Source organism: Schauerella aestuarii (assembly GCF_009866805.1).
GTDB lineage: Bacteria > Pseudomonadota > Gammaproteobacteria > Burkholderiales > Burkholderiaceae_B > Schauerella > Schauerella aestuarii.
Genome location: NZ_SIZW01000037.1, coordinates 112,905 through 170,097, shown reverse-complemented (window position 1 = coordinate 170,097; position 57,193 = coordinate 112,905). Strand labels below are relative to the sequence as shown.

Annotated in this window: 53 protein-coding genes (2 of these 53 only partly in view); 28 read left to right on the top strand and 25 right to left on the bottom strand. The window is 63.2% G+C overall.

Annotated elements, in window-relative coordinates; genetic code table 11:
* The 5 genes from EYW45_RS01505 to speB all read right to left on the bottom strand — a co-directional run.
* Positions 1–215 carry the beginning of an ABC transporter substrate-binding protein gene (locus EYW45_RS01505; protein WP_161133605.1) on the bottom strand. 619 nt of this gene lie to the left of the window's left edge, so 215 of the gene's 834 nt are visible here — the first part of the coding sequence; the start codon lies at positions 213–215; the stop codon falls past the left edge of the window.
* Between the two features lie 52 nt (positions 216–267).
* Entirely contained in the window at positions 268–1,041 is a 774-nt protein-coding gene (locus EYW45_RS01500) for an amino acid ABC transporter ATP-binding protein (protein ID WP_407924890.1), read from the bottom strand.
* Positions 1,038–1,991, bottom strand: a complete 954-nt coding sequence (locus EYW45_RS01495) for an amino acid ABC transporter permease (protein ID WP_161133604.1) — start codon at positions 1,989–1,991, stop codon at positions 1,038–1,040. The genes EYW45_RS01500 and EYW45_RS01495 overlap by 4 nt, the downstream gene beginning before the upstream one ends.
* Before the next feature lies 1 nt (position 1,992).
* Positions 1,993–3,426 (bottom strand): argininosuccinate lyase, encoded by a 1,434-nt coding sequence (gene argH, locus EYW45_RS01490; RefSeq protein ID WP_161133603.1) that lies wholly within the window; start codon positions 3,424–3,426, stop codon positions 1,993–1,995.
* Between the two features lie 133 nt (positions 3,427–3,559).
* Positions 3,560–4,513 carry an agmatinase gene (gene speB, locus EYW45_RS01485; RefSeq protein ID WP_161133602.1) on the bottom strand — a complete coding sequence of 318 codons (954 nt, stop codon included), beginning with the start codon at positions 4,511–4,513 and terminating at the stop codon, positions 3,560–3,562.
* A 135-nt stretch (positions 4,514–4,648) separates the two neighbouring features.
* Between speB and EYW45_RS01480 the strand changes: the two genes are divergently transcribed.
* From EYW45_RS01480 to EYW45_RS01455, 6 genes are all read left to right on the top strand, one after another.
* A complete protein-coding gene (locus EYW45_RS01480; RefSeq protein WP_161133601.1) occupies positions 4,649–5,587 on the top strand; it encodes a LysR family transcriptional regulator in 939 nt (312 codons plus the stop codon).
* A gap of 61 nt (positions 5,588–5,648) precedes the next feature.
* Positions 5,649–7,088: an HdeD family acid-resistance protein gene (locus EYW45_RS01475; RefSeq protein WP_161133600.1), complete on the top strand. Its 1,440-nt coding sequence runs from the start codon at positions 5,649–5,651 to the stop codon at positions 7,086–7,088.
* A 100-nt stretch (positions 7,089–7,188) separates the two neighbouring features.
* Positions 7,189–8,514 (top strand): MFS transporter, encoded by a 1,326-nt coding sequence (locus tag EYW45_RS01470; RefSeq protein WP_161133599.1) that lies wholly within the window; start codon positions 7,189–7,191, stop codon positions 8,512–8,514.
* A 22-nt stretch (positions 8,515–8,536) separates the two neighbouring features.
* Positions 8,537–9,571: a histone deacetylase family protein gene (locus tag EYW45_RS01465; protein WP_161133598.1), complete on the top strand. Its 1,035-nt coding sequence runs from the start codon at positions 8,537–8,539 to the stop codon at positions 9,569–9,571.
* Positions 9,572–9,662: 91 nt separating this feature from the next.
* Complete coding sequence (locus EYW45_RS01460) at positions 9,663–10,634, top strand: LysR family transcriptional regulator (RefSeq protein ID WP_161133597.1); 972 nt, start codon at positions 9,663–9,665, stop codon at positions 10,632–10,634.
* A gap of 145 nt (positions 10,635–10,779) precedes the next feature.
* Positions 10,780–14,874 (top strand): CheR family methyltransferase, encoded by a 4,095-nt coding sequence (locus EYW45_RS01455; RefSeq protein WP_161133596.1) that lies wholly within the window; start codon positions 10,780–10,782, stop codon positions 14,872–14,874.
* 20 nt (positions 14,875–14,894) lie between these two features.
* Here the strand turns inward: EYW45_RS01455 and EYW45_RS01450 are convergent, their stop codons facing one another.
* The gene (locus EYW45_RS01450) at positions 14,895–15,338 is read right to left on the bottom strand and encodes a GNAT family N-acetyltransferase (protein WP_328703574.1); all 444 of its coding nucleotides are present in this window, start codon (positions 15,336–15,338) and stop codon (positions 14,895–14,897) included.
* Positions 15,339–15,460: 122 nt separating this feature from the next.
* Between EYW45_RS01450 and EYW45_RS01445 the strand changes: the two genes are divergently transcribed.
* Together EYW45_RS01445 and ggt are read left to right on the top strand one after the other, a co-directional pair.
* Complete coding sequence (locus EYW45_RS01445; RefSeq protein WP_161133595.1) at positions 15,461–17,005, top strand: amidase; 1,545 nt, start codon at positions 15,461–15,463, stop codon at positions 17,003–17,005.
* Positions 17,006–17,069: 64 nt separating this feature from the next.
* Positions 17,070–18,710 carry a gamma-glutamyltransferase gene (gene ggt, locus EYW45_RS01440; RefSeq protein ID WP_202444530.1) on the top strand — a complete coding sequence of 547 codons (1,641 nt, stop codon included), beginning with the start codon at positions 17,070–17,072 and terminating at the stop codon, positions 18,708–18,710.
* Positions 18,711–18,725: 15 nt separating this feature from the next.
* On the opposite strand, the gene EYW45_RS01435 is transcribed toward ggt, so the two are convergent.
* From EYW45_RS01435 to EYW45_RS01425, 3 genes are all read right to left on the bottom strand, one after another.
* Positions 18,726–19,370, bottom strand: coding sequence for an OmpW/AlkL family protein (locus EYW45_RS01435; protein WP_161133629.1), 645 nt, complete (start codon positions 19,368–19,370; stop codon positions 18,726–18,728).
* Positions 19,371–19,734: 364 nt separating this feature from the next.
* On the bottom strand, positions 19,735–20,703 hold the full coding sequence (locus EYW45_RS01430; RefSeq protein WP_161133594.1) for an alpha/beta fold hydrolase: 969 nt from the start codon (positions 20,701–20,703) through the stop codon (positions 19,735–19,737).
* A 160-nt stretch (positions 20,704–20,863) separates the two neighbouring features.
* Positions 20,864–22,288 (bottom strand): MFS transporter, encoded by a 1,425-nt coding sequence (locus EYW45_RS01425; protein WP_161133593.1) that lies wholly within the window; start codon positions 22,286–22,288, stop codon positions 20,864–20,866.
* A gap of 136 nt (positions 22,289–22,424) precedes the next feature.
* Between EYW45_RS01425 and EYW45_RS01420 the strand changes: the two genes are divergently transcribed.
* Positions 22,425–23,378: a helix-turn-helix transcriptional regulator gene (locus EYW45_RS01420; RefSeq protein WP_161133592.1), complete on the top strand. Its 954-nt coding sequence runs from the start codon at positions 22,425–22,427 to the stop codon at positions 23,376–23,378.
* A 96-nt stretch (positions 23,379–23,474) separates the two neighbouring features.
* Positions 23,475–23,840: a DUF3592 domain-containing protein gene (locus EYW45_RS01415; protein ID WP_161133591.1), complete on the top strand. Its 366-nt coding sequence runs from the start codon at positions 23,475–23,477 to the stop codon at positions 23,838–23,840.
* 103 nt (positions 23,841–23,943) lie between these two features.
* Here the strand turns inward: EYW45_RS01415 and EYW45_RS01410 are convergent, their stop codons facing one another.
* The gene (locus EYW45_RS01410) at positions 23,944–24,855 is read right to left on the bottom strand and encodes a DUF3829 domain-containing protein (RefSeq protein ID WP_161133590.1); all 912 of its coding nucleotides are present in this window, start codon (positions 24,853–24,855) and stop codon (positions 23,944–23,946) included.
* 239 nt (positions 24,856–25,094) lie between these two features.
* Between EYW45_RS01410 and EYW45_RS01405 the strand changes: the two genes are divergently transcribed.
* Positions 25,095–25,796, top strand: a complete 702-nt coding sequence (locus tag EYW45_RS01405; protein ID WP_161133589.1) for a DUF3053 domain-containing protein — start codon at positions 25,095–25,097, stop codon at positions 25,794–25,796.
* A 115-nt stretch (positions 25,797–25,911) separates the two neighbouring features.
* On the opposite strand, the gene EYW45_RS01400 is transcribed toward EYW45_RS01405, so the two are convergent.
* Positions 25,912–26,817: a LysR substrate-binding domain-containing protein gene (locus tag EYW45_RS01400; RefSeq protein WP_161133588.1), complete on the bottom strand. Its 906-nt coding sequence runs from the start codon at positions 26,815–26,817 to the stop codon at positions 25,912–25,914.
* Positions 26,818–26,911: 94 nt separating this feature from the next.
* On the opposite strand from EYW45_RS01400, the gene EYW45_RS01395 reads away from it, so the two are divergent.
* Positions 26,912–27,814 (top strand): DMT family transporter, encoded by a 903-nt coding sequence (locus EYW45_RS01395; protein WP_161133587.1) that lies wholly within the window; start codon positions 26,912–26,914, stop codon positions 27,812–27,814.
* A 19-nt stretch (positions 27,815–27,833) separates the two neighbouring features.
* On the opposite strand, the gene EYW45_RS01390 is transcribed toward EYW45_RS01395, so the two are convergent.
* Entirely contained in the window at positions 27,834–28,499 is a 666-nt protein-coding gene (locus tag EYW45_RS01390) for a hypothetical protein (protein WP_161133586.1), read from the bottom strand.
* A gap of 308 nt (positions 28,500–28,807) precedes the next feature.
* Between EYW45_RS01390 and EYW45_RS01385 the strand changes: the two genes are divergently transcribed.
* Together EYW45_RS01385 and EYW45_RS01380 are read left to right on the top strand one after the other, a co-directional pair.
* Complete coding sequence (locus tag EYW45_RS01385; protein ID WP_161133628.1) at positions 28,808–29,260, top strand: hypothetical protein; 453 nt, start codon at positions 28,808–28,810, stop codon at positions 29,258–29,260.
* A 118-nt stretch (positions 29,261–29,378) separates the two neighbouring features.
* The gene (locus EYW45_RS01380; protein WP_161133585.1) at positions 29,379–30,167 is read left to right on the top strand and encodes a response regulator transcription factor; all 789 of its coding nucleotides are present in this window, start codon (positions 29,379–29,381) and stop codon (positions 30,165–30,167) included.
* A gap of 2 nt (positions 30,168–30,169) precedes the next feature.
* Here EYW45_RS01380 and EYW45_RS01375 read toward each other — a convergent pair whose 3' ends face one another.
* The gene (locus EYW45_RS01375) at positions 30,170–30,751 is read right to left on the bottom strand and encodes a hypothetical protein (RefSeq protein ID WP_161133584.1); all 582 of its coding nucleotides are present in this window, start codon (positions 30,749–30,751) and stop codon (positions 30,170–30,172) included.
* A gap of 477 nt (positions 30,752–31,228) precedes the next feature.
* On the opposite strand from EYW45_RS01375, the gene EYW45_RS01365 reads away from it, so the two are divergent.
* The 8 genes from EYW45_RS01365 to EYW45_RS01330 all read left to right on the top strand — a co-directional run bounded on the left by EYW45_RS01365 (position 31,229) and on the right by EYW45_RS01330 (position 38,120).
* The gene (locus tag EYW45_RS01365; RefSeq protein WP_161133583.1) at positions 31,229–31,903 is read left to right on the top strand and encodes an RraA family protein; all 675 of its coding nucleotides are present in this window, start codon (positions 31,229–31,231) and stop codon (positions 31,901–31,903) included.
* Positions 31,900–33,129, top strand: a complete 1,230-nt coding sequence (locus EYW45_RS01360; protein ID WP_161133582.1) for an aminotransferase class I/II-fold pyridoxal phosphate-dependent enzyme — start codon at positions 31,900–31,902, stop codon at positions 33,127–33,129. The genes EYW45_RS01365 and EYW45_RS01360 overlap by 4 nt, the downstream gene beginning before the upstream one ends.
* A gap of 22 nt (positions 33,130–33,151) precedes the next feature.
* Positions 33,152–33,979: an ABC transporter substrate-binding protein gene (locus EYW45_RS01355; protein ID WP_161133581.1), complete on the top strand. Its 828-nt coding sequence runs from the start codon at positions 33,152–33,154 to the stop codon at positions 33,977–33,979.
* A gap of 24 nt (positions 33,980–34,003) precedes the next feature.
* Positions 34,004–34,705 (top strand): amino acid ABC transporter permease, encoded by a 702-nt coding sequence (locus tag EYW45_RS01350; protein WP_161133580.1) that lies wholly within the window; start codon positions 34,004–34,006, stop codon positions 34,703–34,705.
* 2 nt (positions 34,706–34,707) lie between these two features.
* A complete protein-coding gene (locus tag EYW45_RS01345) occupies positions 34,708–35,418 on the top strand; it encodes an amino acid ABC transporter permease (protein WP_161133579.1) in 711 nt (236 codons plus the stop codon).
* Entirely contained in the window at positions 35,415–36,140 is a 726-nt protein-coding gene (locus EYW45_RS01340) for an amino acid ABC transporter ATP-binding protein (protein WP_161133578.1), read from the top strand. Before EYW45_RS01345 ends, EYW45_RS01340 begins: the two co-directional genes overlap by 4 nt.
* Positions 36,141–36,342: 202 nt before the next feature.
* Positions 36,343–37,242, top strand: coding sequence for a LysR family transcriptional regulator (locus tag EYW45_RS01335; protein ID WP_161133577.1), 900 nt, complete (start codon positions 36,343–36,345; stop codon positions 37,240–37,242).
* A gap of 296 nt (positions 37,243–37,538) precedes the next feature.
* Entirely contained in the window at positions 37,539–38,120 is a 582-nt protein-coding gene (locus EYW45_RS01330) for a hypothetical protein (RefSeq protein ID WP_161133576.1), read from the top strand.
* A 119-nt stretch (positions 38,121–38,239) separates the two neighbouring features.
* On the opposite strand, the gene EYW45_RS01325 is transcribed toward EYW45_RS01330, so the two are convergent.
* Complete coding sequence (locus EYW45_RS01325) at positions 38,240–38,800, bottom strand: DcrB/PsbP domain-containing protein (protein ID WP_161133575.1); 561 nt, start codon at positions 38,798–38,800, stop codon at positions 38,240–38,242.
* Between the two features lie 458 nt (positions 38,801–39,258).
* The gene (locus EYW45_RS01320) at positions 39,259–40,137 is read right to left on the bottom strand and encodes a LysR family transcriptional regulator (protein ID WP_161133574.1); all 879 of its coding nucleotides are present in this window, start codon (positions 40,135–40,137) and stop codon (positions 39,259–39,261) included.
* Between the two features lie 244 nt (positions 40,138–40,381).
* On the opposite strand from EYW45_RS01320, the gene EYW45_RS01315 reads away from it, so the two are divergent.
* Complete coding sequence (locus tag EYW45_RS01315; protein ID WP_161133627.1) at positions 40,382–41,563, top strand: MFS transporter; 1,182 nt, start codon at positions 40,382–40,384, stop codon at positions 41,561–41,563.
* 79 nt (positions 41,564–41,642) lie between these two features.
* Here the strand turns inward: EYW45_RS01315 and EYW45_RS01310 are convergent, their stop codons facing one another.
* From EYW45_RS01310 to EYW45_RS01275, 8 genes are all read right to left on the bottom strand, one after another.
* Positions 41,643–42,530, bottom strand: coding sequence for a DMT family transporter (locus EYW45_RS01310; RefSeq protein ID WP_161133573.1), 888 nt, complete (start codon positions 42,528–42,530; stop codon positions 41,643–41,645).
* Positions 42,531–42,543: 13 nt separating this feature from the next.
* Positions 42,544–43,608, bottom strand: coding sequence for a histone deacetylase family protein (locus EYW45_RS01305; protein ID WP_161133572.1), 1,065 nt, complete (start codon positions 43,606–43,608; stop codon positions 42,544–42,546).
* A 63-nt stretch (positions 43,609–43,671) separates the two neighbouring features.
* A complete protein-coding gene (locus EYW45_RS01300; protein WP_161133571.1) occupies positions 43,672–44,622 on the bottom strand; it encodes a 2-hydroxyacid dehydrogenase in 951 nt (316 codons plus the stop codon).
* Positions 44,619–46,274 (bottom strand): ABC transporter ATP-binding protein, encoded by a 1,656-nt coding sequence (locus EYW45_RS01295; RefSeq protein WP_161133570.1) that lies wholly within the window; start codon positions 46,272–46,274, stop codon positions 44,619–44,621. Before EYW45_RS01295 ends, EYW45_RS01300 begins: the two co-directional genes overlap by 4 nt.
* Positions 46,271–47,116 carry an ABC transporter permease gene (locus tag EYW45_RS01290; RefSeq protein ID WP_161133569.1) on the bottom strand — a complete coding sequence of 282 codons (846 nt, stop codon included), beginning with the start codon at positions 47,114–47,116 and terminating at the stop codon, positions 46,271–46,273. Before EYW45_RS01290 ends, EYW45_RS01295 begins: the two co-directional genes overlap by 4 nt.
* Positions 47,113–48,087, bottom strand: a complete 975-nt coding sequence (locus tag EYW45_RS01285) for an ABC transporter permease (protein ID WP_161133568.1) — start codon at positions 48,085–48,087, stop codon at positions 47,113–47,115. Before EYW45_RS01285 ends, EYW45_RS01290 begins: the two co-directional genes overlap by 4 nt.
* 108 nt (positions 48,088–48,195) lie before the next feature.
* Complete coding sequence (locus EYW45_RS01280) at positions 48,196–49,761, bottom strand: ABC transporter substrate-binding protein (protein ID WP_161133567.1); 1,566 nt, start codon at positions 49,759–49,761, stop codon at positions 48,196–48,198.
* Between the two features lie 34 nt (positions 49,762–49,795).
* Complete coding sequence (locus EYW45_RS01275; protein ID WP_161133566.1) at positions 49,796–50,581, bottom strand: class II aldolase/adducin family protein; 786 nt, start codon at positions 50,579–50,581, stop codon at positions 49,796–49,798.
* Positions 50,582–50,771: 190 nt separating this feature from the next.
* Between EYW45_RS01275 and EYW45_RS01270 the strand changes: the two genes are divergently transcribed.
* The 5 genes from EYW45_RS01270 to EYW45_RS01250 all read left to right on the top strand — a co-directional run bounded on the left by EYW45_RS01270 (position 50,772) and on the right by EYW45_RS01250 (position 55,729).
* Positions 50,772–51,497, top strand: coding sequence for a GntR family transcriptional regulator (locus EYW45_RS01270; protein WP_235938743.1), 726 nt, complete (start codon positions 50,772–50,774; stop codon positions 51,495–51,497).
* Positions 51,494–52,522 (top strand): histone deacetylase family protein, encoded by a 1,029-nt coding sequence (locus EYW45_RS01265; RefSeq protein ID WP_161133565.1) that lies wholly within the window; start codon positions 51,494–51,496, stop codon positions 52,520–52,522. The genes EYW45_RS01270 and EYW45_RS01265 overlap by 4 nt, the downstream gene beginning before the upstream one ends.
* A gap of 10 nt (positions 52,523–52,532) precedes the next feature.
* A complete protein-coding gene (locus EYW45_RS01260; RefSeq protein WP_161133564.1) occupies positions 52,533–53,621 on the top strand; it encodes a phosphotransferase in 1,089 nt (362 codons plus the stop codon).
* A gap of 128 nt (positions 53,622–53,749) precedes the next feature.
* A complete protein-coding gene (locus tag EYW45_RS01255; RefSeq protein WP_202444539.1) occupies positions 53,750–55,003 on the top strand; it encodes an aspartate aminotransferase family protein in 1,254 nt (417 codons plus the stop codon).
* Positions 55,004–55,024: 21 nt separating this feature from the next.
* On the top strand, positions 55,025–55,729 hold the full coding sequence (locus tag EYW45_RS01250) for an HAD family hydrolase (protein WP_161133562.1): 705 nt from the start codon (positions 55,025–55,027) through the stop codon (positions 55,727–55,729).
* Here the strand turns inward: EYW45_RS01250 and EYW45_RS01245 are convergent.
* On the bottom strand, positions 55,726–57,036 hold the full coding sequence (locus EYW45_RS01245; RefSeq protein ID WP_161133561.1) for an SLC13 family permease: 1,311 nt from the start codon (positions 57,034–57,036) through the stop codon (positions 55,726–55,728). The genes EYW45_RS01250 and EYW45_RS01245 overlap by 4 nt on opposite strands.
* Before the next feature lie 73 nt (positions 57,037–57,109).
* Positions 57,110–57,193 carry the end of a DHCW motif cupin fold protein gene (locus EYW45_RS01240; protein ID WP_161133560.1) on the bottom strand. It continues 246 nt past the right edge of the window, so only the last 84 of its 330 coding nucleotides appear in the window; the start codon falls outside the window, past its right edge; the stop codon is at positions 57,110–57,112.

The following is a 57,193-nucleotide window of genomic DNA, read 5'->3' as shown; positions in this document are numbered from 1 at the left end:
TGCTTGCCGATGGCGTTGCCGAGTTCGACATCCAGGCCGGTGAGCTCGCCGGTTTCGATATTCTTGTAGGCCAGCGGCGGATAGTTGGGATTGGTGGCGATGACCAGCTTGCCGGCTTTCTTCAACCGCTCCGGCGTATCTGCGGCGTGGACGGTGGCGTTCAGGCCCACGGCGCACGCCAGCGCGACCCATGCGAGTGTGTTCGAGCGCTTCATTGTTTTCCCCTTGTACGAACGTTGTTGAAAGGCAATCGTTGAATTCGCGCCATCACAGCACGGCGGCGATGAACGCCTGTGTGCGGCGCTCTTGCGGATGAACCAGTATCTGTTCGGGCGTTCCCGTTTCCACCACCATGCCGGCGTCCATGAAGACCACGCGGTTGGCCACTTCCCGCGCAAAGCCCAATTCGTGCGTGACGACGATCATCGTCATCCCGGACTTTGCCAGATCGCGCATCACGGCGAGCACCTCGCCGACCAGTTCGGGGTCGAGCGCCGACGTGGGCTCGTCGAACAGCATCAGCTTCGGTTTCATCGCCAGGGCGCGGGCGATCGCGATGCGTTGCTGCTGGCCGCCGGACAGCTCGCTCGGATAGGCATCGGCTTTGTGCGCCAGGCCCACCCGCGCCAGGAGCGCCATGGCCTCCTCCTTCACCTCGCGTTTGGGCCGGCGCTGCACGACCACCGGTCCTTCCATCAGGTTTTGCAGCGCGGTCATATGGCCGAAAAGATTGAAGCGCTGGAAGACCATGCCGCTGTTCAGGCGTTGGCGCGCGATATCGGCATCGCTCAGGCGGCGCAGGCTGTTGCCGGTTTGCTTGAAGCCCGAGAGTTCGCCGTCGATCCACACCGCACCGTTATCCACCGTTTCGAGTTGGTTGATGCAACGCAGAAATGTGCTTTTGCCCGAGCCGGAGGGGCCGATGATGCAGACGACCTCACCGGCCGCGACCTCCACATGTACGTCCTTGAGCGCTTGAAAGTCGCCGAAGTGTTTGGAGACGCCATGCGCCACCACCATTTTTTGTGCGTGCTGCATCATGCCTCCCGTCCGCCGGCGGGGCCGCTGGCCCCTGGTGTCAGGGCAGGCGACGCCATGCCCGATGAGGTGTTGTCGATCGGGCCGACCGTGCGCTTGCGGGCACGGCCCTGCGCAAAAGCCTTTTCGAGAAAGTGCTGTCCGATCGAGAACAGCGTCACCACGAACAAGTACCAGATGGTGGCGACGATCAACAATTCGATCACGCGGCCGTTGGCGAAGTAGATGGTTTGCGCGTTGTGCAGGATTTCAGAGAACTGGATCACGCTCGCGACCGAGGTCAGCTTGATCATGCTGATGACTTCATTGCCCACGGGCGGGATGATGACGCGCATCGCTTGCGGCAACACGATGCGGCGCAGCGCGGTCAGGCGCGTCATGCCGATGGCTTGCGCGGCTTCGATCTGACCGTCGTCCACAGAGAGAATCCCGCCGCGCACGACTTCGGCCGTATAGGCACCCTGGCCGATGCCCAGGCCCAGCAACGCGGCCATGAAGGGGGTGATCAGATCGACCGTGCGCATCTCGAACCCGGGTACGCCCAGAGTGGGAAAGATCAGCGCGAGGTTGAACCACAGCAGCAGTTGCAACAGCAGCGGCGTGCCACGGAAGAACCAGATATAGAACTTCGCGACGGCGCGCACGACGGGATTGGGCGACATGTACATGATCGCAAAGAGCACCCCCAGCACGATGCCGAGCGTCATGGCGTATACCGTCATGGCGAGCGTATTGACCAAGCCTTGCAGGATCACCTTGGCGGTAAGAAAGCGCGCCACGATGGGCCACTCGATCTGGCCCTGCGCGAATGCCTTGATGATGAACGCGAAGATGACCACGATGACGGCGATCGATACCCAGCGGCCGTAATGCAGTTTGGGAATCACGCGCAGATGATCGATGGCGTACGGCGACCGGCCGTCCGCCTGGGAAAGAGGGCGTTGCGGGGTCATGTCAGTTCCTTTTCGCCATGGGGCCGTCGTAGGAAGCGGCCCACACCGATTGCGTGTGCACCACATGGCGCAGGCGGCTGATCTGCATGCTGACCTGTGCGGTGGCCGTGCCGCCATAGCCGCTGCGCGCCTCGATAGCCGACTCCAGCGTGAGCTGCGCCAGTACGCCTTCGCCCAATCGGGGGTCGACGCGGGCCAGATCGTCGGTCGTCAAGCTCTCGAGATCCTTGCCGTGTTCTTCGCAATACTTGACGAGCGCGCCGGTGATTTCATGGGCGGTGGCAAACGGCACGCCTTGGCGAGCGAGCCAATCCGCCACTTCGGTGGCCAGCGTAAAGCCCTTGCCGGCATCGTGGCGCACGCGTGCGGCATCGACCTTCATTGTGCGGATCATCCCCGCCATGGCCGGCAGGATCTTGTGCAGCGCATCGATCGCGTCGAAGGTGGTGTGCTTGTCTTCGGCCAGATCGCGGTTGTAGGCCAGGGGCAGGCCTTTCAGCGCGATCAGCATCGTGTTCATGGCGCCGATCAGGCGGGCCGCGCGGCCGCGCGTGAGTTCGGCGATATCGGGGTTTTTCTTTTGCGGCATGATCGAGCTGCCGGTGGAGAAACTATCGTCCAGCCGCACCCAGTTGAACTGATACGAACTCCACAAGGTGACCTCTTCGCACAAGCGGGAGAGATTGACCCCCAACATGGCGGCGGCAAACAGGAACTCGGCCACATGGTCGCGGCTGCCCACGGCATCGATCGAATTTTCACAGGGGCTGTCATAACCCAGCTCGGCCGCAGACAACTCCGGGCTCGTGACGATGGCCGAGCCCGCCAAGGCCGCGGCACCCAGAGGCGAGCGGGCATTGCGTCGGTCCCAATCCATCAGCCGCGAGACGTCGCGCGAGAAGCCCTGAGCGTGCGCGAGCAACTGATGCGCGAAGAGCACCGGCTGCGCGGCCTGCAGATGCGTGAACCCCGGCGCGATCGTGGTCAGATGGGTTTCGGCCTGAGCGATCAGCGCCTGCTGTAGTGCCAGCAGCGCCTGCACCAGCTGCCGTGCTTCCACGCGCAGATAGAGCTTGAGATTGTTGGCCGCCTGATCGTTGCGCGACCGGCCGGCGCGCAGCTTGGCGCCCACATCGCCCAAGCGCTCGACCAGCAGTCGTTCCATGAACGTGTGCACATCTTCGTCGCCCGGCACGGGCAGCAGCTCGCCGGCGGCAACGCCTGCGCGCAGGTCGTCGAGCGTGCTCACGATGGCATCGCGCTCGGCGGGGGTGAGCAAGCCGGCGCGCCCCAGCTCGCGCGCATGGGCTTGCGAGGCGACGATGTCGAAGGGCGCCAGGCGGAAATGGCTGGCATCGCCACGCGACAGGGTCATCAGGGCGTCATCGGGGCCGGATCGAAAGCGGGCGCCCCACAATCGGGTGTCTTGCGTCATCGTGAAATTCCTCTTGCGTCTTGTTGGGGGCGCCGGCCTCTGCGTGCCGGTCGTGCCTGATCGGTGGGTATGGCGCGCGCAGTGCGTGGTTGGGCGCTCGGGCGCGGCTTACCCGGGTTACAACGGCCGGCCGTCAGGCGCGGCAGTCCACACCCGGAAACACACACAGTATTTCGTAAGCGAGGTTGGCGGCCAAGAGCGCCGTGGCCGAGCCTGCATCGTAAGGCGGGCTCACTTCGACCAGATCGGCGCCCACGATATCGAGGCCGCGCATGCCGCGAATGATTTCCAGCGCTTGCGGCACCGTAAGGCCGCCGATCTCGGGGGTGCCGGTGCCCGGCGCATAAGCGGGGTCGATGCCATCGATGTCGAAGGTGAGATACACGGGGCCTGCGCCCACGCGCGCGCGCACTTCTTCCATCAGTGGGGTGAGCGAGCGGTTCCAGCATTCTTCCGCCTGTACGACGCGAAATCCCTGGCGGCGGCACCAGTCGAAGTCGTCGGCCTCGTACCCCGTGCCGCGCAGCCCGATCTGCACAACGCGATTGCAATCGAGCAGGCCTTCTTCGACGGCGCGCCGAAAGGGCGTGCCATGCGCAATCTTCTCGCCGTTCATGGTGTCGTTCACATCGGCGTGCGCGTCCACATGCACCAGACCCACGGGGCCGTGTTTGCGATGGATGGCACGCAGGATGGGCAGGGTCATCGTGTGATCGCCACCCAGCGCGATGGCCTTGCAGTCGGCATCGAGAATGCGGCGATAGCCTTGTTCGATCTTGGCGACCGAGTCGAGCAGGCTGTAGGGATTGGTGGCGATATCGCCCAGGTCGCCCACGTTCAGGCAGTCGAAGGGCGCGGCGCGCGTGGCCATGTTGTAGGGGCGGATCATCACCGATTCGGCGCGGATCTGGCGCGGGCCGAATCGGGTGCCGGAGCGGTTCGAGGTGCCCACGTCCAACGGCACTCCCACGAAGCCAATATCGAGTGGCGCCGGATCCACGCAATGCGGCAGACGCATCATCGTGGCGATACCGCCAAACCGCGGCATCTCGTTGCCGCCCAGCGGCTGGTTGAAAGGGGTGCCCATGCGTCGCTCGCCTCGCTCGAAATCGTATTGCGGAGCATTGAGTCTAGCGATGGCCGGGTCGCGAAACTATACTCATCTGACGATGATCACATCGATGTGAATCAATGTAATGGCGAGAATATTAGGGTTTCTACCATGATCAGCAATGTTTCCGATTTGGATATCCGATTGATCCGAATCTTTCTCGCCATCGTCGAAGCCAACGGCATCTCGGCGGCCCAATCCAAACTCAATGTGGGCCAGTCCACGCTCAGCACGCAACTCAATACGCTGGAAACGCGCCTGGGATTCCGTCTCTGCGATCGCGGACGGGGCGGCTTTCGGCTCACGGCCAAGGGCGAGAAGTTCGCGGTTTCGGCCCATCGCCTGCTCGATGCGTTGACGGAGTTCGGGCTGGAAACGCAGAGCATGGAAAAGAAGCTGGTGGGCACGCTGCACATCGGGCTGATCGGCCATATTCCCGCAGGCGACAACACGCGCTTGAGCGGGGCGATCCGCTTGTTCAGGCAGCGCGACGAGGCGGTGCGCCTGAATCTGATCGTGCGTTCGCCCAATGAGCTCGAGGAAATGCTGCTCAACGGCAATATCCAGATCGCCATCGGCTACTTCTGGCGGCGCGTGGCCAGCTTGCGCTATACGCCGTTGCTGGTCGAGCGGCAGGTCGCGTATTGCGGGGCAGGCCACCCGTTGTTTGCCGCGGCGGGCGAGGTGGATCCCGACGTGGCCGCGGCACACAACTGGGCCTGGCGCGGTTATCCCACGCCGAAAGGTCATCCCCAGATTCCCCAGCGCAACATCACGGCGGTCACCAGCAATATGGAAGCCATGTCGATCCTGATTCTTTCGGGGCAGCATCTGGGCTACCTGCCGGAAGAAGTGGGCGAGTATTACGTGGCGCGCGGCGAGATGGCGGCGCTCAACCCCAGGAAGATGTCGTATCGGGTGACCATCCACGTGGTCACGAGCCATGAGGCGGAAGACCGCGAGATGGTGGCGGCGTTTTTGAGTGACCTCACCGCGGTGCAGCCCGATCCCGCGCGCGTCGGCCGGCAACGGGTGCCGCGCGCGGCGTAACGAATGCGCGTGCCGATCGTCCCCGCGCAAGGTATTCTCTGACGGACCAAAAGGGGACGTCATGGCCAGACTCGTGCTGTTGCTCCTGGGCGCGGATTACATGCGCCAGCGTTGGCGCGGGCTATTCATCACCGGGTGCGTCTGGCTCCTCGCCGGCATCGTCATCTTCATCGATGCGCTGGATGGCGCCCTGTATTTCCCGATCGAATTTTTCGCCTATCTCTTCTTGATCGAGGGGCTGGCGACGCTGGTCATTGCGACCACCGGTGTGGGCGGACAGCGCGTGCTGCGTTTCACCAAGGGCACCTTTGCCGTACTGGCCGCTGCGCTGATTCTGGCGGGTCATCACCATGGACACTTCGTGTTGTCGATGATCTTCGGCGCGCTCTTTCTGGCCGATGGCCTGTCGCAGTGCGTGGCAGCGTATGTGGTCGCGTTTCCGCGGTGGCGTCAAACCTTCGCGGCGGGTGTGGCGGAAATTCTGTTGGCGATCTTCTTCTTTCAGCCGTATCCCACCGATTATGTGGGCACGCTGCCCTACTGTCTGGGGCTCTTTCTGATGCTCGCCGGCGTGAAGCTGATCATGTTGGCGCGCCGGGTTAGAGGGCTGGTGGCCACGCCTTCACTGGATGCCGGCCAGGCAGGTGCGATTGGACCCGAGCGGCTGGTCTCGACGACTGAACCGTCGATCGCGCCATCATGGTTCGACGGCCCGCCTGGCGACCACGACCGCGCCTTGACCGTGCATGTGTGGACGCCTACGGGATCGTCCAAGGCGCCTACCGTGCGGCACCGCGTGATCGACCGCTATATCGCTGCGATCGACGTGAATGGCGTGATCTCCACTGGCCACGCCGCCCTGGAAACGCCTGAAGGCATCTACATCAGCCTGTATCCGGACGCCGATATCGATCGGTCGCCGGATCAGTTCGGCCGCACGTTGCGGGCCACGCCCGACAACAATGTGCCGGGGCAATATCAGCCGAGCTATGCCATCGAGTCGGTGACGTGGTGCCCCTCCACCGTGCGCGTGCGCATCCGCAATTACAACGCCGAAGCGCTGGCGCGCTTCTGGTCCGAGTATCGGCAGGACGCCACCTACAACCTCACCTATCGCAACTGCTCCAGCTCGGTGTCGGCAGCGCTGGAGGCGGCGCTGGACGGCGCTTTCGGGCGGCTTTACGGCAAGCGAGCCGGATGGCGCGCGTTCGTACGCCTGCTGGCGACACCGGAATTGTGGGTCGCGTCGCAGATCCGCAAGCGCGCCACCACGATGGCCTGGACGCCAGGGCTCACACTGGACTATGCCCGGGCGATGAGCATGCTGGCCGATCCGCGGCCGTTCGGGTGGTGGACGATGTGGCATGGCACGATCGGCCGCATGCGGGCGCTGCGGCGCCAGTGGCGCAAGCAGGACGCCGCCGCCCCTGCCGCCGACCTCCCGCCGACCCCTGATCCCCGTGCCATCGACATAATCAAAACAAATATGGAAGATAAATAATTAGAATTTTTCTTATGAGTGGGTGCGGCGTATAACCGTTGCACCGGTGGCCCGTCAGCGGCTGCCGGGCATCGCATGGACCATACGAGGAGATCCAGACATGAGGGGAAAACCATTGGCGAGCGGGCATCAACCCGTGCGCGCGTCCACCGCCGCATTCGTCGGCACAATGATCGAGTGGTACGACTTTTATATTTATGCCACGGCTGCCGCTCTGGTGTTCGGCAAGCTCTTTTTCCCGTCGGTCGACGGGTTCTACGGCACGTTGGCGGCGTTCGGCACCTTTGCCGTGGGGTTCTTCGCCCGTCCGTTGGGCGGCGCGGTGTTCGGCCATATCGGCGACAAGATCGGGCGCAAGAAGTCGCTTGTGATCACGTTGCTCATGATGGGCACCGTCACGGTGCTGATCGGCTTGTTGCCCACCTACGCCGTGATCGGTGTGTGGGCGCCGATTCTGCTCGTGCTGCTGCGCTTCATCCAGGGCATTGCCGTGGGGGGCGAGTGGGGCGGTGCCGTGTTGATGGCCGGCGAACATTCGCCCGATGCCAGGAAGCGCACCTTCTTTGCCTCGTTCGCGCAGATGGGCAGCCCGGCTGGGTTGATTCTGTCCACCTTGATGTTCAAGCTGGTCACCGGCATGGACGACGCGGCATTCCTGGATTGGGGCTGGCGCGTGCCGTTTCTGTTCAGCGCCGTACTGGTACTCGTGGGCTTTGTGATTCGCCTGAGCGTGAATGAGTCGCCCGATTTCGTGAAGGAACAGGCCAAGCAGGCCACCCAGGTCAAGGCGGCGCAAACCCCGCTGATGGAAGTGCTGCGCGGTGCGCCAAAATTGCTGGTGCTGACGGTGTGCGCCAACGTGCTCGGTATCGCCGGTTTCTATTTCACCAATACCTTCATGATCGCGTACACCACGCAGTATGTGGGGTTGGATCGCGCGGTGATCCTGAACTGCCTGCTGGTGGTGTCGATCATGCAGTTCTTCATCACACCGCTGTCGGCCTACGTGGCCGAACGCGTGGGCAACCGGTGCTTCCTGATCACCACGGCGTTCATTTCGATGTTCACGCCGTACGCCATGTTTACGCTGGTCGACCAGGGCACGCTGGGCGCGATTACCTTGGGTGTGGGGTTGTCCGTGTTGTTCCTGGGCGCGTATTACGCCGTGATTGCAGGCTATGTAAGCGACGCTTTCCCCACGCGCATCCGCTACACCGGTATTTCGATGGCATATCAATTGTGCGGCGCGATCTTCGGCGGGCTCACGCCGATCCTCGGCACGATCCTGGCCGAAAACTTCAAGGGCCAGTGGTGGCCGCTGGCCGTGCTGTTTACCGTCATTTCGTTGCTGTCGCTGGTCGCGGTGGTGTTGTTGAAGCAGGGCGATCACGCCTCGCACGATGCGCAGCCGACGGCGCGCGCGTGAGTCTCACCAAGGAGCTGTACGCATGAAAGCTTTTTTTCACGCCGATCAATCGTTGCATCATCCTCAAACGTATCTGTCGCGCGGCAAGATGCGTACGCCCCAGGAAGTGCCGTCTCGGCTCGACGCCCTGGTGCAGGCGGCACGCGCGCTCAGGTTCGATGTGCAGACGCCGCCCGATGCTGGCGCCGCAGCGCTGTCGGCCGTGCATTCGCTGGATTACCTGCGCTTTCTGCAGGAGGCGCACACGCGCTGGATGGCGTTGCCGGACGATTGGGGCAACGAAGTGATCTCCAATATCTTCGTGCGCGAGCCCAATGCATTGCGCGGGGTGCTCGCGCAAGCGGCGCGACATCTGGCCGACGGCAGTTGTCCGGTGGGACCGGATACGTGGACGTCCGCCTATTGGTCGGCGCAATGCGCAGTGGCCGCGGCCGACGCCGTGGCGGCCGGCGACCGGCAGTCATACGCGATCTGCCGCCCGCCCGGTCACCATGCCCGTCGCGATGCTGCCGGCGGCTTCTGCTATCTGAATAACGCCGCCATCGCCGCCGAGCGCTTGCGCGGCACGTTCAAGCGGGTGGCCATTCTCGATACCGATATGCATCATGGCCAGGGTATTCAAGAAATCTTCTACGAGCGTGACGACGTGCTGTATGTGTCGATTCACGGCGACCCCGAAAACTTCTATCCGGTGGTCGCCGGCTTCGAAGACGAGCGTGGGGCGGGCGCGGGCTATGGCTACAACATCAACCTGCCCATGCCGCACGGTTCGCCCGAGTCGGTGTTCTTCGATCGTCTGGCCGAAGCCAACCGCGCCATCACGTTGTTTCAGCCCGATGCGCTGGTGCTGTCGCTAGGCTTCGATATCTTCGAAAAGGACCCGCAGGCGATGGTATCGGTAAGCGCCGACGGCTTCGAGAAGCTGGGCCATGCCGTGGGCGCCTTCGATCTGCCCACGGTGATCGTGCAAGAGGGCGGCTACTATATCGAAGGTTTGGAAGACAACGCGACGCGCTTTTTCGGCGGGTTGAGCGCCGCCGGCAAGACGGCAGGGTAACGCCGCGGCGCGCACGACGCCGGGAGCGCGCACCACGCCGCGCTCCCGGCGTTGCGGGCGCTTCCGCCACCCGCCGCCACCGCTTCGAGTTATGCCGCCCACTTCATCCCGATCGACTCCCGCCGTCACCGTCGCGCCCGAGCGCATCGACTGGAATCTGCTGCGCACGTTCATGTTCGTCGTCCAGGAGCGCGGGGTGGGGCGCGCCGCGACGGCGCTGCATCTCAGCCAGCCGGCCGTCAGCCAGGCGCTCAAGCGGCTCGAGGACGCAGTCGGCGGGCAACTGATCTTTCGGCGTCATGCCGAGTTCCGCCTCACCGGGCTGGGCGAAGAGATCTACGCCATCGCCCGCGAAATGTACGGCACGGTCGCGCGCATCGATGGCGCGGTCGCCGATCCGGGCGGCACGATCGCGGGATCGGTACGATTGATGTTGATGAGCCGGGTGCACAGCCCGGCGTTCGACGAGTTTCTGGCGCAGTTTCATCGCCGATATCCCAAGGTGGAATTTGCCCTTGAGGTGATGCAAAGCGCGGCGGTGCTCAACGCCTTGTCCAAACGCACGCCTGCCTTCGGCATCTGCCTGTGCCGCCAACCGGTACCGGGGCTGGAGCGCCGGCTTTTCTTGCGGCAGCGCTATACCGCAGTGTGCGGGCGCCATCATCCGTTGTTCGGCAAACGTCAGGTCTCGATCGAAGACATGCGCGATCAGAGTTTCGTCTGCTTTTCGAGCGACCAGATCGGCGACACGCTTTCGCCGCTCACGATCTTCCGCGATCAGCAGGGCTTCACAGGCCGCATCGTGGGCGCTTCGTCGAATATCGAAGAAATCCGCCGGATGGTGATCGCCGGCATGGGCCTGAGCTTTCTGCCCGAGCACATGATCCGGCGCGATGTGCTGGAGGGCGACCTGCGCCGTCTGCAGCCGGATCACTGCGTGGCCGAGATGGATGTGTTTCTCGTGTGGCACGGCGCGCGCAAGCTCGCGCCTGCCGAACACACTTTTTTGAGCGCTTTCGAGCGTTTATTGCGCCGCACGCCCCTGGATTCGCGCGCTGGCTGATTGGACGTATCTCTGTTCTCGAGCGTGGTTCGTGTGCAACAATGAGACTTGCCCGTTGCGTGCGTCGTACCCGGTGTCCTGTCTGAAGGAACGCTGCGTGGTGATGCCGTAACGCCGTCTCTACCCCCACCACCGAGATCGATCCATGGCCCGCAGCGAGCTCGCCTTTCCTGTTGTGGGCCTCGGCGCCTCTGCCGGCGGCATCGAAGCGTTACTGTCTTTCCTGGGCAACACGCCCAGCGATAGCGGCATGGCCTATGTCGTCATCCTGCATTTATCCCCCAGGCACGAGAGCAACGCCGACAAGATTTTGCAGCGTGCCACGAGCATGCCCGTGCTCGAAGTGACGGTGCCTACGCGGATCGAGCGCAATCATGTGTATGTGATCTCGCCCGCCTTGCAGTTGGAAATGAGCGATGGCCACCTCGTGGTGGGGCCCGCCGATCGCCCGCCCGAGCGTCAGGTCGCTATCGACCTCTTCATGCGCACGTTGGCCAATGCCCATGGCTTGCGCGCCTTCGGCATCATCCTTTCGGGCACGGGCAGCGACGGTACCGCAGGGCTGACGCACATCAAGGCGCAAGGCGGCGTCACGATGGCGCAGTCGCTGGACGACGCCGAGTTTCCCGATATGCCGCGCAGTGCCATCGAGCGCAGCATCGTCGATTTTGTGCTCCCGGCCGCCGATATGCCGCAAAAGTTGATGGATCTCTGGGCGAATGCAGCGCGGATCGATTTGCCGCTCAACGATCCGTTCTACAACCCGTCGGCTGCGGAAACCAATTTTCGCAGCAGCGATGCGATCGAAGCGGCGCTGTTGGCGGTGCTGAAGATTCTGTCGGGCCGCACCGGCCACGACTTCCGTCACTACAAGCGGGCGACGGTGTTGCGGCGGATCGAGCGCCGCATGCAGGTCAACAGTGTGGCGACCATGCCCGCCTACATTGAGCGTCTGGAGGTCGATAGCGAAGAAGCCCCGGCGCTGCTGGCGGATATGTTGATCGGCGTCACCAACTTCTTTCGCGATCGCGAGGCGTTCGAAGCCCTTGAACGCGACATCGTGCCGGCAATCGTGGCTCATGCCGACGAGCACGATACCGAGAGTATCCGGGTGTGGGCAGCCGGGTGTTCCACCGGGGAAGAGGCCTATTCGCTGAGCATGCTGTTCCGCGCCGAGGCAACGCTGCAGAACGCGGCGCGCAAAACGCAGATTTTTGCCAGCGATATCGACGAGCGTGCGATATCGATTGCGCGGCGTGGCTGCTATCCCGAATCGATCGTGACCGATGTGCCGGTCGCGCACCTGCGACAGTATTTCAACCGTGAAGGTGCCCACTTTCAGGTCAAGAAAGAGATTCGCGATAGTGTGTTGTTTGCGGTGCACAATCTCCTGCGCGACCCACCGTTCTCCAAGCTGCAATTGATCACATGCCGCAATCTGCTGATCTATCTCGACCGGCGGGCGCAACGCGAAGTCTTGCAGACGTTCCATTTCGCGTTGCAACCTGGCGGCTTTTTGTTCTTAGGTACCTCTGAAACGGCCGATGCGGCTGAAGAGTTGTTCGCCACGGTCGACAAGAAAAACCGCGTCTATCGCGCCAAGGCCGTGACCGGCGCCATTCGTCCGGTGCTGTCACCGCGCGATGCGCCCAGCATCGTCATCGCGCCGCCCATGCCGAGCCCGCGCGTGATCGCCAGCAAGCGTGCGCCCAGTGTGGCCATCCATCATCGTGCGCTCGAGCGGTACGGCCCGCCCAGTGTGCTCATCGACGATCACGGCGACATCGTGCACATGTCGGAACGTGCAGGGCGGTATCTGCGGCATGTGGGCGGCGAGCCGTCTCGCAGCTTGTTGACGTTGGTCAAACCCGAGTTGCGACTGGAATTGCGCGCCGCCATCGCGCAGGCTGCGCGATCGAGTCGCGCAATCGACACGCGTGCGGTCGCCCTGCAACTGGATGGGGTCACCCTCGGCGTGGCGATGGTCGTGCAGCCCTTCATCGATAAGGAATCCAGCGCCGATCTGATGTTGGTGCTCTTCACCGAGACCGGCGCATTGGCCCGCGCTGCAGCGGCCGGCAATCATGCCGATGCGGATACCGCAGCGATGCACGCGCTGGAAAACGAGATCACCACGCTGAAAGGACAGTTGCAGGACACGATCGAGCACAGCGATACGTCGACGGAAGAGCTGAAAGCGTCGAACGAAGAGCTTCAGGCGATCAATGAGGAATTGCGCTCCGCGACCGAAGAACTCGAAACGAGCAAGGAAGAGTTGCAGTCCATCAACGAAGAGTTGGTGACCGTAAATTATGAGTTGAAGGTGAAGGTTGAAGAGACGGCCAAGATCAATGACGATCTCCAGAACCTGATCTCCTCGAACGACATCGCAACGATCTTTGTCGATCGCGAGATGAGGGTGAAGTGGTTCACCCCCAAGGCCGCCAGCCTGTTCAACCTGATCGAGGCCGATTTCGGCCGGTTGCTGTCGGACATCACCCATCGCTTGCAGTACGACCGGGTGCTGGCTGATGCGGCCGAAACGTTTGAGTCGCTGCGCGTCATCGAACGCGAAATCAAAAGTCTCGACAACCGCTGGTATCTGGCCCGCACATTGCCTTACCGCACAGCCGAAGATCGCATCGAGGGGGCGATTCTCAACTTTGTCGACATTACCCAGCGGCGGCAAGCCGAAGACAGCTTGCGCGAGGGTCAGGAGCAGATGCGCCTCGTTGCGGAAAGCGCCACCGATTTCGCCATCATCACGATGGATCGCGCAGGCCGGATCACCGGCTGGAACCGCGGCGCCGAGTTGATGTTCGGGTATGCGGCCAGCGAAGTAGAGGGCCAGCCGGGCGACCTCATTTTTACGCCTGAAGATCGTGCCGCCAACGTGCCTGCCGATGAACTGCGACGGGCACGCGATCTGGGGCATGCCGAAGACGACCGTTGGCATTTGCGCCGCGATGGCTCACGCTTTTACTGCAGCGGCGTGGTGCACCCCTTGATCGATGACGGGCTGAAAGGGTACGCCAAGATCGCCCGGGATCTGACCGATAAGCGCATCCAGGAATACGAGCAGGAGTCGACGCTGGAGCGCACGCAAGCTTCCAATATCCTCAAGGACGAATTCATCGCGGTCATGTCGCACGAGCTGCGTCACCCGCTGAATCTGATTCAGCTGAACATGGATCTGCTCGCGCGGTTGCCGCCAATCATGGATCTTCCCATTGCCGCACGCGCGGTGACGACGGTGCAGCGGGCCATCCGCAGCCAGGCGCAGATCATCGGCGATCTGCTCGATCTCTCGCGCGTGCGCACCGGCAAGCTGAAACTCGATCGTACGTTGACGAGCTTCGATGCGATCGTCCTGACCATTGTGTCGGCCTGCCGCGGGCAAATCGAGGCCGGTGGGTTGCAGTTGCAGACGCATGGGACCGAACGTGGGGAAGACAGCATCGTGCTCGATGCCGACGTCACCCGCATCGAGCAGATCGTCTGGAATCTTCTGAGCAATGCCATCAAGTTCACACCCCCCGGGGGCACGATCTCGGTGCGGCTCGATCGTGAGGGTACCGATGCACGCCTGGAGATCGGCGATACCGGTATCGGCATCGCCGAAGAGTCGCGCGGCAAAGTGTTCGACATGTTCGGGCAGATCGAGCGCCATCCCGGACCCCATCATCAGGATGGGCTGGGCATCGGTCTCGCCTTGGTGGCGCAATTGGTCGAAGCGCATCAGGGCCGAATTGCTGTGCATTCGGATGGCGAAGGGTTGGGTAGTACGTTTACCGTGTGGCTGCCGTGCGCGTTGGCCGGGAAGGCCACGTTGCCCGGCATCGAGGCTGAGGATCGAGGCTCGCTGGCCGGTTTGCGCATCTTGCTGGTCGACGACTCCGAAGATGTGCTCGCAACATTGATGGCCTTGTGCGATATGGAGGGCGCAGCAGTGACGGGCGCTTCGAGCGGACGCCAGGGCCTGGCAGTATTGGCCGAAAACGACTTCGATCTGATCGTGTCCGATATCGGCATGCCGGAGATGGACGGCTATGCTCTGATCGCTGCGCTACGCGCAAGCGGCCGCAATGCGAACATTCCCGCACTCGCCCTGACGGGATATTCGGATGGGCAGAAGGCGCGCGAATGCGGGTTTACCGACATGCTCTGCAAACCGGTGCCGATGGCGGATCTGCTGACGCGGCTGCAGGTGCTGGCCGCAGTGTCGCGGACCGATCGCTGAGGCGGCGTGTTCGGGCTGCCCTAGTCGGGTCGGCCTGGGCGCGTCATCAGGAATTCAATGTCGTTTTCCGATACGACCTCGAATCCGAGCCGGTCGTAAAGGCGCTTCGCCGGATTGGCTTTCAACACCGCCAGCGAGACCGGCAATCCTTCCGCATCGGCGCGGTCGAGAATGGTGTGCAGCGCCTGCTCACCAAGCCCTTGGCGCTGATGCGCCGGCGCGATCTGAATCTGCACCACAAACCAGCCGTCGGCCTCCCGGTACGCCTTCAAGAGGCCGACATCGACGCCATCGCGCACGATCACTTTGGCATCATCCCAGTGGTAACTCAGGCGTGTGCGCAGGGCCTCGTCGTCATACCCCACGCCTGCTGCGATCAAGTGCGCTTCCATGGTGGCGCGGCGCAGCGCGAGCAGGTTGTCGTAATCGGCATCGGTGGCGGGACGAAAGACGAGCGGTGACACAGTCAAGATGCAACTCAATGGGAAGATTCGGCGAGCGCAGAGTTTAGCGCGCGTCGCTTGGGGTTATCGTGTCGTTTTGGTTTCAGGCCGGGACGATTCGCGTCCTTTGGAGAAAACGAACGATGACGGATACACACCCCCGCGAGCAGGGCGACGCAATCGATCTTTCCACGCGTATCGTGCGCGGCGAACTGAGTGCCTCGCAGGCGCTGGATGACGCCCTGGCACGTGTGCATGCGCTCAACCCCACCATCGGCGCGGTCGCGTCGGTTGCCGAAGCTGCGGGTCGGGCCGATGCGCAGGCCCGCGATCGCGCGCTGAGCGGCATGGACGCGCAGGCCCGTGCGGGGCTGGCGGCCACGCAACCATTCTTTGGCGTGCCGTCGCTGCTGAAGGATCTCGGCACGGCAGCGCGCGGTGTGTCGAGCAGCATGGGGTCGCAGCTCTTCGGCCGCCTCGATTGGGATCACGATTGCGAACTCGTGGCGCGCTACAAGCGAGCCGGCCTGGTGTTCTTCGGGCGCTCCACCTCTTCCGAGCTGGGATTGAGCCCCACCACTGAAAGCCCCAGCTATGGCGAGCCCACGCGCAATCCCTGGAATACCGCGCACAGTGCCGGTGGCTCGAGCGGTGGCGCGGGCGCGGCGGTCGCCAGTGGCATGGTGCCGTTGGCGCACGGCGGCGACGGTGGCGGTTCGATCCGCATTCCCGCATCGTGCTGTGGGGTGCTGGGCTTGAAGCCGTCGCGCGGCATGATGCCTTTGGGGCCCTATCGAGGCGAAGGCTGGGGCGGCATGACGGTCGATCATGTGCTCACCACGTCGGTGCGCGATAGCGCGGCCGCGCTGGATGCCACGGCAGGTGCCGATGCAGGGGCGCCCTATGCGGCGCCGGCACGGCCCGATTCCTATCTTGCGCTCGTTCAGGCGGCCAGCCGCCAGCCCGACGCCGGCCCGCGGCTGCGGATCGCCTTGCTGCCTCACGGGTCGGTCAGCGCCGTCCGCGACGCCGATGTGGCCGCAGCGCTTGCACGTATCGCGAGTGCCTTGCAATCGCTGGGGCATCGCGTCGATGAAGGCGAGCCCGCCGTTACCGCGCGCGAAACGCTCGAGAACATGCTGCCGGTGATCGCCTGCAATGCCGCGCTCTCGATCGCACGTTTCGTTGCGCGGCGCGGCACCGGTCTGAAAGAAGGCGAACTGCAGCCCACGGTGCAATCGATGGTGGCGTATGCGCGCAGCATCGATGGCGTGGCCTACGCGGGTCATGTGGATACGATGCACACAATCACGCGACGCGTGGCGCGGTTTTTCGACGGCTCGCAGGATGGCGGTGCGCCTTTCGATCTGATCCTGTCGCCGGTGCTTTCCGAGGCGCCGGCACGTATCGGCCGTTTCGCGATGCACTGGGAGGATTACCTCGACTATCGGTTGGGCGATACGGGGTTAATCGGCTATTCGCCGTATGCGCCGCTGGCCAATCTCACCGGCTGCCCCGCGATTTCGATTCCTTTCGGTTTGAGTGCCGATGGGTTGCCGATCGGGATGCAACTGATGGCGCCGCAGGGCGGCGAAGCGGTGCTGCTGCAGGTGGCCGCACAGCTCGAAGCCGTGCACCCCTGGCCGCGGTATGCGCCAGTGGCGGCCAGTGTGGCGGCAGCCCTTTGAGCACGCGGGCCATTGCGGCACTCTGATATCGTGGGGCTCTCGTTCACACGCCCCGGAGACCGACGTGGCCCGCCGCACACCTGAGTACCGCTTGCCCCCTCCCACCGCGATGATCGTGGCCCCGCAACCCGAAGCCGTGGAAGCCGGCGCAGCCGTGTTGCGCGCGGGCGGCAATGCGTTGGATGCCGCCATCGCCTGCGCGATGACGCAAGGGGTCGTCGACCCGCTGATGTGCGGGATCGGCGGCTTCGGCATGCTGCAGATCTTCGATCCCGCAACGGGCACGCACAACGTGTATGAAGGGATGGGCGGCTGCCCGCTCGAAAGCCGCGAAACCATGTGGCAGGACATCGCACTGGGCGACACCACCGATGGCTTCGGCTTCATCGTGCGCGACTTCGTCAACGAAACCGGCGCGATGGCGGTGACGGCTCCCGGTACGCTGAAGATGTTGTCCAGTGCCCACGCGGCGCTTGGCCGCACCGCCTGGGCCGATCTCTTCACGCCCGCGATCGCTGTGGCCGAAGAGGGCTGGCTGGTGCGCCCGCATGTGTATACGGTGATCACACAGGATGAGCGCAAATACGGCCGCATGAACTTCGGCGAAAAGCTGAGTCTCACCGAAGATGGCCGCCGCATATATCTGAATGCCGACGGCAGTTATAAAAAACCAGGTGCCGTCATCAAGAATCCGGACCTTGCCGCCACCATGCGTACGCTGGCGAGTGAAGGGGCGGAAAGCTTTTACACCGGCTCACTGGCAGCGCGGATCGTGGCCGATGTGCGCGCGCATGGCGGCATCCTGTCGGCCGAAGATCTGGCCACGATGACGGCGGTCGAAACGCAGCCCCTGTCGATCGACTATCGCGGCTGGCGCGTGGCCTTGCCGTCGCCGCCAGGCGGTGGCCTGCTGGTGGCGCAGATCCTTCGCATCATGGCGCAGTTCGACGTGGTGGCAATGGGCCACAATTCGCCCGAGTACATCCGCGTGTTGACCGAAGCGATGAAGATCGCCTTGCGCGATAAAGAGCAGTTTGTGGGCGATCCCAATTTCGTCGACAACCCGGTCGACCGTTTGCTGTCGGACGCGTATGTGAACGATTGCGCCGCGCGGATCCTCGCGGGCGAACGTTTCGATGTGCCGCGCCGCAATGCCGCCGAATGCAAGCACACCACCCATGTATCGGTGGTGGATGCCGATGGCATGGTGGTGTCGCTGACCCACACCCTGGGCAACCCGTCGGGGTTCATCGTGAAGGATACGGGGTTCATGCTCAATGGTGCCATGAGCACCTTCGATCCCCTGCCCGGCCGTCCCAATTCGATCTATCCGGGCAAACGTCGTTATTCGTCGATGGCGCCGAGCATCGTATTCGACGAGACGGGTCCGGTGATGTCGATCGGGGCGCCAGGGGCCTCGTGGATCGGACCTGCCGTGGCGCAGGTGTTGATCAATGTGCTCGAGTGGGGCATGGATATACAAACGGCAATCAGCGCACCGCGCGCGGTGGCGACCAGCAATGCCATCGACGTGTCCAACCGCATCGAACGCGCCACGCAACGCGCGTTGCAGGCGCAAGGATTCGAGGTGCGGCGCAGCCATTTGAGCTATGCCTTCGCCGGCGTGCACGGCATCACGATGTTCGACGGCCGCATCCAGGGCGGCGCGGATCCGCAGCGCGACGGCTACGCGCAGGGCGTTTAGCCGTCACCACGACGATCAGAACCGGTAGCCCACCGCCACGGTGGCAACCCAGGGGTCGATCTGCGCCGTGCCGATCGACTCGCCATTGAGTTTCACTTTCGACGAGATGTCGATGTACCGCAGATCGGCGTTCACGAACCAGCGATCGTTGAGTTTGACGTCCATGCCGACCTGGCCGGCGATGCCCCACGAATCCTTCAGCCTGACCTTCGCGCCTTCAAGCGCGCCGGTGGCTTTCGTGTCGAAAAAGTGCGTGTAGTTCAGGCCGACGCCCACGTACGGTTGCACCGTGCTGTCGGGCAGGAAGTGCCACTGGAGGCTGAGCGTGGGCGGCAATTGTTTGCTGGTGATGATCTGGCCGCCCACCGCACCGCTGGCGTTGACGTTGTGCTTGAACGGCCACGCGCCCAGCAACTCGATGCCGACATGACGCGTGGCCATGTAGGTGAGCGTCAGGCTAGGGCGCACGCTGTTGTCGATATCGAGATCGACCGCGCCGTTGAGCACACTGCCGTTGTTGGACGTGGGGCGTACCTGGCTGGCGCCGATTTTCAACAGCACATCGCCTTGCTCGTGCGCTGAGGCCGGCGCGGCCAGCACGGCGGCAAGGACGATGCTCCCGACGGCCGGCGCCAGGGCGCGCGCCCCGAAACGGTAGATCGAGCGGTTGAGCGCGCGGAGACCGGAAACGGCATAGGCGTCGCGAAGGGAAGGAAGAGGAAAGCATGAAAGAAGAGGGGAGCGGGAAAGAAGAGGAAAGCGGGAAAGAAGGGGGGAGCGGGAAAGAAGGGGGGAGCGGGAAAGAAGGGGGGAGCGGGAAAGCGCGCGCCGGGTGAACATAAAGCCTCGTGATGTCTGTGGTGAAGTGACCACGAACATGGTGGCAGAGGCCGCCGGCGCGCGATTTGATGTGCATCAATCCGTACTGGGCTGAAGCACATCCCAGTTGATGTACGTCAATATCAATTCATCGGTATCGAACTGATCACGCGAACGTTCGCGTCTTAGGCTCGATCGAACGCGTTCATCCCAGCCCTAAACCGATCCCTGAATCCTTGCCTGCGTCCTGACCGGCTTTTGAACCCGCCGTTGAACTTGCGTTCGAAATTGCATTTGGACCGGTTTCGTCTCCTACACCGGGCGTGGCAGCGATCGGCGAATCGGCGTTCGTCTCGGCGCGCGGCGGCGCATGCATGTCGACCGCGTTAGCGTGATCTGCGTCGCCTGCGATGTCGTTCCCGGCCAGAACCTGTTCCGCAAAGCGCAGCAACACGTCCGCCAACGCCTGCGGCGCTTCCATCGGCATCAGGTGGCCGGCGCCTTCGATGACGTGAATGCGTCCTCGCGGCAGATGGGGCAGGGTGACCCGGGACTGATCCTGCGCGGACGGCACACGGTCGTCCTTGCCGCCGCACACGATCAGCGCGGGGTAATCGAGTTGTCCGATGCGGGAGGACCAGTCTTCCTGGCTACCATGCTCAGCCCACGCATGGAAGGTCTCGAGATTGGCGGCCTGGGCGTCGGCGATGGCCACTTCGCGAATGATGTCGGGAAGACGATTTGCGGCGGCGGTATCCACATGCTGTTCGGCCTCGGCGCGCGTGCCCGAGTAAGCCAGCTGTGATTTGAGATCCGACTCGGTGGTGGGTTGTGGCGTGGGCGGCGACGGTGCCACCAGCACCAGGCCTTTCAGATAGTCGGGCTGCGTGGCAGCGATGGCCAGGGCGATCTTGCCGGTCATCGAATGACCCACCAGAATGACGTCGGTCAATGCCAGCGTGCGAATGGCGCTGTCGATCTGCGTGGCGAAGCTCTGCACGTCCAGCACCGCCGCATCCGCCGAGTCGCCGAATCCCGGGGTGTCGATAGCGACGCATCGGTAGTGCGCATCAAGATAGGGCACGGTGGGAAACCATGTGCGGTGCGAGCCGCCCAGGTAATGCATGAGCACGAAGGTAGGCGCGTGACGGCCTTGGCTGCTGTAGGCGAGCATGGGAAGCCCTATGGGAAGCAATGAATGAGCGGGCGACGATGCAAGATCCGTACCGTCGTGCGGCACATAGGCGTTCACGGCCCACCGCCGACCACCCACGCCCTGCGGTCACCGGCCACCAATCAGCATTGACCGAGATCGCCGCTTTCCCGTGTCTGCCTCACGCCGTACGGGGCGCCGTATGCCGCGCGCGATAGATCAGCGTGGCGAAGGTGAGGGCGCAGATGAGCACGACTTCGGCGCTCAGCGCCGCCAGCACGGCATCCAGATAGGTGTGACCTGCCCCGTGCAAGGTTTGTGCGAACACCGCCCCGAGCAAGGCCGGTCCCAGGCCGAAAGCGGCTTGCTGCACGGTGGTGAGCATGGAGCTGCCTGCACCGGCTTGCGCCGCGGGGATATCCGAGAGGCCGATGCGAAAGAAGCTGCTGACGATGAACGACTGTGCGACGCCCATCAGGATGGATGCGGGAATCAGACTGAGGATGGTGGGGTGCGGCCACACGGTATGGAGCGTGTAGATCAGGACGCCCAGCCCGACCAACTGCACCAGGCAACCCACCAGCAAGGTGCCTGTCTTGCCGAATCGCGCCACCGCGCGCGGGGTGAACACCGAGCCCACGAAATATGCCGTGCCCAACGCGATGAAGGCATTGCCCGACTGCAGGGGCGTGAGTCCGGCACCTGCTTGCAACGCCAACGCGAGCACGAACATGAACCCGCTCCAGCTCGAAAAGAACAGCATTGCCAGGATCATCCCGAAGCGTGTGCTGGCAAAGCGCAGCAGCGCAGGCGGCAAAAGCGGCGCGCGGTTGAGACGCTCCTGGCGCAGTTCGACGCGCCACAGCAGAGCAAGCAACGGCAGGACGGCAGCGAGCATCACGAAGCACGGCCATGGCCAATGTAGCGTGGGACCCAAGGCGAGCGGTACCAGCAGGCATACGATGACCGCCGCCAGCAGCACGGTGCCCGGTACGTCGATGCGGGCCGCGTGGGCGGCGCGGGTTTCCGGAATCGCACTGCGCAGGCAGGCCAGGATGCCCAGACCCACGGGCAGATTGATGAGAAACACCGTGCGCCATCCCAAACCTGCAATGTCGGCCGACACCATGAAGCCGCCCAGCACCTGGCCGATCACGAACGACAACCCGCCGATGGCACCGTACAAGCCGATCGCCTTGGAGTGTTCTCGCCCCTGCAGCGCCACATGGATGGTGGCCAGTACCTGCGGCACGATGAGTGCGGCCGCTGCACCTTGCAACGCTCGCGCGCCCAGTAGCCAGTCGGGCGTGGTGGCCAGGCCGCACAAGAGCGACGCCACGGTGAAGATCGCCACGCCCCAGCCGAAGACGCGTCTGCGGCCGTAGCGATCGCCCAGCCGGCCGCCCATGGCCAGGCACACGGCAAAGGCCACGCCATACACGGCGATGACCAGTTCGAGCTGCATTGGGCTTGCACCCAGAGAATGCGAAATGGCGTCCAGCGCGACGTTGACGATGGAAAAATCCAGCAGTGGTAGGAAATGGCCTGCCAACAGCACGGCCAAACCCGCGCGGCGCAGCGGCGTGGCGGCTAAAGTGGGAGTCATGGTGAAACTGAAACCTTGTATAACAAGAGGTTGCGTCGTCATGCGGGCTTGAGGCCGCGACAGCATGGGCGTAGTATCTGCCTTTCGTTAACCTGGTACCAGTTCTTGTTTATCCAGGTATAAAAGGTGCCCGTCTATGGCGTTCGATCCTTCATTGCTGGCCCGGCCGACGCACGCGACGCCGGGCAATTTTCCGGCGTCTGGGCGCCATGCAACCCGTGCGGGCGATCCCGTGCGCGATGCGCGGAACGTCGATCCGGGGACGGGACGGTTTCGCGCCGATAACGAACTGGGCTTGTTTCTGCGTCAACGCCGAGAGAGTCTCGATCCCGTGCTGCTCGGATTTTCGCGCGGCGGCCGACGGCGTACGCCTGGATTGCGTCGGGAAGAAGTCGCGCAGCTCGCCGACGTGGGTGTCACTTGGTACACCTGGCTGGAGCAGGGGCGCGATATTCAGGTGTCGGCCAAGGTGATGGGTGCCATCGCGACGGCGTTGCACTGTACGGAGGCGGAAACCCGGCATGTGTTTACCTTGGCTGGGTTGGGCGAGCAGGTACCGGTGCAGGAGCGGCTGTGCAAAAGCGTGTCGTCGATGTGTCAAACCATTCTCGACACGTTGAACCCCCATCCGGCGATGGTGCAAAACGCACGCTACGACATCATCGGTTTCAACCACGCGTACGCTCGACTGACTGGCGTCGATCTGCAAATGCTTGCCGTCGAGGATCGCAACTGCATCTATCTCGCGCTGACGCACGCGGGGTGGCAAGCCTGTTTGATCGATTTTGAGGAATCGCTATCGCGCATGGTGGCGTCGTTTCGCGCCGCGATGGCCGATCATCGGGACGATCCCGCTTGGCAGGCTCAATTGCAGCGCTACTTCGATGTGTCCGAGGTGTTTCGTACCACCTGGGACCGCTACGAAGTGCGCGGCATCGAAAACCAGGTGAAGCGGTTCAAGCATCCCGAACTGGGTGTGTTGGCGTTCCAACAGACCAATTTTTGGACGGCACCGCGGGGCGGCGACCGCATGATGGTGTACATGCCGGCGGATGATGACACTGCGCAGCGGCTTCGGGAGGGCGGGTAAGGGCGCCCTTGAACCCGGCTGCAGTGCAGGCTTGACGGTCGCGGTCGATGTGCGATCATTCCGCATCTCCGAGAAACCGATCAGGAAGTCGATGGCGTGGAAATCGTTATTTATGTGTTTTCCGGAATCATGTTCTTGTTTTTCGGAACGATCATGTTCATGGCGATCCGCACGTCATACAAGGATTCCAAGGCCGCCCGAGCGCTACTGAGGGACGGCATTGCAGCCTCGGCGCGCGTGCACTCGGCGTCGCAGACCGGATCCTGGCTGAACGACAATCCCCAGATCGCCATGGTGCTGGAGGTCACACGCCCTGATGGCAGCACGTTCGGCGTGACACAGACCATCCACGTGCCGGTGCTGGATGCGTCGCGGTTCCAGGCAGGCAAGATCGTTCGCGTGAAGTATCGCCCTGAGGATGAAAACCGCGTCGCCGTGGAAGGCATGTACTTGCTCAAATGACGCCGACCTGGTCATTCATTGCTAAGGCCCATCTTTTGGGTGTCGATAATATATGGGTGTATTTGCCTGCCGCACGATCCTGCGCGGCAGGTCCGCTCCTGCTTTACTGCCCCGCGTTTGAGTACGTGATGGCGGAGTTGTACGCCCGCACCATCTGATCGAAGTCGCGCGGTTCCTTGCGTTGCTTGAAGCTGCGGTAGCTACCCAGCATGTTGTTCAACTGATCGGTGATGCTGCCGAGCGAGGTGGCTTGCGGGCCTTTCAACTTGGCTTGCTCAGTGCGCAGCGCAGCCAGCGATGCATCGATCTCGGCCACGAGTTTGTCGGCTTGCGCGAAGTCGCTTTCGGACGCCGCATCCACCAGGTCGCTGCCGCGCAGGGTGGCGATCGTGAGGTGATAGCCGGTCATGTTGCCGGCCTTCTTGTAGGCTTCGGCACGTTCGGTGTCGCGTTTCTTCTGATGGGCACCCAATGCGGCTTCCATCTCTTCCATGCCTTGCAGCACGCCGGTGTAGGCGGCACGCATCGGGGCATCGGCGGCTTTTGCCTTCGCGAGCTTGTCGTCGCGGTAGGCGGCGCTCTTGAAGTACGGATTCATCTCGCGCAACTGGGCTGCCAGTGCATCGCCGTTCTCGATCAACTTATCGGCGGCGCGGTCGGCGGCTTCCGTGCCATCGACCTTCATCGCGCGGCCGGCCTTCAGGCTGTCGACGGCTTGCACGACCTGGTTGTCGTTGTTGAAGAAATAGATGTTGTTCTTCATGTCGTTCTTGGCGACATTGATGCGCGTCCAATCTTCGGCGCTTTTCTGCGTCTGATTGGTTTGCAAACGATTGAAGCCGCTGACGTAGGCGTTGTACTTCTCATCGATGTTTGCCGTGGCGGGGCGGGCGGCGGCGCCGGCTTGCGCAGTCTCGGTCTTGTCGCCGCACGCGGCGAGAGAGAGCGCGAGGGCCAATGCGCCGAGCGCCATGATCGACCGGGTCTTGCGCGTTGCTGTGTGTACCGCGTTCATACTGCTACCTATTCCGAATGGGAGTTTTTGAGATCGCGGAGCGTAGCAGCGGGGCCGGCTTGGCGCGGGGAGCCGTAACCTTGATTTACCAGTTCGAGATTTGGTAGCAATTCAACGTCACTCGTAAGCATCGGGCGCAATCGAAACAAAGCTTTGCCCCGTGCGCAGGCGCGTCGCGTTGAGGCTAGAGTGGCGGCCCACCGGCACTTTTCGCCGGGATCAGTCAAATGGATGTGGCAATGAAAGTGGTATCCCGTGCGTGGCTCGCGCTGTTTCTGACCGTTCCTCTTTTGCTCGCGGCTTGCGGCGATAAAGAGCCCGAACAACGTGCTGCATTCAGTCAGTTTTTGCAGACGCGTATTATCGACAAGCCGGGCACGCGCGTGCCGCAGCCCACTGAAGAAGAGAAGAAATCGTTTGGCGACTACGCGTCGCACTATGCCGTGATTACCGATTTTCACGCCGGCATGAACAAGTCGGTGACGCCGCTGGGCACCGCCTTGCAGCAAGGCTCGATCAGCAGCGTGAATGATTTGGTGGCGCGTCGTGGGGATCTGGAAAAAGCCCGCACGACGATGACGGAAATCCGCACGGCCATCGAAAAGCAGCAGGCCGACGCCGACGCTGCACGCGCCAAGCTCAAGCAGCCGGATGACCTGAAGAAGGTATACGACATGGCCTATGACCGCACGGTGACGCAACCTGCGAATGGGTTCAAGACGGTCTTTCCGCTCGCCGACGCGTCGTTGCAACGTGCGATCGAGACCGCCGATTATGTTGAGAAGAACAAGTCGAAGATCGAGATCAACGGCGCCATCGTACGGGTGTCCGATCCGAAGGTTCAGGCGGAATTGAATCGACGTCTGCAAGCAATGAACGAGCAGGCCGCCGGTTTGAACAAGGCCCAGGCCGATATGCAGAAGATGATCACGGGCCGCTGATCCCATCACGACAGCGATGGCGAACGGAAGATGCATCCTCTTGAGCGCATCGCTGCCGCGTCTTGAATAACACCCCACCGTTGCGCGCAACGCCTGGGGTGTTTTTTTGCGCCGCTTATCGCGTTGCAGACGGGATCGACGCGGTTTCCGCAATCAGCCATCGCTTGAGGGTTTCGACTGCGGGCCGCACCGGAGCGCCCCGGCGATGGACGAGGTAATAGCCCTTGTCGAGGGTCAGTCGTTGGGCAGGAAACGGCTCGATCAGTGCGCCGATCTGCAGCTCTTCTTCAGCCAGCCAGGGGCTGGTCAGTACCAGTCCTTGGCCGCGCACTGCGGCATCGATCGTCATCAACGACTGGTCGAAATGCACGCTCGATAGCGCGGGGTGAAGGCCGATATCGATTGGTGCAAAGTCGGCAAGCCAGCGCGCCCAATGCGGGTGCAGCGTGTTGTGCAGCAACGTGGTACGCGCCACATCCGCCGGCCGCTTGAGTTTCATCTTCTTGGCGTATGCCGGACTGCAATAGACACGCGCCTCGTCCGCATGCAGCAGCTGCGTTTCGAGGTGCGGCGCATGCCCGTCGAAATAACGAATGGCCAGATCGATCGTGTCACTGTCGAAGTCGGTCATGGTGGTGGCCGAACTGAGGTGGATGGCGAGGTTGGGATGCGCCGCCAGAAATTGCGGTAGCCGGCGCGCAAACCAGCGCGCCGCCAAGGTGGGCGGCATGGTCAGCCACACCCCGTTGCTGCGCTGCTCGCGCAATCCCCAGCTTGCTTGCGAAAGCGCAGCCAATGCCGGCTGAATGCGGGCCCAGTACGCCAGCGCATCGGGCGTGGGCTCGACCTCACGCACGCGGCGGATGAAGAGGCGCACGCCCAGCCAGTCTTCGAGTTTGCGGATCTGCTGGCCGATTGCACCGGGAGTGACGTGGAGTTCCGCCGCAGCAATAGAAAAACTGCGGTGTCTCAGGGCCGATTCGAAGGCGGTAATGGCTTTGAGCGGAGGGGGCGGTTTCATGGCATAGAAATTCTATCTCATGCGACATCTTTAATCGATTGCCGGGCACCCGCCGCAGTTTCACAATCGAGGCTTCCAAAACGATCCTGGCGGTATGACTGTGAAGCGTTCAGCCTATATGGCGTTTGCCCTCCTTGGTGTGATCTGGGGCAGCAATTTCATTTTCATGAAGTGGGCCGTGGCCTGGATCACGCCCGGACAGGTGGTGCTGTTGCGAGTGATGTTCGGTTTCGCGCCGCTCTTGATCTATGCCCTGATGCGCGGCGCGCTGCACTGGCGCGACGTGCGCCACGCGCCGCACTTTCTGGTGATGGCGCTGCTGGCGACCGCGCTCTACTACTACGCCTTCGCGCAAGGTGCCGCATTGTTGCCGTCCAGCGTGGCAGGAATGTTGAGCGGGGCGATTCCGCTATTCACTTTCCTGGCGGCGCTGTTCTTTCTGCGCGAGGAGCGGTTGAACCGGAGCACCGTTCTTGGTATTGCGCTCGGATTCGTGGGCGTGCTGTTGATCGCGAAGCCATGGGAAGCGGGTCAAACGGGATTCGATGCGCGCGGCGTGGGGTATATGGTGCTGGGCTCGTTGAGCGTGGGCGTGTCGTTTGTGTACGCGCGGCTCTTCATCACGCGGTTGCACTTGACGCCGTTGGCGCTGTCGACCTACCAAACCGGGGTGGCCTTGGTCGTGATCGCCCTGTTCACCGATCTGCACGGCATCGAGCATATTTTGCAGGATGGCCGCGCCGTTGCCGGGGTGGTGTTGGGACTGGGGCTACTCGGCACAGGCGTGGCCTATATGCTCTATTACTTCATCGTCGAACGGCTGGGCGCGGTGGCGGCATCCGGCGTCACATACCTGCCACCGATCGTGGCGCTCGGGGTGGGCGTCCTGCTGGTGCACGAGCCCGTTCGGATGTTGGATCTCACGGCGGTGGCGGCCATTTTGATCGGTGTGTATGTGCTGCAGCGTGGCCGCGCGGCGAGCGCCGCATCCGCTTAGGCCAGTGTTGAATGCCGCCTTAGTGCGGTGATGAATGCCGTGACGCTGCAGCGCGGCTGCCCAGGTCGCCCAAGGCCAGGCGTTCTGCCAAGGCCATGGCTGCATTCAGGCGCGAGCCGACCAATCCGCGGCTGACGCTCAGGAGCAGGGCAGCCAAGGCTGCGACGATGGCCATCGACGCGGCGGCAAACAGGACTTTGACGCGCCGCGTATCTTCTCGGGCAGCCGGCGGCGCGCTCATCGGCGCAAGCGACGTCGAAGGCACCGGCCTGGAGGTGCTGTCGACAGCAATACCGTGGGTGCCGGCGCGGATCCTCGCTTGGGCAGATACGCCCGGCGGCATATACCCTGAGCCGGAAACGGCCAGACGCAACATGGCGGCGCGGACGCGGTCGGCCTGCAGGCGTCGGTTGGTGTCTGCAGAAGATCGCACCGTGGCGTCCAGCCCGAGCGCATCTTCGAATCGCGACGATTGCGCCCGCTCGGCGGAACGGTTGTAAGACCACGTTGTGACGGCGGGCCGATCGGCATGTGCTTGCGGCAGCGTGACGCGCTGCACGCTATCGACGGCGCTGCGGTATTGGGCCCAGGTGAGCACCCCCACCATGCCGATCACGGCAGATAATCCCAGCAACAGCACGCGTGCCGCGAGGCGCGGCGACTGCATTTCGATCGTATGGGGCATGGGGTGTCTCGGGGTGGGGCGTAAGTGACGATGGACGACCGGTGCAGCCACACCGTGCCATCTGCCCTATCAACGGCTGAGCAGCGCAGGAACTTAAATGAAAACGTCACACCTTTGATTCGCGCCCGATCGCAGGACGTGAAACTATAGGAGCTTGTGGTTTTACCCCTCGAATCAAGTGGAGCACTCAATACGTGACCGATAAGCTTTCTATCGACGCCGATCCTTCCGAAACCGATCCCGACTTCGAAACCGATCCCGACTTCGAAACCGATACCGACCTGGATGCCAACGAGCCGGTCAAGACGATGGAGCCGCGACTCTGGCGCGACGATGGCTGGACGGCGCGCGTGATCAAGAACGAGGACGATGACGGATGGGCCGTCGAGATGACCCTGGATGGCGAATCCGAACCATCGCTCGTCGGGCCCTGGACGATGGGACGGGACAAGAAGAATCCCAAGCCGCTCGATCCGCCGGCATTCTTCACACTGGTCAAGACGGCCAACGAAGTGTTGCGCCGTCACGAACAGCAACTGCATGCGCTGTTGCACAAGAGCGTCAAGGTGCGCGGTGAGGATGGCGGCAGCATCACCGTCAAGCTCGATATCGATCCCAATGAGGATAATCCCACGGCCGTGTTGAGCGCCTACGATGTGCTGGGCGAAGAGCTGGGACGCGCGAGCGTGGCGCCGAGCTACAAGCTAAATGTTGAACGCGCCGCCAGGTGGATTGCGGGTGGCTTTGGAAAGCCGGAGTGATCGAGGCGTACTCAATGCATTGAAAGGCGACGGCAGGATTTAAGGTGGAGATGACCGGCGCGCAAGGCTTTCGGCGTCGCGCGGTCATTCAAGCAAACCATCTTGAAGGGACTCTGCCATGCTCAACCCCGCTTGCTTTCCCGTGCGAGTCGCGATTCTGGATGACCACGCCGTCGTTCGTGTCGGACTGGCGGCAACGCTCTCGCAGGAATGGGATCTTCGCGTCGTCGGCGGCTTCGCCGACAGCCGGTCGATGCTCAATGCGCTGCCGGATCTCAACGTCGATGTGCTGGTGACCGACTATTCGCTGGGACCAGACGAAATCGACGGCGTGGCACTTGTGCGTGCCGTGCGCACGAAGTTTCCCGCCTGCAAGGTGCTGGTCGTGTCGTCGCACGATCAACCCGCGATCGTGGCGCTCAGCCTGCGCGCCGGCGCGCACGGTTACGTGACCAAATCGCAGGCGATCCATTCGATCGCGAAAGCCGTCCGCATCGTGGCGGCCGGGATGCGCTACCTCGACGACGACATGGCCTATGAGCTCGAACTGGCGGCCACCGAACCCACTGGTGACGTCAACGGGCACTTGCCGGGCGCGCATGCCGTCCTGAACTGTCCGGATCTCAGTGTGCGCGAACGCGAGGTGATGCGATGTTTTCTGAATGGGATGTCGGTGACGCAGATCGCCGAAAAATTCAAGCGCAGCACCAAAACCATCAGTACCCAGAAGGCCGGGGCGTTTCGCAAGCTCGGCGTGGCGTCGGACGCGGCATTCTTCAAGCTCAAGCACCTCGCCCATCGCGAGGACAAAACCGAGGGTGCAAGCCTGGGCTGGCAGGAGCGCAAGGGGGGCGACATCGGCGCCGGCCTCGATCGGGAGCGGCTTGACGACGAGGTCGAGCGCTGAGGCTATTTGCCGGCCAGGATCCGGTCGACCAGCGCTTCATGACCTTTGGGGTCGTTGGCGCCCGAGATCACCTGCACGACGGCCAACGTTGGACCCGATGCGGCCAGCAAGGCCGTGCTGAGCGCGGCATCGCCGTCGATGATGTCGGTGGCGTCGATCCGGCGCATGCCGAGGCCGTTCACCGCGATCGTTTGCTCTCGCTGCACCTGATAGCGCGGATGCGCGCGTTTCTGCTGGGCGTTGTAGCCGGCGCCGGCACCCGTGAGGAAGATGTTGTCGTGCTTGCTCACCTGCGTGCCCGAGGGGTTGGGCGCTTCGCTGATCACCACGATCTTGCGGTCGTCATTGCTGATGAACATCGTGCCCCACGCGCGGCCTTCGCCGGGCGTGCCGCCGCTGGGCTTGATGTCGCGGCCTTGGTAGGAGGCGGGCAGCGTGAAATTGAATTGCTGCTTCAGCAGGGCGAAGATGTGCGAGCCCGGCTGGGGCGTCACGTCAGGGCGCAACGCAGGCGTGGGTGCCGGGTTCGATTGCACCGGCGACGCTGCGCCGGCCGCACTGGTTGCCCATGCCGCTGCCAGCAAGACTCTTCCACACCACCGCCGGATTGCGTCCGCCATCATTGCTTTCCCAGGTGATGGACGGCTTCGATGTTGTCGCCGTCCGGATCGAGAATGAACGCGGCATAGTACTTGTCGTGATCCTGCGGTCGCAATCCCTGCGGGCCGTTTCCCGGCCGCCGGTGTGCAGGTGCACCGCACCAATGACCGGCTGAAGACGCGATATCGCCTTAGTGGTATTCCCTAAGGGGATGGCAGAAGCAAGCGTTCTGTCGCGGAAAGAATCGCATTCCTAAGCGCCCCTTTTCCTGATTTGCCGCTGCGGATTAAGTCGTTTCAGGTCAATGACTTATAAGCCTATGCTGCGCCGAAAAATGATGATTGAAATCGCGCGCTATTCCTTTAAGGAATTGCGCACTCAGAAATTTAATCGCTTTTTGATGCGCCGATTTGCTCGCAGTATTCCGGCTGCCGTTCACCCTTTTTCGCTCCTGGAGTTCCATGTCAGCCGTCTTGTCCGGGTCGCGCATGTTGCCGACCGCACCCGTTGCCGATGCATCCATTCTCGATGCGCTGCGCACGATCGTCACCCCTCATTTGAGCGACAACCTCGCGCGGCGCGAAGGCATCGCGGGCTTGGCGCGCTACAACCGCCGCGGCAAGCTTGTGGGCACCGCCGTCACCGTCAAGACGCGTCCGGGTGACAACCTGATGATCTACAAGGCCATGCTCGAGATTCAGCCCGGCCATGTGCTGGTGGTCGATGCGGGCGGCGATCTGAGCAATGCCGTGATGGGCGAAATCATGAAGCGCTATCTGCAACTGCATGGTTGCGCCGGCGTGGTGGTCGACGGCGCGATCCGCGATGTGGTGGCGTTCGAGGAAGACGATTTCCCGTGCTATGCCCGCGGTCACATTCACCGCGGTCCGTACAAGGATGGTCCCGGCGAAGTGAACGTGCCGGTGTCGATCGGCGGACAGGTCATCCAACCGGGCGACCTGATCGTGGGCGACGAGGATGGCGTCGTGAGTTTTCCGCTGGCCGATGCCGAAGCGCTGATCGAGCGTGCACGCGCGCATGCCGACAAGGAGGCCCGCATCATGGCCGAGATCGCAACGGGCGCGCGTGAGCAAAGCTGGATGCAGGCTGCATTTGCCGCACGGGGGATCGCATGAGCGCGCAAGATCCGCAGGATTTTCTGGCCGCTCGGGCCAAGGTCATCAAGCCGTCGCCCAGCATGGCCGCGAAGATGCGCGTCGATCGGCTGCGTGCCGAAGGCCGCGATATCGTCGACTTCACGGTGGGCGAACCCGATATGGATACCCCGGCGCATATCGTCGAGGCCGGTATCGAGGCGATGCGCACGGGCAAGACGCGGTACACCGGCGCCGCCGGCACCCCTGCGCTGCTGAAAGCTGTGCAGACCAAGTTCCGGCGTGAGAATGCGCTCGATTACGGGCTCGATCAGATCGTGGCGGGCTCGGGCGCCAAGCAATTGATTTTCACGGCGTTCGCCGTGTCCGTGGAGCAGGGCGATGAAGTGATCATCCCTGCGCCGTACTGGGTGTCGTACCCCGATATGGTGTTGGTCAACGATGGCAAGCCGGTGATCGTGCCGTGCGGTGAGGAGGCCGGATTCAAGTTGACCCCGGCAGCACTCGAAGCGGCGATCACACCGCGTACCAAGTGGGTGATCCTGAATACGCCAAGCAATCCCACCGGCGCGATTTATTCGGAGGCCGAGCTGCAGGCATTGGGCGCCGTGCTTGCGCGCCACCCGCAGGTATGGGTGTTGACCGACGAGATCTACGAGCACCTTTCATACGGCGACGCGGCACCCGTGTCGATCGCCACGCTGAGCGATGACCTGTATGCCCGCACGCTGACGGTGAATGGCGTGTCCAAGGCCTATGCCATGACGGGCTGGCGCCTGGGCTATGCCGGCGGACCGAAAGCGTTGATCCGCGCCATGGTGACCATGATTTCGCAGAGCACCAGTTGCGTGAGCGCCATCAGCCAGGCGGCTGCGGTGGTCGCATTGACGGCGGATCAGGCATGCGTGGGTCAAGCGGCCGCGATTTTCAAACAGCGTCGCGATCGCATCGTGCAGTTGTTGAACGCCGTGCCGGGGATTCATTGTGCCCAGCCCGATGGCGCGTTTTACGTTTATCCGAGCGTGGCCGGATTGCTGGGGCGCCGCACGCCCGCCGGTACCGTATTGAACAACGACCTCGACGTGGTGATGTATCTGTTGGAAGAGGCCGGCGTGGCCTTGCTCGACGGCGCCGCCTACGGGGTATCGCCTTATCTTCGCCTGAGCTTTGCCACCTCGATGGAACAGATCGAGGAAGGATGCGCGCGGATCGCGCGCGCCTGCTCCACATTGACCGCTGCAGCCTAATTCATCCAAGGGGAATAACACCATGAAGATCTCGATCAAAGCACTGGCCGCCGGTATCGGCCTGACCGCAGTCCTGGCCACGACGGCGCAAGCCGGTACGCTGGAGGACATCAAGGCGCGCGGCAAATTCATTTGCGGCACGCTCGGCACGGCCGAACCGTTCAGCTTCCAGGATCCCAAAACGCGTGCCGTCGTGGGCTTTGAAGTGGACATGTGCCAGAAGATCGCCGACAGCTTGAAGGTGCCGATGGAGCTCAAGCTGATCGCGGTCGAAGCGCGCATCCCCGAACTGATCGCAGGCCGTGTCGATCTGGTCGCAGCCAATCTGGGCTGGAGCCCGGAGCGTGCGCAGCAGATCGACTACTCGTTCCAGCATTTCGTCAGCCCGCAGAAAGTGCTGGCGCGCCAGGCCGATGCCGAGCTGAAATCGCCTGCCGATCTGGCCGGCCAGCGGGTGAGCGCCGTGCGCGGCTCGTCCTCGGAACAGGGCGCGCGCAAGAACATTCCCAATGTGGACCCGTTGACGTTCAAGGATCCGAGCGGCGCGTTCCTGGCGCTGCAGCAACGCAAGGTGCAGGGTTTCGTGGCATCCGAACTGATGCTGGTCAAGCTGCAGCAGCAAGCGTCCGACAGCAACGTGCCGGTGAAGATTCTCGAGCCGGCGCTCTTCGTCGAGCCTTGGGGGCTGGGCGTGCGCCGTGGGGATACCGCGTTTCTCGATCACGTGAATCAGGTGCTGGGCCAGATGGAAACGTCGGGCGACGCGCAGAAGTTGTTCGACAAGTGGTTGGGTCAGGACACCGCCTACAAGCTCAAGCGCGACTATAAATTCGAAGCGATCAAAGGCTAAGGCGCGCGCGCCGTCGTTACGCACATGAACTACGTTTTTGACTTCGGCGCCATCTTCCAGGGCGAGTATCCGGCACTGCTGCTGCGGGGGTTGTTGACCACGCTGGCGTTGACCGGTTTCGCCTGGTTGATGGCCATGAGCATCGGCAGCGTGTTTGCCGTGCTCCGGCTGACCGGCTCGCGCATTGCCAATGCATTGATCTGGCTGTTCGTGGCCTTTCATCGCAATGTGCCGATGCTCGTGCACATCATGGTCTGGTATTTCGGCGTGCCGGCGATTTTGCCGGACGCAGCGACCGACTGGCTCAATCGCAATGGGGCGGAGTTTCTCCTCTCGATGATTGCCATCGGGCTGGTGATGTCGGCGTATGTGACCGAAGATTTGCGTAGCGCTGTGCGGGCGATTCCGCCGGGTCAGATGGAAGCCGCGCGCGCGTTGGGCTTGAGTTACCTCAAGACGATGCGCTGCGTGATCTTGCCGCAGGCATTCCGCATCGCGATTCCGCCGCTGCTCAATCAAACCTTGCTGCTCTTCAAAAATACCAGTCTGGCGATGGCGGTGGGCGTGGTCGAGCTGACTGCAGCAGGCCGTGAGATCGAAAACTACACGTTCCGCACGTTCGAAGCCTTTGCGATCGTGACGGCGCTGTATCTGGCGATCTCGTTCGTGATCATGTGGGGCGGTGCGCGGTTGTCGAAGCGCTTCGCGCCGTTGGGGAGCCGCTGATCATGTGGGAGATCGTTCAGAACAACTGGGAACTGCTGCTGATCGGGCAGTACCCGAATGGCCCGATCGGCGGCCTGGCCGCCACGCTGGGGCTGGCGGCGGTAAGTCTGCTGCTGGCGTTGCCTTTCAGTGTGCTGCTCGCGTTGGGCCGTATCAGCCGCTTCAAGATTTTCTTCCTGCCGGCGTCTGCACTGGTTTATCTGGTGCGCGGGCTGCCCCTTTTGATGTTCATCTTCTGGGCGTACTTTTTCGTGCCGCTCATCATCGGGCGGCCGGTGGCGGGGGCGACCACAATGATCGTGGCGCTCGTGTGCTACGAAAGTGCCTATCTGGCGGAGATCATCCGGGCGGGCATTCAGTCGCTGCCATCGGGGCAGATGGAGGCGGGCCGGGCGCTCGGCCTGTCGTACTGGCAGACCATGCGGCGCATCATTCTGCCGCAAGCCATGTTCAACATGCTGCCCAGCATGTTGAGCCAGTTCATCTCGACGGTGAAGGAAACTTCGCTGGCCTACGTGATCAGCGTGCAGGAACTCACCTACGCGGCCAATCAGATCAATAGTGTGTTGCTGACCAAACCGTTCGAAGTCTTTGCGCTTCTGGCATTGACCTATTTCATCCTCAATTTCTTCCTGAGCGTGCTCGTGCGTCAGGTCGAAGTCCGTATCGAACGGCGCCGCCTCGGCCGCGCCGTGACCGTGGTGACCGCATGATTCGATTCTCGAAAGTAAACAAATGGTATGGCGACTATCAGGCGCTTGCCGACGTGGATGCTCACGTGACGGCAGGGCAGGTGGTCGTGGTGTGCGGCCCGTCAGGTTCCGGAAAGTCCACCTTGATCCGCACGATCAACCGTCTGGAGCCGATCCAGAGCGGCACGATCGAGGTGGATGGCCGCGACATCTACGCCAAGGAAATGAAGGTGGATGCGCTGCGCAGCCATATCGGCTTCGTGTTTCAGCAGTTCAATCTGTTTCCGCACCTGAGTGTGATCGAGAATCTGGTGTTGGCGCCGATGCAGCTCAAGCGGGCCAACAAGGCGCAGGCGCACGAGCGCGCGCGTCAGTTGTTGGAGCGGGTGGGACTGGCCAACAAGGCGGAAGCCTACCCGGCGCAGTTGTCGGGCGGGCAGCAGCAGCGAGTGGCGATCGCACGCGCGTTGGCCATGGATCCTCCCGTGATGCTGTTCGATGAGCCCACCAGCGCGCTCGACCCCGAGATGGTGGGCGAGGTGCTGCAAGTGATGAAAGCGCTCGCCAAGGACGGCATGACGATGGTGTGTGTGACGCATGAGATGGGCTTTGCGCGCGAAGTGGCCGACGAAGTATGGTTCATGGACGCCGGCCGGATTGTCGAAACCGGAACGCCCGAAGCATTCTTTACCGAGGCAAAGACGCCGCGGGCGCAGAAGTTTTTGGCCGATATCCGGCACTGATGCCGCGTTCGCGTCGCCGCGATACGATTCGCGTGGCCGCTTGAACATTTTCACTCGCCGCAAGCGCATTGATCGGAAGGGCTCGAGCGCGGCCATCGCGTTGATGGGGGCCGTCGCCGCTGGCACGTTAATGGAGAAGATACCCGTCGCAGTCGCGTTAAAGTGCGGGTGTTTTTCAAGACCAACTTCTTGCCGGCGCATCATGCTTACCTTCAAACAAATCGAAGCGCTTTACTGGACGGTACGGCTGGGAACGTTTTCGGCTGCGGCCGAGCGCCTGCACACGGGGCAGTCGGCCATTACCAAGCGGATCCAGGAACTCGAATCCGATTTCAATATCCAGCTTTTCGATCGCAGCGGCCCGCGCGCCACGCTCACTGCGCGCGGCCACGACATCTTTGCGATGGCCGAAGAGATGCTGGCGCACCGCGATCAATTGCTTGTTCGCCTGGAAGGCCAGCACACGCTCACCGGCACGTTGCGCTTCGGTATGACCGAAATCATGGCGATGACCTGGTTGCCGGCATTCATCCAGGCGATGCGCACGCACTATCCGGGTGTGACCTTGGAGCCGACGATCGACATGGGCGGCGATCTGCATCGCCACCTGGTCGCGGGGCACATCGATATGGCGTTCTTGAACAGCAAGTTTGCCGATCCGATGCTCGAATCGGTCGCGTTGCAGGTGCTGGAGTTTGCCTGGATGGCGGCACCTGGCCAGACCGACCCCGGAAAGGTGTACACGCCCAAGGAAATTGCGGCGATGCCGATGCTGCGGCAAAGCCGCGAATCGGGCCTGAACATCGTGTACGACGAGTGGCTGCATCCGCATGTGCCTGAAAAGAATCTCTTCACGATCAACAGCCTGATTGCGATGGCCGGGCTCACCGCAGCCGGCTTCGGGGTGAGTTGCTTTCCGCGCGAATACTTTGCCGATATGGTGCGCAGCCGTCAGCTGGAGATCGTGCGTACGAGCATCGTGCCGCCGCAATCGATGTACTGCGCGATGTTTCGCCGTGAAGCGAGTTCGGCGTTCTATGAAAATGTGGCCAAGCTCGCCCACGAATGCTGCGACTTCTCGGGCGCCGTGCGCGGTGGATAAGGCGTCGCCGCGCCGTCGGTGTGGAAGGCCGACTGGCCGATCGCAAGAAGCGGAATCGTGAAAACGCGAAACGGGCGGCTTGCGTGCCACCGTTCAGCCAGTGCTCAGCAATGTAAGCAAGCCTGCCTGGCGCCTGCGATTGTGAGGGCGTGCGTGCGATAAACGTTCACAATCGCCAATCCTCGCGCATCGAGGTTGCACAATGTCTCAGCCGGGGCAGTACGCCCGTCGGTAAATTATCTATCGCTGCCGAACGCTCGTTCGGCGGCTCCACACATGATAACGAGAGGTTGGCGATGCACTGGATCGATCCTGGTTGTTTACCCGAAACGCACGGCGCCATCAGCGCCTGGTTGTTGAATCCCCAAGGCGATCTGGACGGCGTGGTGCTGGACGGGCATACGCAAGTGCACTTTCCACCCCACCTGGGCGATGCGGTCGCCAAGCGCTTCAAAATCGGCGATACCGTTCACGTGCGGGGGGTGAAGCCGCGCGGCGTGGATATGGTGGCAGCGGTGTCGCTGGCCACGACCGACGGTCACACGATCGATGATCTGGGGCCGGACGCAAAAGACGGGGGAAAAGGCAAGGCGGCGAAGGACAAGACCGGCAAGGACAAATCCGGCAAAGACAAGAAGGCCGATGGCAAGCCGGCATTCGGCGAAACCGAAGGTAATGTGGTGATGTCGTTGTACGGGCCGAAAGGCGAGCTGCGCGGCGCGTTGTTGGATAACGGCGTGTCGCTGCGCGTACCGCCTCATGCTGCGCAGGAACTGGCTGCGTATCTCACGCCAGGCGCGAAAGTGCATGCCTGGGGCAACGGTGTGAAGAGCCGGTTTGGCCGCACACTGGACGTGAGCGACTTCGAAGCGCACTGAGCTGGCTTACGATATCAGCGGATGTGCTTGGCACCGCATCGTTGCAAACGATGGCGATCGCGCGGTGCCATGCATCGCGCGTGCTGAATGCGCAACGGCACTCAGCACGTGCTTAGTGATTACTTGTGCAGAATATTGTTTACTGCGGCAAGGTGGCCGGCTTTGTCGCGCGAGCCCGAAATGACCTGGATCACCACGATCTTGTTGTTGGCCGTGGCCAGCAACGTGGCTTGCTGAACATCATTGCCGTCCATGTTGTCGGTCGCTTCGATGTGATGCACCTTCAAGCCGTTGACGTTTTCGGTTTTTTCGCTGATCACCTTATATTCCGGCGATGCCTTCTTTTGCTGATCCTTGATGCCTTTCAGGCCATCGAGCACGTCGTCGTCCGTGCCGCCGCGACCGACTAGCGGGATGTCATCTTCGCCCACGATCATCACGCGTTTCTCTGCTTTGCTGTAATACATCGTGCCGGGCGCGCCGCCCGGAACCGCGCTTGCGACGTAGCCCTCCAATGTGAAGGTCAGCGGCCCGCCCAGCAGGGTGAGGGTTTGTTTTGCTGCGGGGGCCGTGGCGGCAGCATCGTTCGTGCTCGCGGCCACAGCCACGCCGGCAGTACCGCATAGGGCGGTCGCCAGACACAACGCACGTACGAGACTCAACGGCTTCTTCAACTTCATGTGAACTTCCTTAACCTTTGTGTTTGCAGAGTCGACGTGACCCGCGAGCGGAGTGTAGAAGCGCTGCGCAAGCAACAGGGGGATGGAAGTAATTTGTAGCCAAAGTGTGAAGGGACTTACCATGGCTGCATCACTCAACCGCTATCGCGGCATGGTGCGTTTCAGTGCAGCAGCCATGCGGGTCTCTCGGCCTTCGATCCCATCCGACGTCAGCGATTGAGAAATTCGTCCGCGATCACATGACCGAAGAGTTCCGGAAGCACTTCAGTGGCAGGACGCGCACGCGCGAAATCAGCCTCGGTCAATTCGGGGTGTCTTCGTCGATCATTTCGGGATATGGGTGTTCCAACGCCTCTCACTCCTGAGTCTTATTTGTTGGCAGCCATTTTCGCCGCGCTTACCAGTGACGTCTCAATAGCACCTCTGAAATAAGACGATATCTGCATCGTGCTTGCCTTTTACTTCTGCGCGATATGCGCACTCATGTGCTCGATGAAGGCGCGCAGCTTTGGCGACGCGTGGCGGCTGGAGGGCCAGAGCAGCCAGAACTTGCCCGTATGCGATATATGGTCATCGAGCACCCGCTTGAGTTTGCCGGCAGCGATGGCATCGCTCACGATAAAGTCGGGGACGCAGGCCAGGCCAAGCCCCTGCGTGGCGGCATAGATCTGACCGTCCACCGCGTTGCAGACGAGCGCGGCGCGTAGCGTGGGCTGCGTTTTGCCACGCAGGGGCCAGCGCTCGATCTTGCCCGAGGCGGGAAACCGATGGAGCAGGCAGGCATGCGCTTCCAGATCGCGAGGATGGCCAGGTGTGCCGTGGCGTTTCAGGTAGGCGGGCGAGGCCACGATCACAAGCGAGAAGGTGCCGACCCGGCGCGACATGAGACGGGAGTCCTGTGGTTCACCCGTGCGCAGCACGGCATCGAAGCCCTCTTCAATCACGTCGACCATGCGGTCGGACAGATCGAGGTGCAGTTCGATCTCGGGATACTTGCGCATGAAGTCCGTCATGATCGGCATCATGCGGTCGCCCGCATGCGGCAGGCTCACGCGCAGCACGCCACGAGGCTCACCGGAGGCTTGCGACAGTTCGGCCTGCGCCGCTTCGACTTCGCACAGGATGCGACGGCACCGTTCCAGAAAGCAGGTGCCCTCGGCCGTGAGGGTGATGCTGCGTGTGCTGCGGTGAAAGAGCCGCACCGCCATGCGTTCTTCGAGGCGCGCGATGGTCTTGCCTACCGCCGACGAGGAGATGCCCAGCATGCGGCCCGCTTCGGTAAAGCTGCGGTTTTCGGCTGCCTGCACGAATACGGCGATGCCGCTCAGGTTGTCCATGGCTGCTTCCATTGCGGACACGAACGTCCGGTATGTTTGGAACCTTAGCCTATTTTTCTTTTATCGGTAGATGCGTATCTTGCATGACTTGGCGCGCCGCATGCACGGCCCGCAACATCATCTATTGAAGCTTTCCATGACAGATCACGCCCTTTCCACTTCCGCACCGACCGCACCGACGGCAGCGACGGCACCGAACGCGCCGGCCGCGCCGACCGCACCGACCACACCGGCGACATCGACGATGACCCCACCCGCTACCTCCCCCGACCGTCTGCCGATCGCGGGCTTGCTGGCGCTGGCCAGCGCGGCGTTCATCACGATTCTCACCGAAGCCCTGCCGGCCGGCCTGTTGCCGCAGATGAGTGCGGGGCTGAATGTGTCGGAAGCGCTGGTGGGGCAGTTGGTGACGATCTACGCGTTGGGATCGTTGCTCACTGCCATCCCGCTGACGGCGATGACGCGCCGCTTGCCGCGGCGTCCATTGCTCTTGACGGCAGTGGGCGGCTTTGCCGCGGTCAACAGCATTACAGCGTTCTCCACGGACTACACCGTCACGCTCGTGGCGCGCTTCGTGGCCGGTATCTTCGCGGGCTTGCTGTGGGCCTTGCTCGCCGGCTACGCGAGCCGCATGGTGGCGCCCCACTTGAAGGGCCGCGCGATTGCGGTGGCCATGGTGGGGGCGCCGCTGGCGTTGTCGCTGGGCATTCCGGCCGGCACGTTTCTGGGCCAAGCCGTAGGGTGGCAATATGCCTTCGCCATCATGACGGCGTTAACGGTGCTGCTGTGCATCTGGACGCGGTTGCAAGTGCCAAATTTTCCAGGTCAGCGGGCGTCGCAGCAGTTGGGGCTGCGGGCGGTGTTCGTATTGCCCGGCGTGCGGCCGGTGCTCTTTGTGACGCTGACCTTCGTGCTGGCGCACAACATGCTCTACACCTACATCGTGCCGTTGGTGGGACGCGCCGGGATGACCGCCGTGGTCGATCGCGTGCTGCTGGTGTTCGGTATCGCAGCGGTGTTCGGCATCTGGATCACAGGCGTTCTGATCGACCGTTGGCTACGTGCGATCGTGCTCACAAGTACGGCGGTGTTCGGCTTGGCTGCCGTTGTGTTGGGACTGTGGGGCGACATGCCGGCCCTCGTTTATGCCGCCATTGCCGCGTGGGGTGTGAGCTTCGGTGGCGCGGGCACGTTCTTTCAAACGGCGTCGGTGAATGCGGCGGGCGATGCGGCCGATGTGGCGCAGTCGATGATCGTCACGGTGTGGAACGCGGCCATTGCCGGCGGCGGTATCGCAGGCGGCATGTTGCTCGCGGGCGGCAACACGGCGTGGCTGCCTTGGGCGGTCGCAGCCTTGCTGGCCGTGGCGGGTGGCGTGACGTGGCAGGCGCGTGCAAGCGGGTTTCCACCGGCACGATCCACCTGATTCAAGCGTTGCGCCTCGGGCTGCGATGCCTCGCGCGCCGCGTGCTGAGGGCAGATCGTCACCCCGCCCGCGCAGATCCTTATCGCGTGCGCCACATTGCCAGAAACATCCCCGACGCCATGATGAGGGCCACGCCTGCCAGCGCGATGTCGTCTGGGGGGCGCAGAAACCAGAAGGTGCTGAACGCCAACGCCATCAATAACTGGAAGTAGTTCAGCGGCGCCAGCGTGGCGGCCGACACGCGTTGATAGGCTGCCATCAAGAACAACTGTGCCACGCCGTTGCAGGCGCCCATCGCGAAGATGAATACGCCGTCGGCAAATCCCGGCCAAGTCTCCGGCAGGAAAAATGGCGCGGGAATCACCGTGGCAATCAAGCAGATAATGGCCGTGTAGGCGTACTGCACCGGCCAGGCCACAGCGCCGGCGAGCTTGCGCGTGAGCACCTGGAACACCGCGTAGCTCACGGCCGAGATCGCCATCAGCACGGTGCCGATCAGCGGCAGGTCGCTGCCGGGCCGCACGATCAGCAGCATGCCGCCAAACCCGACCGCCACCGCCAGCCATTGCACCAGCCGCACGCGCTCGCCCAGCAGCCACGGGGAGAGCGCCACCATCATCAGCGGCGAGGTGAAGTAGATGGCGGTCGCTTCGGATAGCGGCATCCAGGCCAGCGCCGTCATGAAGCACGTGCCCACAAGCGCAAGCATCAGGCCGCGCACGATCAGCAGTTTCTTGTGCGGCGCCTGCCGCAAGCTCGGGCGGCCGTGGCGCAGCCACACCACCAGGGCGATCGTCGCCACCGCGGCGTAGCGCATCACGTTCAGAAAGGGCGCGGGGTATCGTTCGAGCAGCTGCTTGGCGACGGCATCGAAGGTGGAAAACGCCACCAGCGCGCCAAAGAACAGCAGCACGCCGATGCGCGCGGTGTGGGTAGCCAGCGCGGGTGCAACGGCGGTCGTGTTCATTGGTGTGCGGCCATCATGCCGCGACCGCTGCCATGCCTTGCAGGAACGCATCCAGCGCTGTTCCGATGGCCTCGACCATGTAGCCGCCTTCCTGCACCACCACGGTAGGAATACCCAGGGTGCCTACGCGTTCACCGATTGCGCGATATGCATCCATGTCGAGCTTGAGCACGGTGATGGGGTCGTCCTTGTACGTGTCGAACCCGAGCGGCAACACCAGCGCGTCGGGTTGGTAAGCACGCAACGCATCCAGTGCGCGGTCCAGCGCAAACAGGAAGGTGTCGTTGCCGGAGCCGTGGGGGAGGGGAATATTGAGGTTGTAGCCTTCACCGGCGCCAAACCCGAGTTCGTTCGCATAGCCCGTGTAGAAGGGATAGTAGTGGGTGGGATCGGCATGCAGCGATACCGTCATCACATCGTTGCGCTGATAAAAGATGTTCTGCGTACCGTCGCCATGATGCGCATCCACATCGAGCACCGCCACCTTGGCGAACGTGCTGCGCAGGCGCTGCGCGGCGGCCGCGCTGTTGTTCAGATAGCAGAAGCCGCCTGCGCGATCGTAATGGGCGTGATGGCCGGAGGGGCGGCACAGGGCATAAGCCAGCGGGTTGCCGGCCGCGACGTAATCGGCGGCGGCCACGGCGGTGTGCGTGGCGCGCAAGGCCGAGTGCCACGTGTGCGGGCCAATGGGCACGGCGAGGTCGCTCAGGTAATAGCCGCTCTGCGCCACGATCGACGGCGACGGGCAGGGCGGGCGGCCCAGCGTTTCCACGCGGCCGCTGTAATGCGGATGCAGGTTGGGCAGCACCTCGATGCCGGGCGACAGGCCTTCGGCGGCAAGCGATTGCCAGCGGGCATAGGCGGTTTCGAAAAAGTCGAGGTAATGCGGGCTGTGCACGCCGTCCAGCGGCGCGCGGCCGAAGTCGGGTGGGGCCTCGATCGCAACGCCTCGGCGGGTAAGTGTGGCTTGCAGCGTTTCGGCACGTGCGGGCAGATCGGTGGGCGCGCAGATCTTGCCCAAGCGCATGAACTGCTGGGGCGAATGCAGCAATTGATCTTCGGAGAAAAACGCCTTCATGATGTCCTCGTAGGCAATGACACAACGCGCCGCAGCGCGTCGTTCGATATGGCAAGCGTAGCCTCAATAGCCATTGGCGCGCGTGGTGCGCGTATCGGGCATCTGGCCCGCGCGCACAAGGTTCAGATTGGCCAGCGTCTGGCGTGCGACGGCAGTGGCGGACGTGCGCGTGGCGATGTGCGGCGTGACCAGGATGCGCGGGTCGCGCCAGAACGCGTGATCCGTGGGGAGCGGCTCGACGTGCGTGGTATCGAGCGTAGCGGCGGCCAACTGGCCGGAGGCGAGCGCGGCCAGCAGGTCCGCTTCGACCAGATGCGCGCCCCGTCCGACGTTGATGAGGTGGCTACCGCGCGGCAATTGCGCAAACAGCGTTGTGTTGAGAAACCCGCGGGTCTCGTCGGTGAGGGGCAGCAAGCACACGAGGGTGTCGATACCATGCAAAAAATCAGGCAAGCCCGCTGCGCCATGATGACCCGTCACGCCTGCCGGCAGGCGATCCTTGGGCGAGCGGCTCCAGCCGTGCACGGCATACCCCAAGGTGGCCAATGCTTGCGCCACCGCCATGCCCAATCGGCCCAGGCCCGCGACGCCGACACGATGCTCGCCCGGCGGCACGATCGGGCTTTCGCGCCACAGCCCTTGCGCGCTATTGGCCACGTAATCCGGAAAGTGCCGATGCCGGTTGATCACGGCCCACGCCACGTAGGCGATCATGCCGGCGGTCATGTCCGTATCGACCGCGCGGCACACGGGCACATGCTCGGGCAGGGTGGCATCGGCGTAGATGTGATCCACGCCGGCGCCGATCGACTGGATGAGCTGCAGATTGGGCAAGGTGTTCAACAGACCTTGCGGCGGCTGCCAGCACACCGCCGCATCGATATCGGCGACGTCGCGCAGGTCATCGCGCACGCGCCAATCGATGCCGGGGCAGGCCGCTTCGAAGGCGGGCACCAGGTAGCGCATGTCGAGCGATTGGCTGAGGAGCGCCACGCAAGGTTGAGCGGCGCTCATGATGCCAACGCCAGTTTGGCGCGGCGTCCCGCGATGATGCTCGAAAAATCGGGCACCGCTTCGATCAGCTTGCGCGTGTACGGCTCGCGTGGATGGCGGATCACCTGCTCTGCCGTGCCGTGCTCGATGATGCAGCCCTTTTGCATGACGGCGATGTGATCGCACATTTGCGCCGCCACCCGCAGGTCGTGCGTGACGAAGATCATGCTGAGATTGAAGGTGTCGCGCACTTTGGCAAAGAGATCCAGCACCTGCGCCTGCACCGATACGTCCAGGGCCGATACGGGTTCGTCGGCCACGATCAGATCGGGCTCGACCGCCAGGGCACGCGCGATACCGATGCGCTGGCGTTGTCCGCCCGAAAATTCATGCGGGTAACGTTCGAGCGCATCGGCGCTCAGGCCCACCAGGGTGAGCAGCTCGGTTGCGCGCTTGAGGGCCTCGGCTGTGGGCACGCCTTGCGCCAGCGGGCCCGACATGATCGAGCGGCCCACCGTGTGGCGCGGATTGAGCGAGGCATGCGGATCCTGAAACACCATCTGGATGCGGCCGAACGACGCGCGCCGGCCCCGATCGTCGCGGCCCGCACCGGTATTCATGCCTTTGAACAGGATGCGGCCCGAGTCCAGCGGCAGCAGGCCCGCGATACAGCGGCCTACCGTCGATTTGCCGGAACCGGATTCGCCCACCAGGCCCAGCACTTCGCCGCGCTTGATCGTGAAGTTGACGTTGTTTACGGCATGTACCACGCGCGCCTTGCTGAACCAGCCGCCGCCCGAGGTGTAGGTCTTGTTCATTTCCTGCGCCTGCAGCAGCACCTGGGCATTGTCCGATTCGGCTCGTAAGGCGGGCGAGCCGTGCGGGATCGCGGCGATCAGGCGTTGGGTGTAGGGATGCTGCGGATCGCCCAGCACCGTATCCACATCGCCCGATTCGACCACTTCTCCCAACTGCATCACCGCGACTTCGTCGGCGATTTCGGACACCACGCCGAAGTCGTGGGTGATGAAGAGCACGGCCGTGCCGCGCTTGGTTTGCAGGTCGCGGATGAGCTTCAGAATTTGCGCCTGGGTGGTGACGTCCAGCGCGGTGGTGGGCTCGTCGGCAATCAGCAATGCGGGCTCGAGCATCAACGCGCACGCGATCATCACGCGCTGGCGCTGGCCGCCCGACAAGCGGAAAGGATAGCTTTCGGCGATGGCTTCGGGGTCGGGCAGGTGCACGTCGGTGAGGGCGGCAATGATGCGCGCCTGCTTCTCGGCCGGGCTCAACGTGATGTGGGCGTCGATGGCTTCGGCCAGTTGATCGCCGATGCGCATGACAGGATTCAGGGCCGACATGGGATCCTGAAAAATCATGCCGATGCGGTTGCCCCGCAGTTGACGCAACCCCACTTCATCGAGCTTGAGCAGATCCTGGCCTTGGAACAGGATCTGGCCGGCCACGGGTGCGACGTGCGGCACCGGCAGCAGGCCCATGACGGCATTGGCGATCATCGATTTGCCGGAGCCGCTTTCGCCCACGATGCACAGCGTGCGGCCAGGGGCGACGGAAAGCGTGGCTTCCTTCACGGCCAGTGGCCGGTCGGCACCGCGCGGCAGCTTGATGGACAAGCCCTGGATATCGAGCAGAGCCTCTTGGTTGACGGTCATGCGCGGCTCCTTGCATCGAGGCGGGTGTTCAAGCCATCGCTCAGGCCTTCGCCCACCAGATTGAGCGCCAGCACGGTAAGCAGGATCGCCAGGCCCGGGAATACGCTGATCCACCACGCTTGCCGCAACGAGGTGCGGGCCGCGCCGATCATGTAGCCCCAGCTCATCACGTTGGGATCGCCCAGGCCCATGAAACTCAAGGACGATTCGAGCAGGATGGCGGTGGCCACCATCAACGATCCCATCACCACGATGGGGGCGGCGGCGTTGGGCAGGATCTGCGTGATGATGATGCGCAGATTGGATTCGCCGGCCAGATGGGCGGCATGCACGAAGTCGCGATGCCGCAAGGTGAGGAACTCGCCACGCACCAGGCGTGCAACGGGCGGCCACGAAACCAATGCGATCGACGCCACGATGGAGCCCACGGAGGGTTGGAAGATCGCCACCAGCACGATGGCCAGCGCAAAGCTGGGAATAGCCTGAAAGAGCTCGGTAAAGCGCATCAGGCCGGTATCGACCCAGCCGCCGTAGTAACCGGCGACGGCGCCGATCGACACGCCCAGCAGCAGTCCCGCGAGGGTGGAGACCAGCCCGATCAGAAGCGAGATGCGCGCGCCCCACGCCAGGCCGACGCCAATGTCGCGGCCCATCGTATCGGTGCCGAACAGGAAGCCGGACGTTCCCATCGGCGGCATGAAGGGCCGTTGCACCATCGCCCAGGGATCGCTGCTCGACACGAACGGGGCGCACCCGGCGACGACGATGACGATGGCGATCAGCACGAGGCCGGCGACCGCACCTTTGTTGCGGCGAAAACGCCGCCAGAATCCATTGTTCATTGCAGTTCGATCCTCGGGTCGGCGAGCGTGTAGAGGAAGTCCGTGACCACGTTGAAGGCCACGGCCAGCGCGGCGGTGACCAGGAACGTGCCCAACAGCAGGTTGTAGTCGCGCTGCACCAGCGCATCGAACATCAGGCGGCCGATGCCGGGCCATGCAAATACGGTTTCGGCCAACACGGCGCCGCCCACCATGGCGCCGGCCTGGATGCCGGCCAGCGTGATCACGGGCAAGAGCGCATTGCGCAGGATGTGCCGGCGTTGAATGCGGCGGGGATGGACGCCTTTGGCGCGCGCCGTCTTGATGAAATCCATTTGCGCCACTTCGAGCATGGATGTGCGCGTCATGCGGGCATACACCGTCATGTAGAAAAGCGCCAAGGTGGCTGCGGGCAGCACGAGATGGTTGGCGATATCGGCTGCGCGTCTCAACCCGGTAAAGCCCGAGCCCACGGTTTCGTAGCCGAAGCCGGGAAACCATTCCAGCTTGACCGAAAACAGCAGCACCCCCATCAGCGCCAGCCAGAACAGCGGTGTGGCGTAGAACAGCATCGAGAACGTACTGACCAGACTGTCGACCCAGGTGCCGGCGCGCGCACTGGCCCAGGCGCCAAGCGCCACCCCCAAGGTGAGGGCGATGACGAAGGCGGTGAGCGTGAGCAGCAGCGTGGCGGGCAGGCGTTCGGCGATGAGATCCATCACGGGCCGCTGCTGCCGGTACGATTGCCCCGGATCCAGCTGGATCACGTGCCCCAGGTAGGTTGCCAGTTGCTGTGGCACGGGTTTATCGAGGCCGAAACGTTCGCGCAGTTGCTGCACGAAGATCTGATCCGAGGCGCCGGCTTCGCCCGCCATCACGGAGGCGGGATCGCCGGGCGCGGCGCGGATCAGCAGAAAATTGATTACCGCGATCAGCAGCAGCACACAGATGCCTTGCAGGATCCGGCGCAGCACGAACACGAGTCTTTTCATTGTGGTTCCCCTTGATGCGCGGCAGGCTGGCGGCCTGCCGGCGACCGGCGCACGATAGGCACCGGCCGCCTCGGCACACGCCTGGCGCAGGCGTGTGCCCTCTTGGCGTTACTCGATCGTGGCGCGGGCCAGACTGTCGTTCAAGCCGATACCCGAATTGACCAGGTTCTTGATGTTGCTGCGATAGATCGTCGGGAACTGCAGTTCCAGCAGCCAGGCCACCGGAACCTCGTCGACGATGATGCGCTGCACTTCTTCGTAGATCGCGCGGCGCTTTTCCGGATCGGGCTCACCCGCCCCGCGTTTGAAGAGATCGTCGACCTTCGGGTTGCTGTAGCCTTCGACGTTGTTCCAGGCCGAGCCTTTCTCGATCGAGGTGCTGAGGTAGTTGCGGCTCACGCCAAGCGCTGCATCGCCGTACTCGTACAGGTAAGTAAACGCCAGGTCGTAATCCCAGTTGGCCACTTTCTCGTTCCAGCCGGCCACGTCGGTGGCGACCAGATCGACCTTGATGCCGGCAGCGGCCAGGTTCTGGCGCACGATCTCGGCAAAGCGTTGCCAGGTCTCGCCGTAAGGCAGGGGCAACAGGCGCAACGTTTCGCCTTTGTAGCCGGCTTCGGCAGCGAGTTTCTTGGCGCGCGGGATGTCTTGCTTGTACTTGGTGACGTTATCCGTGTAATAACGCACGCTGCTGTTGAAGGGGCCGGTGGCCACTTTGCCGAATCCTTGCCAGGCGATATCGCGCATCGATTCGCGATTGAGCGCATACATGATCGCTTGCCGCATCTTCACGTCTTTCAGCACGCCGTTGCGGTTGTTGATCCACATGAACGAATGGGGACCGAAGAATTCCCAGCCCTTGGTGGTGATGGACACATTGGGCAGGGCTTTCAAGCGTTCGATATCGAAATACTCGACCGTGCCGCCCGGCAGTACATCGATCTTGCCCGATTCGAAGGCCGCGGCGCGCGAGGCAGCATCCGGAATGATGTGGAAGTACACCGTGTCTACATTCGGCAGTTGCTTGTCGTGGTATTGATCGTTGCGCACGAGGTGAATGAACGAGCCGCGGCGCCATTCCTTGAATTTATAGGGACCCGTGCCGACCGGGGTGTTGTTGGCCGGGTTGGTCATGAAGTCCGTGCCTTCGTAGATATGGCGCGGAATCATCGGCATGGTGCCGCTTTCGAAGAGGCCCATGAACGGGCCGAAGGGCTCTTTCAACGTGAACTCGACCGTGTGGTCGTCGAGCGCCTTGATGGTGCTCACGTACGCGAGGCTGGCGCGCAGGCGCGCATGGGTCTTGCGCAAGAACACATCGACGCTGAATACCACGTCTTGCGCGGTAAACGGCTTGCCGTCATGCCAAAGCACGCCTTCCTTGAGCTTGAACGTATAAACGGTGGCGCCTTCGTTCACGGTCCAGGAAGTTGCGAGGTTCGGCATCGGCTCGAGCTTCTCGTCGTACCGCAGCAGGCTTTCGTAGATGTTGCCCGACACCATCTGCGTGGGGCCGTTCTGGATGATGCCCAGCATCAGACCGGGAGGTTCAGGTTGAACGGCGATGTTCAGCACGCCTTTCTTGGAGGCTGCGGCCCATGTGGGCAATGCGGCGCTGACGCTCCACCAACCGGCGGTGGCGGCGCCGGCGATCATAAAGTCGCGACGGTTCATGAAATGCTCCTGGTGATGGATGGGGTGAGGCGAATCAACTGCGGAAGGACGTGGGCACGACGGGGTCGAGCAGGCGCAGCAAGGCGCGCCATTCACGCGAATCGGGATTGCCTTGCGCCAGGCGATTGCTCTCGCCGCTGGCGTATTGCCGGGCGGTGTGTTCGCTGACGGCTTCGCTGACCGGATGCACGGCCTGGCCGCTGCTCTGAATGGCCAGTTGCACGCGGCAGGCGCGATCCAGATTGAGCATGTAGATGAAGGCCTGCGATACCGAAAAGCCGGTGGTGAGCAACCCGTGGTTGCGCAGAATCATCACCGGGTGCTCGCCCAGATCGGCGACCAGTCGTTCACGCTCGCCGTGATCCAGGGCGATGCCTTCGTACTCGTGGTACGCCACGCGGTTGTAGAACTGCAGCGCCCATTGATTCACCGGTTGCAGACCGCACGCCAGCGACGACACGGCCACGCCCGCCACCGTGTGAGTGTGCAGCACGCAGGCGATATCGGGCCTGGCCATGTGGATGGCACTGTGAATGGTGAAGCCGGCAGGGTTGATGTCGTAGGGGGAATCTTGCAACGGCTGGCCGTCGAAGCCCACCTTGACCAGCGACGAGGCGGTGATGTCGCGAAAGAGATGGCCGTAGGGGTTGATGAGAAACGCGCCTTCCTCGCCATCCACGCGCGCCGAGATGTGGGTGTAGATGCTGTCGTCCATGCCGAAATGGGCGATGAGGCGATAGGCGGCGGCGAGATCCTGGCGGATTCGCCACTCGGTTTCCGTCATGTTGGGCGGGACGGCGACTGCGTGAGCACTGACCATGAAGAACGTCCTTCGTGTCGATAGCCGCGAGGCAGGAATAGCCTGCGAGTAGACCCATCATAAGTCGATCGTCAACTGTCGACAGTTAGCAGTACTACTGATATGCTCGTCCACAACGCGGTGCTATAAAGCGCGCCCAAGCGCTCGGGATCGGTCCGAAAAGCGCCGCGCAGAGACAGAGATTGTGTAAATGAATGCCATGACTAAAGCCGCCAGCGCCTTTGAATCCATCGACATGCCCGACTTGGTGGGCGTGGTCGAGGCGCGGCTCACGCAAGCCATCGTCGAAGGCCGGTTGCCGCAGGGCAGCCGAGTGGTCGAAGCCGAGATCGCGCGCCAGATGTCGATCAGCCGCGCCCCGGTCCGCGAAGCGGCCCGCCGGCTCGAGCGCCAGGGCATCCTGATCGCGCGTCCGCGGCGCGGATTCTTCGTGCGAGAAATCACCGTCAAGGAAATCGACGACCTGTTTCAGGTGCGCCTGAGCCTGGAGCTCACGGCGATCGAAGCGGCCTGCCGCAACGGCGACGCGGCCGGCTTCAAGCGGCTCGAGGCGCTGCTCGCGCGCATGGTGACCGAGGCGAACGATCTGCAGCAGCATGCCCGCATCGAACTGGATCTGAGTTTTCACACGATGCTGTGCGAACTCTCCGGCAACGATTACCTGCTGCGCCTGTTTTCCAGCACGCAAACCGAGATGCGGATGATCATCTCGCTGATCGATAACGTCTATCACGACCCGGAAAAGGTCGCGGGCACGCACGAACCCATTCTCGCGGCCCTCCTGGCGCGTGATGCGCCGGCCGCGATGGCGTGCATGAAAGTTCACCTGGACGATGCCTGGCAGCACGTTCGCAACCTGTTCGTGTCGCAGCATGGGACTGCGCCCGAACCCAAGAGGGGAGCACCACGCAGATGAAAGTCGTCTACAGCGACCGGCACGCCATCCATGACCCGCAATTCTTCGTCGTTCGCGGGCAAGTGCGCCGCAGCAACGAGCAGCCCGAACGCGCCGCCCGCCTGCTGGCGGCTGTCGAGCGTGACGGGCACAGCATCGTGGCTCCCGACGATTTCGGGGGCGGCCCCCGCGCTGCCGTGCATACGCCGCTGTATCTGCGCTTTCTTGAAACGGCTTACGCGCGCTGGCGCGAACTCGACGGTGCAGGCCCCGAAGTGGTCGGCAACGTGCATCCGTTTCCCGGCCAGCCCTATACCTATCCCGAGAGCATCGTCGGTCAGGCCGGGTTTCATCTAGGCGACATGGCCTGCCCGATCGGCGCGGGCACGTGGGAGGCCGCGGCCTTTGCAGCGCACACGGCATGTCATGCCGCGCAATTGGTGCTCGACGGCGAACGTGCCGCCTATGCGTTGTGCCGCCCGCCGGGGCATCATGCGTATCCGGATCGCGCCAATGGCTTTTGCTATCTGAACAATGCCGCGATCGCCGCGCAGTATCTGCGGGCCGCGCACGACCGTGTGGCGATCCTCGATATCGATGTGCATCACGGCAACGGCACCCAAGGCATTTTCTATCGTCGCGCCGATGTGCTCACCGTGTCGTTGCATGCCGACCCGCGCTACACCACGCCGTTCTTCGTCGGTCACGCCCACGAGTGCGGTGAGGGCGACGGTCTGGGCTACAACATCAACCGCCCGTTGGCATTGGGCACGGGCGACGCCGGTTATCTCGACGTGCTGCGCCAAAGCTGTGCCGATATCGCGGCGTTCGCACCGGGGGCCCTGGTCGTGTCGTTGGGTCTGGATGCGCATGAGCGCGATCCTTATAAAGGACTGGCCGTCACGACCCCCGGCTTCGCGACGTTGCTCGCCGAAATCGCGCGTCTTGGATTGCCGACGGTACTCGTGCAGGAAGGCGGGTATTTGTCGGACGATCTGGGGTTGAACCTGTCGAGCGCCTTGCGCGGTTTCGCGCTAGGCGCTTGAGGGCCGCCCGATGACGATCGATCATGCACCCGATGACGATGTGCTGAGCGCGCCGTCGCCCGATGTCGATCTCGATACGGCGCAGGCCCTGGCCCGGCGCCATTTCGGCATCGCGGGCGAACTCTCCCGCTTGAGCGGCGAGCGCGACCGCAACTTTCATGTGCGCACTGCGTGCGGCGCGGAGTATGTGCTCAAGTTTGCACATCCCGCAGAAGATGCGCGCATCGCGGACTTTCAAACACAGGCGCTGTTGCACGTGGCGCGCGTCGACCCCGATCTGCCGGTGCAGCGGGTGCTGCGCACGCGTGACGGGTTGCCGCAGGCCACGTTGAACGTTGACGATCCCCTGGCGCCGGTCGCGCAGACGGGGGCACCCGGCAGCACGCGCGTGTTGCGTCTCTTCAGCTATCTGCCCGGGTTGCCGTGGCCTGCCGCCGAGCGTTCCGTTGCTCAGCAGCACAATCTCGCGCGCATGCTCGCACGGCTGGACATCGCCCTGCGCGATTTCCGGCATCCAGCGGGCGACATGCATCTGCCGTGGGACATTCAACGTGCCGACGCCGTGGAACCGTTGCTCGGCGCGATCGCCGATCCCGACCGGCGTGCCCTGGCGGCGCGCAGCCTGGCGCGCTTCATCGATCATGCCAAGCCGGCGCTGCCGGGCCTGCGCACGCAGCCCATTCATAACGACATGAACATTCACAACGTGCTGGTGGCGCCCGATGCGCACGACACGATTGCGGGCATTCTCGATTTCGGCGATATGGTGCATGCCCCGCTGATCGACGATCTGGCGGTGGCCGCTGCGTATCAATTGACGCCGTCCGCCGATCCCGTGGCGGCGATCGCCGGATTCGTCGCGGCCTATCATGCCGTCAATCCGCTGGATGCGACCGAGGTCGACGTGCTGTTCGATCTGATGATGGCGCGCATGGTGATGGTGGTGGCCATCGGCGGCTGGCGCGCGGCGCGGTACCCCGAGAACGCCGACTATATTTTGCGCAACAACGCGATCTCGTGGCAGCGGCTGATCGCATGCGATGCGGTGCCTCGCGCGACGGCGCAGCGCGTCTTGCGCGCGGCGTGCAACCTGTCTTGATGGAGTTTTCACGCATGTCTCGCGATCCTGCTTCTTCTTCGTCTGCGTCCGCCCCGAGCTTGAGCGCACCTGCGTTCGATGCCGCAGGTGCCGCCCGCGTGGCGCATGGCGATCCCCATGCGGCCGAGATGGTGGCCCGGCGCAAGCGGCTGCTCGGCCCGGCCTATCGGTTGTTTTACGAGGAGCCCGTGCACCTGACGCGAGCGCGCGGCGTGTGGATGTATGACGCCCACGGCACGCCGTATCTGGATGCCTACAACAACGTGGCCTCGGTGGGGCATTGCCATCCCGCCGTGGTCGACGCACTGGCGCAGCAGGCCGCCATCCTCAACACGCACACGCGGTATCTGCACGACACCGTGCTCGATTACGCGCAAGCCTTGCTGGCCACGTATCCGCCCGAATTCGGCCACGTCATGTTTACGTGCACGGGCAGCGAAGCCAACGATCTGGCGTTGCGCATCGCGCAGGCGCACACCGGCGGCACCGGGCTCATCGTGACGCGGTTTGCCTATCACGGCGTCACGCTGTCGATTGCCCAGGCGTCGCCGTCGTTGGGTCAATACGTGACCCTGGGCGACAGCGTGCGCACGGTGGCGGCCCCCGATACTTACCGGCAAACGCCGGAAGCGGTGGGGCCCGCTCTCGCGCAGGGTGTGCGTGAGGCGATTGCCGATATGCGGGCGCGCGGCATTCGCCCCGCAGCGCTGCTGGTGGATACGATCTTTTCGAGCGACGGGGTGTACGCCGATCCCGCGGGCTTTTTGCGCGAGGCGGTCGATGCGATTCATGCGGCCGGCGGGCTTTTCATTGCGGACGAAGTGCAGGCGGGCCTGGGCCGCACGGGCGATGCGATGTGGGGCTTCATGCGGCATGACGTCAAGCCCGATCTGGCGACGATGGGCAAGCCGTTGGGCAACGGTCATCCGGTCGCCGGCGTGGCCGCACGGCCCGAGGTGCTCGAGGCGTTCGGCCGCACGGCACGCTACTTCAATACGTTCGGCGGCAATCCGGTATCGGCTGCCGTCGGGTTGGCCGTGCTCGATGTGGTCAAGCGCGAATCGCTGATGGCCAATGCTGCCGACGTGGGGCATTACATGCGCGGCCGATTGCGCGCGCTGGCCGCGCGGCACGATCTGATCGGCGATGTGCGCGGCGCCGGATTGTTCGTGGGCGTGGAGCTCGTGCAGGACCGCGCACAACGCACGCCGGCCACCGAGGCAGCCGCACGAGTGGTCAATGGTTTGCGGCAGCGTCACGTGCTCACCGGCACGGCCGGCATGCACGCCAATACCTTGAAGATCCGCCCGCCACTGACCTTCAGTTGCGCCGATACAGACGTACTGATCAGTGCGCTGGACGACGTGTTAACGTCGCTCTGATTCTGATCATCCCCCGTCCTCATGTCTGCCTTGCCTCCCCAGCTCATTATTTTCGATTGCGACGGTACGCTCATCGATAGCGAATTCATCGCCGCCCAAGCCCAGGAAAAACTGCTCAACAGCTACGGCGTGGCGATTACGTCCGAAGAGATCGGCCGCCGGTTCACCGGCTTCACCGATACCGATATGTGGGCGCAACTGGCGCGCGAACGCGGCACGCCGTTTCCCGATGACATGCGGGTGCGCTACGACACCACCCTCGAAGCCTTGTTTCGTTCGGATCTGCGCGCGATCGACGGCGTCACGCCATTGCTCGACGGCGTGGATGCGCTCGGCTTGGCGCGTTGCGTGGCCTCGAACAGTTCGCCCGAGCGATTGCGATTGACGCTGGGTATTCTGGGATTATGGGATCGGCTGGGCGCGCACGCCTACAGCTCACGTCTGGCGGCCGCGCCCAAGCCCGCGCCCGATGTGTTTTTCTACGCCGCCGCGCAGATGGGCGTCGCCGCCGAGCGGTGCGTGGTCGTGGAAGACAGCGTTGCCGGCGTGACGGGCGCACGTGCAGCCGGCATGCCGGTCATCGGTTTCGTGGGCGCGCGCCATTGCGAAGCGGGGCTCGATGCCGCGCTGCTTGCGGCCGGCGCGTATTGCACGGTGGATACGTTGAATGATGTGCTGGCGGAGATCACGCGGCTCGCCGCCGTGGATGCCACGCAGCCGGGCTAGCGGTCGAACGCACCGATCGCCTGGAACCACAGGTAATCCAGCGGCACCAGTACCGCGAACGTAACGGCCGCCATGATCAGGCACAGCACCATGCCGGCCCGCGCCGGCACCCGTCCCATGCCCATGGCCACCACGATGGGCGCAGCCTGAAACGGCAAGAGCGGTGTGGCGTAGCCGATTACCTGAATCATCAACGTGGTGAGAAGCGGAAACCCCGAGGCATCGGCCAGCGTGCCGGCAAGCGGCGTGTAAAGCGCCGGCAAGCCGTTGGCGGTGACGACCACGCCCAGCACGACCGAGATGCCGGTCATCGCCATGAAGTTGAAGAAGGGCTTGGCGGGATCGATCGGCACGATGCCGAGCACGGCCTCGCTCACACGCTCGCCCAGGCCGCTGGCGGCGACCATGGCAGCCAGCCCCAGAATGCCGGCCACGTAGATGCAGGTGCGAAAGTTGACCTGCGTCGCGAATTCGTCGCCGGTGACCGATCCGATGCGCGGCAGCAGGCAGATGCAGGCTGCCGCCAAACCGATCCACGCAGGCGAAATGCCATGCCAGCCGTCGGTAAGCCAGAAGGCGAGCGTGATCGCCAACAGCACGCACAGGCGTATTTCGGCGGTGCTGAAGGGCCGTGCCGGTTCGCGCTGCGGCGTGCGACGCGGCGGATCGCGAAACAACACGGCGATGCAGCCGACGAGCAGCACACCTTTGAGGACGCCCAGCACCGGCGTGTGCAGGAAGAGATAGGGCAAGTAGGCGAGTTGCAGCCCATAGGCGCTTTCGATGGCGCCGGCCATGACGAGGTTGGGGACATTGGCCGGCAGGATCGACGTCGATAGTTGATAGGTGCCGAAGCCCACGGCGAGCGCCATCCCGATGCGGCCGCGGCTGCCGGGCTCGAATCCGAGCCGGTCGGCCAGCACCATGACGATCGGCATCAGCAGTGCGATGCGGCCCATATTGGAGGGCATGAAATAGGCCAGCACATAGGTGAGCAACACCACGCCCACGGTCACCCGAAGATAGGAGCCTGCGAGATGCACCGAGAGCTTGCCTGCCGCGCGATCGGCAAGCCCGGATTTCTTCAGTGCGATGCCCATCACGTAGCCGCTCAGAATGAGCCAGAACGCAGCGGAAGAAAATCCGGAGAAGATCACATCGCGGCCGACCACATCGAAAATCGTGGCCACGGAAAAAAACAGCAGGGCCGTCAGATACTCCGGCAACCGGCCCGACGCCCACAGGGCGATCGTGGCGATGGTGAGTAAGGTGGCCATGGCCGGCAGGCTTTCGATCCACGCCAACATGCTGCAGTCCTTCAACCTCGAATGGGGATGGGCGAGTGTAGGTCAGCGGCGCACCGGCCGCCGGGGTTTACGCTCAGTCGACGATGAACAGCGTGGCGCCTACTGCCGTCGACGAGCGATGCGGTTCGGCATTGTCGGCCACCTGGTAGCTCATGCC

Bases quoted from the DNA above. Each gene is read 5' to 3' on its own strand.
- EYW45_RS01500 (WP_407924890.1), bottom strand. From the start codon at position 1,041: ATGATGCAGCACGCACAAAAAATGGTGGTGGCGCATGGCGTCTCCAAA.
- EYW45_RS01495 (WP_161133604.1), bottom strand. From the start codon at position 1,991: ATGACCCCGCAACGCCCTCTTTCCCAGGCGGACGGCCGGTCGCCGTAC.
- argH (WP_161133603.1), bottom strand. From the start codon at position 3,426: ATGACGCAAGACACCCGATTGTGGGGCGCCCGCTTTCGATCCGGCCCC.
- speB (WP_161133602.1), bottom strand. From the start codon at position 4,513: ATGGGCACCCCTTTCAACCAGCCGCTGGGCGGCAACGAGATGCCGCGG.
- EYW45_RS01480 (WP_161133601.1), top strand. From the start codon at position 4,649: ATGATCAGCAATGTTTCCGATTTGGATATCCGATTGATCCGAATCTTT.
- EYW45_RS01475 (WP_161133600.1), top strand. From the start codon at position 5,649: ATGGCCAGACTCGTGCTGTTGCTCCTGGGCGCGGATTACATGCGCCAG.
- EYW45_RS01470 (WP_161133599.1), top strand. From the start codon at position 7,189: ATGAGGGGAAAACCATTGGCGAGCGGGCATCAACCCGTGCGCGCGTCC.
- EYW45_RS01465 (WP_161133598.1), top strand. From the start codon at position 8,537: ATGAAAGCTTTTTTTCACGCCGATCAATCGTTGCATCATCCTCAAACG.
- EYW45_RS01460 (WP_161133597.1), top strand. From the start codon at position 9,663: ATGCCGCCCACTTCATCCCGATCGACTCCCGCCGTCACCGTCGCGCCC.
- EYW45_RS01455 (WP_161133596.1), top strand. From the start codon at position 10,780: ATGGCCCGCAGCGAGCTCGCCTTTCCTGTTGTGGGCCTCGGCGCCTCT.
- EYW45_RS01445 (WP_161133595.1), top strand. From the start codon at position 15,461: ATGACGGATACACACCCCCGCGAGCAGGGCGACGCAATCGATCTTTCC.
- EYW45_RS01430 (WP_161133594.1), bottom strand. From the start codon at position 20,703: ATGCTCGCCTACAGCAGCCAAGGCCGTCACGCGCCTACCTTCGTGCTC.
- EYW45_RS01425 (WP_161133593.1), bottom strand. From the start codon at position 22,288: ATGACTCCCACTTTAGCCGCCACGCCGCTGCGCCGCGCGGGTTTGGCC.
- EYW45_RS01420 (WP_161133592.1), top strand. From the start codon at position 22,425: ATGGCGTTCGATCCTTCATTGCTGGCCCGGCCGACGCACGCGACGCCG.
- EYW45_RS01410 (WP_161133590.1), bottom strand. From the start codon at position 24,855: ATGAACGCGGTACACACAGCAACGCGCAAGACCCGGTCGATCATGGCG.
- EYW45_RS01405 (WP_161133589.1), top strand. From the start codon at position 25,095: ATGAAAGTGGTATCCCGTGCGTGGCTCGCGCTGTTTCTGACCGTTCCT.
- EYW45_RS01400 (WP_161133588.1), bottom strand. From the start codon at position 26,817: ATGAAACCGCCCCCTCCGCTCAAAGCCATTACCGCCTTCGAATCGGCC.
- EYW45_RS01395 (WP_161133587.1), top strand. From the start codon at position 26,912: ATGACTGTGAAGCGTTCAGCCTATATGGCGTTTGCCCTCCTTGGTGTG.
- EYW45_RS01390 (WP_161133586.1), bottom strand. From the start codon at position 28,499: ATGCCCCATACGATCGAAATGCAGTCGCCGCGCCTCGCGGCACGCGTG.
- EYW45_RS01385 (WP_161133628.1), top strand. From the start codon at position 28,808: ATGGAGCCGCGACTCTGGCGCGACGATGGCTGGACGGCGCGCGTGATC.
- EYW45_RS01380 (WP_161133585.1), top strand. From the start codon at position 29,379: ATGCTCAACCCCGCTTGCTTTCCCGTGCGAGTCGCGATTCTGGATGAC.
- EYW45_RS01365 (WP_161133583.1), top strand. From the start codon at position 31,229: ATGTCAGCCGTCTTGTCCGGGTCGCGCATGTTGCCGACCGCACCCGTT.
- EYW45_RS01360 (WP_161133582.1), top strand. From the start codon at position 31,900: ATGAGCGCGCAAGATCCGCAGGATTTTCTGGCCGCTCGGGCCAAGGTC.
- EYW45_RS01355 (WP_161133581.1), top strand. From the start codon at position 33,152: ATGAAGATCTCGATCAAAGCACTGGCCGCCGGTATCGGCCTGACCGCA.
- EYW45_RS01350 (WP_161133580.1), top strand. From the start codon at position 34,004: ATGAACTACGTTTTTGACTTCGGCGCCATCTTCCAGGGCGAGTATCCG.
- EYW45_RS01345 (WP_161133579.1), top strand. From the start codon at position 34,708: ATGTGGGAGATCGTTCAGAACAACTGGGAACTGCTGCTGATCGGGCAG.
- EYW45_RS01340 (WP_161133578.1), top strand. From the start codon at position 35,415: ATGATTCGATTCTCGAAAGTAAACAAATGGTATGGCGACTATCAGGCG.
- EYW45_RS01335 (WP_161133577.1), top strand. From the start codon at position 36,343: ATGCTTACCTTCAAACAAATCGAAGCGCTTTACTGGACGGTACGGCTG.
- EYW45_RS01330 (WP_161133576.1), top strand. From the start codon at position 37,539: ATGCACTGGATCGATCCTGGTTGTTTACCCGAAACGCACGGCGCCATC.
- EYW45_RS01325 (WP_161133575.1), bottom strand. From the start codon at position 38,800: ATGAAGTTGAAGAAGCCGTTGAGTCTCGTACGTGCGTTGTGTCTGGCG.
- EYW45_RS01320 (WP_161133574.1), bottom strand. From the start codon at position 40,137: ATGGACAACCTGAGCGGCATCGCCGTATTCGTGCAGGCAGCCGAAAAC.
- EYW45_RS01315 (WP_161133627.1), top strand. From the start codon at position 40,382: ATGACCCCACCCGCTACCTCCCCCGACCGTCTGCCGATCGCGGGCTTG.
- EYW45_RS01310 (WP_161133573.1), bottom strand. From the start codon at position 42,530: ATGAACACGACCGCCGTTGCACCCGCGCTGGCTACCCACACCGCGCGC.
- EYW45_RS01305 (WP_161133572.1), bottom strand. From the start codon at position 43,608: ATGAAGGCGTTTTTCTCCGAAGATCAATTGCTGCATTCGCCCCAGCAG.
- EYW45_RS01300 (WP_161133571.1), bottom strand. From the start codon at position 44,622: ATGAGCGCCGCTCAACCTTGCGTGGCGCTCCTCAGCCAATCGCTCGAC.
- EYW45_RS01295 (WP_161133570.1), bottom strand. From the start codon at position 46,274: ATGACCGTCAACCAAGAGGCTCTGCTCGATATCCAGGGCTTGTCCATC.
- EYW45_RS01290 (WP_161133569.1), bottom strand. From the start codon at position 47,116: ATGAACAATGGATTCTGGCGGCGTTTTCGCCGCAACAAAGGTGCGGTC.
- EYW45_RS01285 (WP_161133568.1), bottom strand. From the start codon at position 48,087: ATGAAAAGACTCGTGTTCGTGCTGCGCCGGATCCTGCAAGGCATCTGT.
- EYW45_RS01280 (WP_161133567.1), bottom strand. From the start codon at position 49,761: ATGAACCGTCGCGACTTTATGATCGCCGGCGCCGCCACCGCCGGTTGG.
- EYW45_RS01275 (WP_161133566.1), bottom strand. From the start codon at position 50,581: ATGGTCAGTGCTCACGCAGTCGCCGTCCCGCCCAACATGACGGAAACC.
- EYW45_RS01270 (WP_235938743.1), top strand. From the start codon at position 50,772: ATGAATGCCATGACTAAAGCCGCCAGCGCCTTTGAATCCATCGACATG.
- EYW45_RS01265 (WP_161133565.1), top strand. From the start codon at position 51,494: ATGAAAGTCGTCTACAGCGACCGGCACGCCATCCATGACCCGCAATTC.
- EYW45_RS01260 (WP_161133564.1), top strand. From the start codon at position 52,533: ATGACGATCGATCATGCACCCGATGACGATGTGCTGAGCGCGCCGTCG.
- EYW45_RS01255 (WP_202444539.1), top strand. From the start codon at position 53,750: ATGGTGGCCCGGCGCAAGCGGCTGCTCGGCCCGGCCTATCGGTTGTTT.
- EYW45_RS01250 (WP_161133562.1), top strand. From the start codon at position 55,025: ATGTCTGCCTTGCCTCCCCAGCTCATTATTTTCGATTGCGACGGTACG.
- EYW45_RS01245 (WP_161133561.1), bottom strand. From the start codon at position 57,036: ATGTTGGCGTGGATCGAAAGCCTGCCGGCCATGGCCACCTTACTCACC.